This is a genomic window from Burkholderia sp. MSMB0856, from assembly GCF_001524645.2.
Classification (GTDB): Bacteria; Pseudomonadota; Gammaproteobacteria; order Burkholderiales; family Burkholderiaceae; genus Burkholderia; species Burkholderia diffusa.
The window spans coordinates 398,990-456,267 of record NZ_CP013429.1 but is presented as its reverse complement, the minus strand read 5'-3'; the positions used below and the strand labels follow the sequence as shown (position 1 = coordinate 456,267).

The 57,278-nt window shown below is 63.1% G+C and carries 53 protein-coding genes and 3 pseudogenes (2 of these 56 running past the window's edge); 25 read left to right on the top strand and 31 right to left on the bottom strand.

Annotation, left to right across the window (positions count from 1 at the left end; genetic code table 11):
• The 5 genes and pseudogenes from tnpC to WS87_RS33800 all read left to right on the top strand — a co-directional run.
• On the top strand, window positions 1–1,293 hold the 3' portion of the coding sequence (tnpC, locus tag WS87_RS30835; protein ID WP_059820731.1) for an IS66 family transposase. It extends 273 nt beyond the left edge of the window; the window shows 1,293 of its 1,566 coding nt (coding positions 274–1,566); the start codon falls outside the window, past its left edge; it ends in the stop codon at window positions 1,291–1,293.
• Between the two features lie 831 nt (window positions 1,294–2,124).
• Window positions 2,125–2,442 carry a hypothetical protein gene (locus tag WS87_RS33805; protein WP_159085724.1) on the top strand — a complete coding sequence of 106 codons (318 nt, stop codon included), beginning with the start codon at window positions 2,125–2,127 and terminating at the stop codon, window positions 2,440–2,442.
• Between the two features lie 942 nt (window positions 2,443–3,384).
• Window positions 3,385–3,510: pseudogene (locus WS87_RS34370) on the top strand (PDDEXK nuclease domain-containing protein); the annotation flags it as partial.
• 78 nt (window positions 3,511–3,588) lie between these two features.
• Entirely contained in the window at window positions 3,589–3,939 is a 351-nt protein-coding gene (locus WS87_RS30825; protein WP_059820540.1) for an FxLYD domain-containing protein, read from the top strand.
• Window positions 3,940–4,020: 81 nt separating this feature from the next.
• On the top strand, window positions 4,021–4,233 hold the full coding sequence (locus WS87_RS33800) for a hypothetical protein (RefSeq protein ID WP_159085723.1): 213 nt from the start codon (window positions 4,021–4,023) through the stop codon (window positions 4,231–4,233).
• Window positions 4,234–4,642: 409 nt separating this feature from the next.
• Here WS87_RS33800 and WS87_RS30815 read toward each other — a convergent pair whose 3' ends face one another.
• Window positions 4,643–5,098 carry a hypothetical protein gene (locus tag WS87_RS30815; protein WP_059820542.1) on the bottom strand — a complete coding sequence of 152 codons (456 nt, stop codon included), beginning with the start codon at window positions 5,096–5,098 and terminating at the stop codon, window positions 4,643–4,645.
• A gap of 578 nt (window positions 5,099–5,676) precedes the next feature.
• Here WS87_RS30815 and tssF point away from each other — a divergent pair.
• From tssF to WS87_RS34105, 8 genes are all read left to right on the top strand, one after another.
• The gene (gene tssF / locus WS87_RS30810; RefSeq protein ID WP_059820543.1) at window positions 5,677–7,557 is read left to right on the top strand and encodes a type VI secretion system baseplate subunit TssF; all 1,881 of its coding nucleotides are present in this window, start codon (window positions 5,677–5,679) and stop codon (window positions 7,555–7,557) included.
• 147 nt (window positions 7,558–7,704) lie between these two features.
• Window positions 7,705–10,704 carry a type VI secretion system Vgr family protein gene (locus WS87_RS30805; protein WP_059820544.1) on the top strand — a complete coding sequence of 1,000 codons (3,000 nt, stop codon included), beginning with the start codon at window positions 7,705–7,707 and terminating at the stop codon, window positions 10,702–10,704.
• The gene (locus WS87_RS30800; protein ID WP_059820545.1) at window positions 10,704–11,573 is read left to right on the top strand and encodes an ankyrin repeat domain-containing protein; all 870 of its coding nucleotides are present in this window, start codon (window positions 10,704–10,706) and stop codon (window positions 11,571–11,573) included. Before WS87_RS30805 ends, WS87_RS30800 begins: the two co-directional genes overlap by 1 nt.
• Window positions 11,574–11,616: 43 nt before the next feature.
• Window positions 11,617–12,060, top strand: a complete 444-nt coding sequence (locus WS87_RS30795; protein WP_059820546.1) for a hypothetical protein — start codon at window positions 11,617–11,619, stop codon at window positions 12,058–12,060.
• 64 nt (window positions 12,061–12,124) lie between these two features.
• Entirely contained in the window at window positions 12,125–12,583 is a 459-nt protein-coding gene (locus tag WS87_RS30790; RefSeq protein ID WP_059820547.1) for a DUF1795 domain-containing protein, read from the top strand.
• Window positions 12,584–12,604: 21 nt separating this feature from the next.
• Entirely contained in the window at window positions 12,605–16,843 is a 4,239-nt protein-coding gene (locus WS87_RS30785) for an RHS repeat-associated core domain-containing protein (RefSeq protein ID WP_059820548.1), read from the top strand.
• Between the two features lie 6 nt (window positions 16,844–16,849).
• A complete protein-coding gene (locus WS87_RS30780; RefSeq protein WP_082750749.1) occupies window positions 16,850–17,410 on the top strand; it encodes an imm11 family protein in 561 nt (186 codons plus the stop codon).
• Window positions 17,411–18,907: 1,497 nt separating this feature from the next.
• Window positions 18,908–19,372 (top strand): hypothetical protein, encoded by a 465-nt coding sequence (locus tag WS87_RS34105; RefSeq protein ID WP_179952358.1) that lies wholly within the window; start codon window positions 18,908–18,910, stop codon window positions 19,370–19,372.
• A gap of 64 nt (window positions 19,373–19,436) precedes the next feature.
• On the opposite strand, the gene WS87_RS30765 is transcribed toward WS87_RS34105, so the two are convergent.
• From WS87_RS30765 to WS87_RS30750, 4 genes are all read right to left on the bottom strand, one after another.
• The gene (locus WS87_RS30765; protein ID WP_059820550.1) at window positions 19,437–19,640 is read right to left on the bottom strand and encodes a hypothetical protein; all 204 of its coding nucleotides are present in this window, start codon (window positions 19,638–19,640) and stop codon (window positions 19,437–19,439) included.
• A 12-nt stretch (window positions 19,641–19,652) separates the two neighbouring features.
• Window positions 19,653–19,862 (bottom strand): hypothetical protein, encoded by a 210-nt coding sequence (locus WS87_RS34365; protein ID WP_059820551.1) that lies wholly within the window; start codon window positions 19,860–19,862, stop codon window positions 19,653–19,655.
• Between the two features lie 21 nt (window positions 19,863–19,883).
• Entirely contained in the window at window positions 19,884–20,180 is a 297-nt protein-coding gene (locus tag WS87_RS30755; RefSeq protein WP_059820552.1) for an H-NS histone family protein, read from the bottom strand.
• A 120-nt stretch (window positions 20,181–20,300) separates the two neighbouring features.
• Window positions 20,301–20,489: a hypothetical protein gene (locus WS87_RS30750; protein WP_059820553.1), complete on the bottom strand. Its 189-nt coding sequence runs from the start codon at window positions 20,487–20,489 to the stop codon at window positions 20,301–20,303.
• A 210-nt stretch (window positions 20,490–20,699) separates the two neighbouring features.
• Here WS87_RS30750 and WS87_RS30745 point away from each other — a divergent pair, with 210 nt between their 5' ends.
• Window positions 20,700–22,127 (top strand): ISNCY family transposase, encoded by a 1,428-nt coding sequence (locus tag WS87_RS30745; RefSeq protein ID WP_107938256.1) that lies wholly within the window; start codon window positions 20,700–20,702, stop codon window positions 22,125–22,127.
• Window positions 22,128–22,154: 27 nt separating this feature from the next.
• Here the strand turns inward: WS87_RS30745 and WS87_RS30740 are convergent.
• Window positions 22,155–23,275 (bottom strand): IS3-like element IS407 family transposase gene (locus tag WS87_RS30740; RefSeq protein ID WP_107938255.1). Its coding sequence is split into 2 segments (ribosomal slippage): window positions 22,155–23,017 and window positions 23,017–23,275, totalling 1,122 coding nucleotides; the frame shifts between segments, so codons are not numbered across the junction.
• Between the two features lie 98 nt (window positions 23,276–23,373).
• Here WS87_RS30740 and WS87_RS30735 point away from each other — a divergent pair.
• The 3 genes and pseudogenes from WS87_RS30735 to WS87_RS30725 all read left to right on the top strand — a co-directional run.
• A protein-coding gene (locus WS87_RS30735) for an IS3-like element ISBvi7 family transposase (protein WP_107938004.1) occupies window positions 23,374–24,497 on the top strand; the annotation gives its coding sequence in 2 pieces (ribosomal slippage) (window positions 23,374–23,635 and window positions 23,635–24,497; 1,125 coding nt in all).
• Window positions 24,498–24,795: 298 nt separating this feature from the next.
• Window positions 24,796–25,077 (top strand): annotated as a pseudogene (locus WS87_RS30730) (helix-turn-helix domain-containing protein); the annotation flags it as partial.
• Window positions 25,065–25,406 (top strand): annotated as a pseudogene (locus WS87_RS30725) (IS3 family transposase); the annotation flags it as partial. The pseudogenes WS87_RS30730 and WS87_RS30725, both read left to right, overlap by 13 nt.
• Before the next feature lie 54 nt (window positions 25,407–25,460).
• Here WS87_RS30725 and WS87_RS30720 read toward each other — a convergent pair.
• The 9 genes from WS87_RS30720 to argH form a co-directional block, all read right to left on the bottom strand.
• On the bottom strand, window positions 25,461–26,474 hold the full coding sequence (locus WS87_RS30720) for a hypothetical protein (RefSeq protein ID WP_059816672.1): 1,014 nt from the start codon (window positions 26,472–26,474) through the stop codon (window positions 25,461–25,463).
• Between the two features lie 304 nt (window positions 26,475–26,778).
• On the bottom strand, window positions 26,779–28,344 hold the full coding sequence (locus tag WS87_RS30715; protein ID WP_059816674.1) for a methyl-accepting chemotaxis protein: 1,566 nt from the start codon (window positions 28,342–28,344) through the stop codon (window positions 26,779–26,781).
• 155 nt (window positions 28,345–28,499) lie between these two features.
• The gene (locus tag WS87_RS30710) at window positions 28,500–29,906 is read right to left on the bottom strand and encodes an MmgE/PrpD family protein (protein ID WP_059816677.1); all 1,407 of its coding nucleotides are present in this window, start codon (window positions 29,904–29,906) and stop codon (window positions 28,500–28,502) included.
• Window positions 29,903–30,811 carry a polysaccharide deacetylase family protein gene (locus WS87_RS30705; RefSeq protein WP_059816680.1) on the bottom strand — a complete coding sequence of 303 codons (909 nt, stop codon included), beginning with the start codon at window positions 30,809–30,811 and terminating at the stop codon, window positions 29,903–29,905. The genes WS87_RS30710 and WS87_RS30705 overlap by 4 nt, the downstream gene beginning before the upstream one ends.
• Window positions 30,808–31,680 (bottom strand): polysaccharide deacetylase family protein, encoded by an 873-nt coding sequence (locus tag WS87_RS30700; RefSeq protein WP_059816683.1) that lies wholly within the window; start codon window positions 31,678–31,680, stop codon window positions 30,808–30,810. Before WS87_RS30700 ends, WS87_RS30705 begins: the two co-directional genes overlap by 4 nt.
• A 7-nt stretch (window positions 31,681–31,687) precedes the next feature.
• Window positions 31,688–32,521: an ABC transporter substrate-binding protein gene (locus tag WS87_RS30695; RefSeq protein WP_059816687.1), complete on the bottom strand. Its 834-nt coding sequence runs from the start codon at window positions 32,519–32,521 to the stop codon at window positions 31,688–31,690.
• Between the two features lie 78 nt (window positions 32,522–32,599).
• Window positions 32,600–33,367, bottom strand: coding sequence for an amino acid ABC transporter ATP-binding protein (locus WS87_RS30690; protein ID WP_059536387.1), 768 nt, complete (start codon window positions 33,365–33,367; stop codon window positions 32,600–32,602).
• 32 nt (window positions 33,368–33,399) lie between these two features.
• A complete protein-coding gene (locus tag WS87_RS30685; protein ID WP_059693208.1) occupies window positions 33,400–34,290 on the bottom strand; it encodes an amino acid ABC transporter permease in 891 nt (296 codons plus the stop codon).
• A complete protein-coding gene (gene argH / locus WS87_RS30680) occupies window positions 34,284–35,717 on the bottom strand; it encodes an argininosuccinate lyase (protein WP_059816690.1) in 1,434 nt (477 codons plus the stop codon). The genes WS87_RS30685 and argH overlap by 7 nt, the downstream gene beginning before the upstream one ends.
• Before the next feature lie 126 nt (window positions 35,718–35,843).
• On the opposite strand from argH, the gene WS87_RS30675 reads away from it, so the two are divergent.
• A complete protein-coding gene (locus tag WS87_RS30675) occupies window positions 35,844–36,722 on the top strand; it encodes a LysR substrate-binding domain-containing protein (RefSeq protein WP_059816693.1) in 879 nt (292 codons plus the stop codon).
• Between the two features lie 13 nt (window positions 36,723–36,735).
• On the opposite strand, the gene WS87_RS30670 is transcribed toward WS87_RS30675, so the two are convergent.
• The 6 genes from WS87_RS30670 to WS87_RS33795 all read right to left on the bottom strand — a co-directional run bounded on the left by WS87_RS30670 (window position 36,736) and on the right by WS87_RS33795 (window position 40,601).
• Window positions 36,736–37,266 carry a GNAT family N-acetyltransferase gene (locus tag WS87_RS30670; protein ID WP_059816697.1) on the bottom strand — a complete coding sequence of 177 codons (531 nt, stop codon included), beginning with the start codon at window positions 37,264–37,266 and terminating at the stop codon, window positions 36,736–36,738.
• Between the two features lie 100 nt (window positions 37,267–37,366).
• The gene (locus tag WS87_RS30665; protein WP_059816700.1) at window positions 37,367–38,116 is read right to left on the bottom strand and encodes an amino acid ABC transporter ATP-binding protein; all 750 of its coding nucleotides are present in this window, start codon (window positions 38,114–38,116) and stop codon (window positions 37,367–37,369) included.
• Window positions 38,103–38,753 (bottom strand): amino acid ABC transporter permease, encoded by a 651-nt coding sequence (locus tag WS87_RS30660; protein ID WP_059700904.1) that lies wholly within the window; start codon window positions 38,751–38,753, stop codon window positions 38,103–38,105. The genes WS87_RS30665 and WS87_RS30660 overlap by 14 nt, the downstream gene beginning before the upstream one ends.
• Complete coding sequence (locus WS87_RS30655; RefSeq protein WP_059816703.1) at window positions 38,750–39,436, bottom strand: amino acid ABC transporter permease; 687 nt, start codon at window positions 39,434–39,436, stop codon at window positions 38,750–38,752. Before WS87_RS30655 ends, WS87_RS30660 begins: the two co-directional genes overlap by 4 nt.
• An 89-nt stretch (window positions 39,437–39,525) precedes the next feature.
• A complete protein-coding gene (locus tag WS87_RS30650; protein ID WP_059536415.1) occupies window positions 39,526–40,332 on the bottom strand; it encodes a transporter substrate-binding domain-containing protein in 807 nt (268 codons plus the stop codon).
• Window positions 40,329–40,601, bottom strand: a complete 273-nt coding sequence (locus WS87_RS33795) for a hypothetical protein (protein WP_159085722.1) — start codon at window positions 40,599–40,601, stop codon at window positions 40,329–40,331. Before WS87_RS33795 ends, WS87_RS30650 begins: the two co-directional genes overlap by 4 nt.
• A gap of 230 nt (window positions 40,602–40,831) precedes the next feature.
• Between WS87_RS33795 and ansP the strand changes: the two genes are divergently transcribed.
• Window positions 40,832–42,322: an L-asparagine permease gene (gene ansP, locus WS87_RS30645; protein WP_059816706.1), complete on the top strand. Its 1,491-nt coding sequence runs from the start codon at window positions 40,832–40,834 to the stop codon at window positions 42,320–42,322.
• A gap of 98 nt (window positions 42,323–42,420) precedes the next feature.
• On the opposite strand, the gene WS87_RS30640 is transcribed toward ansP, so the two are convergent.
• A complete protein-coding gene (locus WS87_RS30640; RefSeq protein ID WP_059816711.1) occupies window positions 42,421–43,032 on the bottom strand; it encodes a TetR/AcrR family transcriptional regulator in 612 nt (203 codons plus the stop codon).
• A gap of 463 nt (window positions 43,033–43,495) precedes the next feature.
• Here WS87_RS30640 and WS87_RS30635 point away from each other — a divergent pair, with 463 nt between their 5' ends.
• The 3 genes from WS87_RS30635 to WS87_RS30625 all read left to right on the top strand — a co-directional run bounded on the left by WS87_RS30635 (window position 43,496) and on the right by WS87_RS30625 (window position 45,977).
• Window positions 43,496–44,080, top strand: a complete 585-nt coding sequence (locus tag WS87_RS30635; RefSeq protein WP_059816714.1) for a tetratricopeptide repeat protein — start codon at window positions 43,496–43,498, stop codon at window positions 44,078–44,080.
• Between the two features lie 120 nt (window positions 44,081–44,200).
• Window positions 44,201–45,028 carry a hypothetical protein gene (locus WS87_RS30630; RefSeq protein WP_059693146.1) on the top strand — a complete coding sequence of 276 codons (828 nt, stop codon included), beginning with the start codon at window positions 44,201–44,203 and terminating at the stop codon, window positions 45,026–45,028.
• A 154-nt stretch (window positions 45,029–45,182) separates the two neighbouring features.
• Entirely contained in the window at window positions 45,183–45,977 is a 795-nt protein-coding gene (locus WS87_RS30625; protein ID WP_236873307.1) for a hypothetical protein, read from the top strand.
• Window positions 45,978–46,009: 32 nt separating this feature from the next.
• Here the strand turns inward: WS87_RS30625 and WS87_RS30620 are convergent, their stop codons facing one another.
• Window positions 46,010–46,330, bottom strand: coding sequence for a DUF4148 domain-containing protein (locus tag WS87_RS30620; RefSeq protein WP_059816717.1), 321 nt, complete (start codon window positions 46,328–46,330; stop codon window positions 46,010–46,012).
• Between the two features lie 327 nt (window positions 46,331–46,657).
• Between WS87_RS30620 and WS87_RS30615 the strand changes: the two genes are divergently transcribed.
• Window positions 46,658–47,611 carry a universal stress protein gene (locus WS87_RS30615; RefSeq protein WP_059816720.1) on the top strand — a complete coding sequence of 318 codons (954 nt, stop codon included), beginning with the start codon at window positions 46,658–46,660 and terminating at the stop codon, window positions 47,609–47,611.
• A 12-nt stretch (window positions 47,612–47,623) separates the two neighbouring features.
• Here WS87_RS30615 and WS87_RS30610 read toward each other — a convergent pair whose 3' ends face one another.
• Window positions 47,624–49,915, bottom strand: a complete 2,292-nt coding sequence (locus WS87_RS30610) for a heavy metal translocating P-type ATPase (protein ID WP_059816723.1) — start codon at window positions 49,913–49,915, stop codon at window positions 47,624–47,626.
• A 228-nt stretch (window positions 49,916–50,143) separates the two neighbouring features.
• Here WS87_RS30610 and WS87_RS30605 point away from each other — a divergent pair, with 228 nt between their 5' ends.
• A complete protein-coding gene (locus tag WS87_RS30605) occupies window positions 50,144–50,761 on the top strand; it encodes a VTT domain-containing protein (protein WP_059816728.1) in 618 nt (205 codons plus the stop codon).
• A gap of 50 nt (window positions 50,762–50,811) precedes the next feature.
• Here the strand turns inward: WS87_RS30605 and WS87_RS30600 are convergent, their stop codons facing one another.
• Window positions 50,812–51,768, bottom strand: coding sequence for a cation diffusion facilitator family transporter (locus WS87_RS30600; protein ID WP_236873306.1), 957 nt, complete (start codon window positions 51,766–51,768; stop codon window positions 50,812–50,814).
• 258 nt (window positions 51,769–52,026) lie between these two features.
• Between WS87_RS30600 and WS87_RS30595 the strand changes: the two genes are divergently transcribed.
• Window positions 52,027–52,419 (top strand): hypothetical protein, encoded by a 393-nt coding sequence (locus WS87_RS30595; RefSeq protein WP_059816730.1) that lies wholly within the window; start codon window positions 52,027–52,029, stop codon window positions 52,417–52,419.
• Window positions 52,420–52,536: 117 nt separating this feature from the next.
• Here the strand turns inward: WS87_RS30595 and WS87_RS30590 are convergent, their stop codons facing one another.
• From WS87_RS30590 to WS87_RS30565, 6 genes are all read right to left on the bottom strand, one after another.
• On the bottom strand, window positions 52,537–53,925 hold the full coding sequence (locus WS87_RS30590) for an ATP-binding protein (protein WP_059816733.1): 1,389 nt from the start codon (window positions 53,923–53,925) through the stop codon (window positions 52,537–52,539).
• Window positions 53,922–54,587, bottom strand: a complete 666-nt coding sequence (locus tag WS87_RS30585) for a response regulator (RefSeq protein ID WP_059816735.1) — start codon at window positions 54,585–54,587, stop codon at window positions 53,922–53,924. Before WS87_RS30585 ends, WS87_RS30590 begins: the two co-directional genes overlap by 4 nt.
• Before the next feature lie 24 nt (window positions 54,588–54,611).
• Window positions 54,612–55,349, bottom strand: a complete 738-nt coding sequence (locus WS87_RS30580; protein ID WP_059816737.1) for a cytochrome b/b6 domain-containing protein — start codon at window positions 55,347–55,349, stop codon at window positions 54,612–54,614.
• On the bottom strand, window positions 55,315–55,836 hold the full coding sequence (locus WS87_RS30575; protein ID WP_059816739.1) for a diheme cytochrome c: 522 nt from the start codon (window positions 55,834–55,836) through the stop codon (window positions 55,315–55,317). The genes WS87_RS30580 and WS87_RS30575 overlap by 35 nt, the downstream gene beginning before the upstream one ends.
• A gap of 12 nt (window positions 55,837–55,848) precedes the next feature.
• Entirely contained in the window at window positions 55,849–56,211 is a 363-nt protein-coding gene (locus tag WS87_RS30570) for a DUF1924 domain-containing protein (RefSeq protein WP_236873312.1), read from the bottom strand.
• 284 nt (window positions 56,212–56,495) lie between these two features.
• Window positions 56,496–57,278, bottom strand: the final stretch of a protein-coding gene (locus WS87_RS30565; protein WP_107938232.1) for a serine hydrolase. It continues 1,596 nt past the right edge of the window; 783 of the gene's 2,379 nt are visible here — the last part of the coding sequence; its start codon lies beyond the right edge, outside the window — the gene reads right to left on this strand; the stop codon is at window positions 56,496–56,498.

The following is a 57,278-nucleotide window of genomic DNA, read 5'->3' as shown; positions in this document are numbered from 1 at the left end:
GCCCACACGCGAGGCAAGCGCGGACGCAAACCACTCGATCCGAACTTGCCGCGCGAGGTCGTGCGGCACGAACTACCCGAGTCTGAACGATTCTGCGCGCATGATGGCCAGGCTCTCGTCGAGATCGGCGTCGAGACGAGCGAACAGCTTGACGTGATTCCCGAGCAGGTCCGCGTCGTTCAGCACCAGCGCGTCAAGTACGCGTGCCCGTGCTGTGATCTCGGCATCAAGGTCACGCCGGCGCCAGCGCGTATCATCCCGCGCGGGTTGCTCACGGAATCCGCGCTGGCGTGGATCATCACTGGCAAGTACCAGTACGGTATGCCACTGTATCGCCAAGCCACGCTGCTGCGTCGCTTCGGCGGCGACATCTCGTCCAACACGCTGGCCGCCAGCGTGGTGCGGGTGGGACTGGCCACGCAGCCGGTGATCAACCTGATGCGCGACGCGCTGCTCGAGTCGGACCTGATCTACGGCGACGAGACAACGTTCCAGGTGCTGAAGGAACCGGGACGAAGGCCGCAGGCGAAGAGTTACCTGTGGGCGCAGGTCAACGGCTCGGGGCCACCAGTACGGATGTTCTCGTACTCGCCGGGGCGCGGCGCCCAGCATGCGCAGAAGCTCTATGCTGGCGTGCAGCCTGGCACCGTGCTGATGACTGACGGGTACGAGCTCTACAACGGAATCGCCCACGATCACCAGCTCGTGCATCTCGGATGCTGGGCACACGTGCGCCGCAGCTTCATCAAGGCCGAGGAGTCGGTGCCGAAGGCGGCACGCTCGCCGGATCTGCTGGCCACGCGCTTCGTCGTGCTGATCGGCAAGCTGTTCGCGGCCGAGGTGCGCAGCGCGAAGTGGAAGTCTGAACGTCGGCAACGACTGCGCGCTCGGTACAGCGCCCGCGTGCTCGCCATCATCGAGCGCATGCTGGTTGAGCATCTGCCGGGCGTCGTGCCGTCGAGTCTGCTCGGCAAGGCATTGCAGTACATGAGCGGACAGTGGCCCAAGCTGGTCCGATACGTCGGTAACGGCAACTGGCCGATCTCGAACAACCTGTGCGAGAACGCGATCCGGCCGTTCGTCGTCGGCCGCAAGGGCTGGCTGTTCTCCGATACTGTCGCTGGCGCGCAGGCCAGCGCCAACCTGTACTCCCTCGTCGAGACGTGCAAGGCGAACGGCGTCGAGCCGTATCGCTATCTGGTCTGGCTGTTCACCAGGTTGCCGCTCGCCGCAACCGCCGACGACTATGCCGCCCTCATGCCATGGAGCATGCCTGCCACTCCCAACCTCTGATGGGCGTCGTTAAAAGACCGCATACGTCTTTCTTATCACGACAGCACGGTTGCCAGTTCAAACTCAAGTTTCGCACAACGCATGACCGCGACTGCCGGCGGTGCAAGTGCGTCCCGGGCGAGTTAACACAGGTCTTCGCAACGCCGCGACCGGTGACGACTTCATTGCGCGACACTCAAGCCGGTGAATTTGCGGCAGTTTTCCGTTTCCCTGTCGATGCGCATCGGCGAAGTGACGTTTTTACTTCGCAAACGGTGACAACTTTCCTTTGGTCTACGCGAGTTGACGACTTTATCGACAATCTCACCGAGTCGTCACTTCGTCTATGTTCGAAGCAAAGTCGTCAATTCGCGTCGAACACTCCCCCGCACAACCGGAGAGGCACGATTTATATACGATCCTCGGCGCGTGGCTGTTGCAGAGATCGCCCAGCGGCGTGTCAGCGAGATGATCTTTCGTATCAGAGGGGTCACTTTTTGCCAGATTGACGTCTCTCGGCGACACTTTCGTCTGACCGTCGAAGGCTGGGGTAGGGCGGGACTCCGTGAGATTGCAGCAGGCGTGCTGCATTACAGACGTACTCAAAGCTAGGTGATCAGATAGAAAACTAAACTATCCATGAACGCGAAACAAAATTCCAGATTGATTTGGAAATTGCGCTGCAGATACTGGGGCAGAAACTAATAAAAATGACAAAGAATCTGTACTTCCGATCGATCGAGTGGTACCGTCTTTTCTGTATCGCTCCCCCGGGGGGGTCTACGGAAATTCAGTTGATGATGAATTGAAATTAAGCTACCTAGACTCGGACTTTTTTGACGAGGACTTGAAATGAAGAAGATCGTGCTCGCTATTTTTGTCTCCTGCGCAATGAATGCTACCTCATTTGCGGCCAGCACCAACACTGGAGTGCTAACTGTCTCCGCGATAAAGAGCCAAGTAAATGATGGTGCATACTTCCATTATCATTTTTCCGGCGACTTTGGGTCAGCATCAGCATGCAACGACAACAACGGTTGGCCAATAAACTCCAATAATCCGGCAATAAATCAAGTCCTTCAAACAGCCTACGTCACTGGTGTAAGTTTCAAGGCAGGTATAGACAATACTTCGGGATGTGTTGTGACCACGGTGGAACTTCAATCGTAATTCTGCAAGCACTCAACAGCTTTCCCAAACCCACGGGCGCCAGACGGGCAAGGCGTTGTTTTAGCTGAGACATTTCAGGAAGATCGAGTTGTGCGCGTAACGACCTGGGTCGCCAACGACCACATATCTTCAATTTTAAGCTAACGCGGGGAGCCACTCCGATGGGAAATATTATGCATAATTCGACCATATCCACTTGCCTGAAGCTGCCGATCTTGGTGATAGTGTTCGGGGTATTTCGAATCGCAAACGCGAGTTCTGGAACTGTTGCTTGGTATAATAATACGCCGTTTCCTTATCACATTACTCTAAAAAGTAGCTCCGGCTGCGTTACGAGCGCGGGCGCGGCCAGCTTTAGAGTTTTACCTCGAGAGAGTTACGTATCCAATATATCGGTGGACAGAAATTGTGCCGAGGGATACGAAATTAACATATCGTGGAATTTTGACCAGGCCATGGGGCGCGGACGAAAGGCCACTGGAAAAATCAGCTATAACGAGTACCTAAGTAACACCTCCGCCTTGATGGGAAAAGTCACCATCGCGTTATCCCCGAGCCCGTCCCCTGATGCGATTCGTGCCCTTTGCGGCCCCATCAACCTGCCATGCGGAAAACGTGCCGTAAATGTAGGCAAAACCCAGGTCAACATTACCGCTATACCAATAGCAGAAGAGATTGCGTTAACGCGAGTGGGGGGCACGATAGTAATGTTGCGATCGGAGACTGAAACTGACCAAACAGCCGACGCGCAGCCACGAACACATCCCAGCGCGGCGCTTCCGCGTTAGTGCCTTCTGTCTGTATAGTAAATCCGCCGCCGAAGTGACATCTTTGCTTCGCAAAGGATGACAACCTTGCTTTGGTCTCCGGCAGTTGGGACTGCCCGCACCGCGAACCTAAACCCCCACTGAGTTCAAGGCGCCGCGTGTGAAAGACCGCTACGGTAAAATCGGCATCCACGTCGCTGAGCATCTAACAGTGCTTCCGCCGCGCGAGACACTGCAGGCCAAATTGCACCAGTCGACCGCTGCTGCTCTAGCGAGGCTCGAGGAAAGACGCGAAACTTGAATCCGCTAAAGTTTTTGTGAGCGATACCGTTTACGTTGTAGCGGTCTTCGCAAACATAAATGTAAAGAGGCGCTACTTATGAAATATATGATGGCATGCGCGAGTCTCGCGTTCGCTTGCTTTTCTTCTATCGCTCAGGCGCAGGTAATTCACGACCTTCCCGTATCGGGTGTCACACTCGTAAAAGAGCAGGCGGGAAGCGGACGCGTAACTGGCATTCTCACGAACACTTCGGGACGCAAATTGGAATCCGTCGTCGTCCAATTTGCGATTTTGGATGGTGAGGGTACGCAAATCGCGACGGCGCAAGATGCCGCCATGGGCGTCGCACAGGGCGGCAAATGGCGGTTTGCAGCCCCCTACATCACGTCGACTGGGAATGTCGCGTCGGCGAAGCTCGGAAACATTATGGCAGTGCCAGCCCAGTAAACGGGCGCGCTACGCCCTGGACGCGCTCTCTGGCCCATTAGCAGGAGCGCGGCCGACCTCGCCGAGCTCGAGCGAAAGCGCGTGGAGCTGGGATTGTGGAAAGGCAAAGGCGAGCAGTGGCGCCTTCGCCAGGACGAGTTCCCTAGCGACGATCAGAGGGTCGCACTCCGCAGGGTGGTCGACGAACCGGCGGTGTCGAGTCAGAAGCGCGCCGCCGATAAGAAGCGGAAGGCCGAGAAGCGGCAGCGTAAGACCCAAGCCGCCTCGAAGCGGCACAACCGCAAGAAGAAGTAGGTTAGCCTTGTTATCACGATGACATGATTGCCGCTTCAAACTGGCGATCTACCCAACGCGTGAGCACGACGGCCTTGGAGAAAGAACGCGCGGCCCGTGTCAAAGCCGAGCAAGAGTCGACGGTCGCAGTCACGAAATCGGACGCTGCGCGCGAAGCGCAAACCACACTCGAGCGCACGCTCGAAGAGTCCCGTCAACATGGTCGAGAGAGGGAGGCCGAGTTGGTCGACGTGAGGTCGGAGCTGAAAGAGGCTCGAGCCGCTATCGAGCTCTTGCGGAGTGAGCAACGTGTCGCTCTCGGTCGGCCGCGGGCGCGCGCGTCGTTGTCCGCGACGCGCGTCGATCGAAAGTCAACGGAGGGAAGGAAGTAGCCGCGAAGTTGAGATGTCTATTCTCGAAGGTGAGGATGTCACCAAAATTCAACGCCTCTAGCATCAGCTCGGTTGTACGCCGCTTCGTGAAAATCCTGCAGGTCAAACGCCCGGCGACGCGTGTCCAACGCGCAGATGGCCGCAGCCTCGACAACAAATCGAGCGGGTGCAAATCGATCTGGATCTATCGGGTTGCGGCGCACCCATCCGTGCACGCCCCACGCGTCGATCAGACCTCTATTAGCGAGCAGCCGGTCGAACGCATCGACTCGTTCGAGGAAGCAAGCCCGCGTGTTTTCGTCCGAGAAGACATCGGTCGCGACGGTCGCGAGAGCTAGCTCGTAAGGTCCGGGATCAGCTCCATAGAACGAAATCAGCATTTCGCGTATGTCCGAAACTTTGCGAGCGTCGACCAACACCTCGCCATCGTAGATTGCGCCGGCCAACTCGAAGGCCGTACAGAACAAGCGTGGCATCAACAAAGGGACGATCACGATGGCCTCCGGTGCCGTGTCGAGTACGGTATAGGCGAGCCAGCTTCGTTCTGCAAGAGCACACTATTTTTGGATCGGGCCTGTGCATATCCTGCGTACTGAGTGGTTGGCCGAAGGTGCCGGCCGCTGGAGGCGCGAGGAACGGGGACATATGCGGTGCAACGCTCGTTTTGCCACACTGGGCAGTTGTGTCGACGTAGAAACCGTTCCGAGATCGGTGCCTGCGGACGAGCGATATTGAGCGCATGGCTGGCAATCGGTGAACAATCGTTAAACGATGCCGACGAACGAACCTGCTCTGCTACGATGCAGAGAAGTTTCGAGAGCGTGCTCATCGCTTTTGCTCGCTTGGCGATGGGCAACCGAACCTCCCGAAGCCCAGAGGGCTGTCACGAGGGCCATAGTGGCGGCCCTCGTTTCACGGCAAGCCTCATGCCTGCGTATTTCAAACGCTACGATTGATTCGCTCTCGACTCGATAAATTCGAGATAAGCGTGCGCGACGCCCGGTTAGAATCGCTGCCTCTACCCATGAGCACGGTACCGATTGACAGATCGGCGTGACCATCTGAAACGCGTATGGCCATCGAACCCGAGGATCTTCTACCGTATTTTGAGCGTGAGCTGGGTCTGCTGCGCCGCTCGACACGCGCATTCGCCGAGCTTTACCCCAAAATCGCGGCTCGTCTTGCGATGTCCGGTGAGCACTCGGATGACCCACACGTCGAACGGCTGCTGCAATCGTTCGCGTTGATGTGCGCTCGGCACGACATCCGACTCGAAGATGAGGTGCCGGAGTTTACTCACGCGTTGATTGACACAATCCACGGGGCGTTCCTGCGGCCGTTTCCATCTTGTGCGATGGCCCAATTCCGCGTGGATCGAGACAGCAAGCAGACCGAGCCGCGAATAGTTCCACGCGGCACCCAATTGGTGGCGCCGAATAGCCGCTTAGTGTTCCGCACTGCCGCCGACGTCACGTTGGTGCCGTTGACCGTTTCCGCTGTACGTTACGCGACGTCGACCGTCGCGCCGATGCAAACGACACTGCCGTCCGACACGACGGGGATTTTGTCTTTCACCCTTGAGCTCACGGCACCGTCGGCCCAGTTCTCCATCGCACCCGATATGCTGCGGATACATTTGGCGGGGGAGAGGGAGGTGGTGGCTGCGCTCGCCGACGGCGTGCTGATGCACGCCACGCGTGCCTTCGTTGAACTGGACGGCAGCGGGCGCTGGCGTCGGGTGGACATGCCGCTGGCGGCCGCAGGTTTCGACGATGCCGACGCGCTGCTTCCGCCGCCTCGCGACAACACGACTGCTCCGTTTCATTTGTTGATGGAGTACGGCGCGTTCCCCGCTCGATTTGACAACCTCGATCTGGACTTGGCGCGGTTGAAACGGTTGGCGGGCGGTGCGCGCCGGATCACGTTGCATTTGGCCCTTGCCGGCGTCCACCCCGACTCACGTCGCGCCCAACGATTGATTGCAGCGTCGGCCGACAATCTCCGGCTGTTTTGCACACCAGTAGTCAACTTGTTCTCGAGCAATGCGGAGCCAATCGAAACGAAGGCTGGGCAAGCGTACTATGCGCTGAAACCGTTTTCGCTGAAGAGCGCAGCCACGACCGAGATCTGGTCAGTTGATCAGGTCCGCATCACGACCGCCCAGGGTGCCGCACTTCTGCCGCCCTTCGAATCCTTGCAGCATGCGCTTGGCGCAGCTCCAGGCCCGTATTGGATCGTTTTGCGGGACGAAGCCCGGCGCGCGCCGAAGCCACCTTCCGAGCCCGGCAAGCCGGGACAGGAAGCGCTGCACAGACATGCAACTGGAGCGCGCGCAGCCGGATTGCGTGGCTTGGAACTCGCGCTTGTGAACGCCCGCGGCGAGCCGGTTGATCCGGCCGCGCTGCGCCAGCTCGACATCGTGCTGTCTTGCACAAATGGCAACCTGGCGGACATGCGCGAGCGCCGGTTAGCCGTGCGCGATGGGGACTCGGGTGACGAGATCGAGTTGTTGGCTCAGCCCAGTGCAAGTACCGCGCCGATTCTTCGCCGCGGCGACCTGTGGGAATTGCTGTCGTGGCTGGTTCCGCAGGCAGCGCGGCTAAACGCCGACGGGCTCAATGAGTTCAAGCGCTTGTGCACCCGCTTCGGCATGTCCGCGCCCGACGCCGGCCGGCGATTCGACGCGCTCGTGTCGCTCTCGACTGCGCGGGTGCGGCGCTGGATGCCAGGCAAGCCGGCTTCAGCGTTCGTCCAAGGATTGGAGGTCCGGCTCGTGATCGACGAGCAGCGTTTCGTCCAATTCAGTCTCGCCGGATTGGCGCGCGTGATGGATCGACTATTTTCCCCGTACGTTCCAGTCACCAGCTTCGTGCAAATCGTATTGGTCTCGGCAGAAACCGGTGCGGTACTGCGACGCGGTGAACCCTGCGCCGGTTCCCAACCGCTTATTTGATTGGCGGGTGGAAAAGGTATCAGCAGGGAAATTGCAAAGGAATTTCAGGTATCTTTCGCTGGCAAACGTTTTGTCCTACAGTAGCGGGGCCTCAAGCTGGTGAGCCAATTGGGGACAGAACCTGAGACGAAAATAAAGGGAATTCAAATGAGTTTCGCCCCGAATGGCGGTATTCCGGCCGGTTCCGGCGGAAATCTGTTGGGCTCGCTGAGCGCGCTTGGCGGCCTTGCCGGGCCAGTCGCATCCACGGTGGCAGGCCAGATTGGCCCGCTCGCCGGCGTTGCAAGTCATATTGACACCGTGCAACGCGCGGTTCAGCTGGCGCAGACCGGTTTTTCGCTGATGAACAAAACGCCGGCCGCGATTGCGGACGCGCTCAACAATGCGGCCGGTGGCGTTGCTCGGCTGACTCAGCTAAATCGATACGTGACCATCGACTCGCCGCTCGGTCCGGACGTGCTGCTGGTCAGCACCGCGGTCATCGATGAACATGTCAATCGGTTGCCAGAGATTCACCTCGATTTGCTGTCACACCAGCATGACCTGGTGCCTGATCAGCTGATCGGGCAACCGATCAAGATTCGATTCGACCAGAGCGCGCGGCAGTCCACGCTTGAGCGCATCGTCTCGTCGGGCGGAGCCGACGGCATCCGTTACTTCGACGGCTACGTCACGTCGTTCGACCGGGCGGGTAACCCGGGCAAGGTGACGCAATATCAAATGACGGTGGCGCCGTGGTTCTGGTTTTTGACGCGCTCGACCGACTGCCGGATCTTCCAAAACAAGACCGCTCAGGACATCCTCACTGAGATTTTCCAGGATCACGGGTTCACCGATTTCGAATTCGACATCCGGACCGCGCAGAAGCCGCTCGAATACATCGTGATGTACCAGGAGTCCTATTACAACTTCTGTGCGCGTCTGATGGAGCAGGAAGGCCTGATCTGGACGCACCGCTACGAGAAGGAAAAGCACTTCCTTGTCATCGGCGATACGAATTTCGTTTTCCGCCCGATCGACGGGTTGGCCAGTTTGCCGTATGCCGCCACCGCAGCGAGTGAAGACAACGGTATTGACCAGTTGCATGAAGGCCGGCGTTTCGGCGTCGGCAAGATCGCTTTTCGCGACTTCAATCACCAGAACCCGTCGTCGCCGCTGATGCTGGCGCAGGCCGAGCCGGAGAATCTCCGGCATGCGGGGCTCGAGACAACGGAGCGTTTCGAACACCAGTCGTTGTTCGACCACGGCGATGACGGCGACCGTTACGCACGCATCGCGATGCAAGCAGAAGAAGCGAGCGCGCATCGGTATACGGGCAGCGGCTATGCGTGGCGGATGACCGCTGCAGGCAGCGTGACGGTGACCAACCATCCAGTGATGGCCAACAATCAGGAATACGCCATCCTGCACGTTCGTCATGAGGCCGTGAACGACTACACGGAACACAACGCGAAACTGCCGTACCGCAATACATTTTCCCTGCTCCCGAAGAAGTTTCCGTATCGTTCACCCAGGCATACACCAAAGCCCGTCATTCACGGCACGCAGTCGGCAATCGTGGTCGGCCCAAAGGGCGAAGAAATTCACACGAACGGCAGTGCCGTGAAGGTGCACTTCCTGTGGGATCGCCGCGGCAAGCTGGACGGATCGGATTCGATGTGGATCCGTGTGTCCCAACCTTGGGCGGGCGACGGGTGGGGGGCGGCCGCCATCCCACGGATCAATCAGGAGGTCTTGGTCGCGTTTAATCAAGGGGACCCCGACAATCCGGTCATCGTGGGCCGCGTCTACAACGGCGAGCAGGGCAACCCTTATCACGGGGCTGCCGGGCAGACGATGGGGATCAAGAGCCAGACGCACAAGGGCGCCGGCTCCAACGAACTGCGGTTCTCCGACGTGAACGGCGCGCAAGAAGTCTTTCTGCACGCGCAGAAGGATATGAACACGGTCATCAAGGATTCGGAAACGCATACGGTCGAAGCCGGCGGGCGCACGGTGTCGCTCCTCAAGGGCAGCGAGACGAAGCAGATCGCGCAGGGCGGACTGAAGGAAACCATCGCGCTGACGCGCGACACCACGGCGAACGTGATCAATACGAAGGCCATCGCAAGCAAGGCCGGGCCCGGCATGCAAAGCCATCAGGCGAGCGACGGCATCGAGCATCGTGTCGGCGATGGCGTCGTGACGATGACGCCGGACAGCATCAAGCTGACCTTCGGTCCGTCAACGATCGTCATCAACGCAAACGGCATCTATCTCGACGGGCCGGTCATCCATCTGAATCGCGGCAGTGCGCAATCCGCGGAACAGGCGCTCGCGCTCGAGTGGGCGGCAGAGCAAGCGACGATCGCGAAGGGGCTGGCGAGCCCCGATCCGGCGACGCGCGCTGCCGCGGCCAAGCTGGCGAACTCGCTGAAGGCGCAGCAACTGGCGAAACTCGCGGATCACGTGTATCACCCGAACGATCCGCCGCCGACCGGGTGGAAGATGGCGACCAACGATCCGGAAGCGTTGAAGGCTTTCGGGCTCAAGCCGAGCGACTTCGAGAAAAGCGGTAGCAACTTCGGGTCGCAGATGTATATCCCGGATCCGAATGTCTTCGGCGACAGCATGAAGCCGACGGTCGCGTTCAAGGGAACCCAGCAGCTCTTCGGCGAAGACATGAGCAACAACATGGCACAAGGGCTCGGCGCCGATGCGCCGTATTACCGCAATGCGGTCACGATCGGCAAGAACATCGAGACCACGGGCGCGTCGGCCGGCGTCGATTTCACCGGGCATTCGCTCGGCGGTGGCCTGGCGTCTGCTGCAGCCGAGGCCAGCGGCGGTTCGGCGGTGACCTTCAATGCTGCCGGCCTCAATCCGGAGACCGTCGCACAATACGGCGGGACCGCCCAGCCGGCCAACATCACGGCCTACCGCGTCGACGGCGATATCCTGACCGGCCTGCAGGAAGGCCGACTCGGGCCGATCAGCGACGGTACGGCGGCGCTGATGCCCAAGGCTGTTGGTAGCCCCGTCACGCTCGATGGTGAGAGCGTGACCACGGTCGGCCGTCACCTGATGGGTGACGTGACGAACGGGATCAACCAGCAGGTCGCGAAGGATCAACTCGACCTGGTCTCCCAACTGAATTCATCTCACTGATGCGATACAAAAAAGCGATAACCGCCGGCGCGATTGCCGCACTCGTTGGAGTGTCCTCGCCGCTCTGGTGGCCCACTCAAGCCCAAGGGACGAACATGACTGGCTTCAAGCGTTACGCACCGGAAGATTTCTTTTCGGGGCAGCAACTCACGTTGGCTCAGGCCATTCATGACGGCGATCTCACTCGCGTTCAGCAGCTCGCGCCTAAGACTGATCTGAATGCGCCGGGCGCGAAGAACACGACGCTGCTGTCGTATGCAGTGCAGGAAATCGTCCCGGTTAAGAACGACGCGTCAAATCCGCGCTTCCAGATAATTTCGGTGCTCGTGAAGAACGGCGCAGATCCCAAGGCACCGGTCGGTGCCAGCGGCGGATCGGTAGTCGATGTCGCATTGCGGGCCGATACGCCCAACCTCCTGCGCGTGCTGTTGAACAGCGGGCTCGATCCCAACTGGCAATACAACGGTGACACGCCGATGATTTTTGCAGTTGCAGAGAACCGGCTGCTGCCCCAGCTGAAGCTGCTGGTTGAGCACAAGGCGAACGTGAATGCTCGTGATTCGCTCGGAAAGACGGCACTCTTCGAGGCGACGATGATTCAGCAGTGGGACGTCGTCGACTACCTCCTCTCGCACGGCGCGGATCCGAAGATTGCCAGCCAGCTCGGCGTGTCGTACGGGTGGGTGCTGCGAAACGAGCTAAAGAACCATACGGCTGCGGATTCCGCAGCGCGTACGCGCATCGAAGATATCCGCCGAAAGATCGTAACGGCCGGCGCGCCGTGGCCGCCGCTCGATCCGAAGGCGCAACGTGCAGCGATGCGCGCGCGCGGCGAGAAGGTCGTGACGCCGGCCGGCCAGACGGATTGAACGCACGCGTGACGGTTGAAGCGTCGTGCAATGGATTTGGGAAATGATGAACGTTTTTGATTCGACGCCGCGTATCAGGCGGGAGACGGTCCTCGGCGTATCCGGGGCGCTGTACGTCCTCTCGTTGACGATGCCGGCGATGCATTTCGAAAAGGAAGCGTCGCTCAGCGGGCTGTCGGTTCTCGCCCAGGGCTGGTTGGGACTGTTCATGCTCAATCCAGCATGGCTGGCCAATCCGCTCTACGTGGCCGCGGCCGTTCAGCTCGCTCGGAGCCGATATACCCGCGCGAGCCAGCTTTCGGTCGCTGCGCTCGCGTGTGCGCTCTGTTCACTGTTCACGACGAAGTGGTACTTCAACGAAGCAGATGCGACGCCGATATCCGGCTACGGCGTTGCGTTTTACGCGTGGCTCGTCGCATATGTCGTATTGCTCGCGGGCAGCTTGCGCTTGCGCCGGGAAAGCGCCGTCGCGCTGCAAGGAAAATGAGTGTGGCGCGAGTGGGCGCTGATTTCCACTCATTCCAACAACTACACATCACGAGAGAACCAGCATGACGGATTCCGAAAACCGTATCCGGATTCACGAAGGCAGCATCGTTCTGCCGAACGGTTTCGAGGATCGCACGACCAACCTGTTCGTGCCGGCCGATACAGCCGCACAGCCGAACCTCAGTGTCGCACGCGACTGGCTCAAGGACGGAGAGACCCTTGCGCCGTATATCGATCGGCAGATCGCGCTGCTCAAATCGAGGCTGCAGGGACACCGGGTGCTTTCGCGCCAGGCTGAACGGCTTGGGCCTGAAACCGATGGAATGCCGGGGGAGCGCATCGACGCTGCCTATCGGAACGGTCCAAAGACCGTCTTTCAACGGCAAGGTGCATTCATCGTTGCCCCGGGACGCGTGCTGATCTTTACCGCATCGAGCGCGAAGAGCTTCGGCGAAACGCTCGACGCATTGTGGCGCAACTGGCTCGACGGCTACCGTCCGGCAGAACGAGAGTCGGCATAACAACATCAGAGGACCAACATCGTGTACGAAGCCGCACGCGTCACTGACCCGATCGATCACACCAGCGCACTTGCGGGCTTTCTGGTCGGCGCCGTGCTGGGCATTGCCCTGATCGCCGCGGTCGCCTTCGCCACATTCACATGCGGATTCGGCGTCGCGTTGCTGGCCGGCATGATGGCCGGTATCGGCGCGCAGGCTCTCCTATCAATAGGAGAGTCGATCGGCAAGATGTTCAGCTCGCAATCCGGCAACATCATTACAGGTTCGCCGGACGTCTACGTCAACTCCCTCTCGGCGGCCTATGCGACGTTGAGCGGCGTGGCATGCAGCAAGCACAATCCCATTCCGCTTGTCGCGCAAGGATCGACGAACATCTTCATCAACGGGCGGCCCGCGGCGCGGAAGGACGACAAGATCACCTGCGGCGCGACGATCGGCGACGGTTCTCACGACACGTTCTTTCACGGCGGCACGCAGACATACCTACCAGTCGAAGACGAAGTGCCGCCGTGGCTGCGGACGGCGACGGAATGGGCGTTCGTGCTGGCGGGGCTGGTCGGCGGCTTGGGTGGATTGTTGAAGCAGGCTGGCGGGCTATCCCGCGCGGTCCTGCCGTGCGCTGCGAAGTTCATCGGCGGGTACGTGCTCGGTGAAGCGTTCGGGCGGTACGTTGCCGCGCCGGCGATCAACAAGGCGCTCGGCGGGATGTTTGGCAACCCGGTCGACGTCACGACCGGAAGAAAAATCCTGTTGGCCGAATCGGAAACTGACTTCGTGATCCCGAGCCCGATGCCGGTCGCGATCAAGCGGTTCTATTCGAGCAGCATCGGCTATGCGGGGACGCTTGGCCGTGGCTGGGTAGCGCCGTGGGAGCTTCGTCTGCATGCCCGCGACGGGCGGCTTTGGTACACCGACGCGCAAGGGCGCGAGAGCGGATTTCCGTTGCTGCGTGCCGGGCAAGCCGCATTCAGCGAGGCCGAGCAACGCTATCTGACCTGTACGCCCGACGGCCGCTACATCCTGCATGACATTGGCGAGACGTATTACGACTTCGGCCGATACGAGCCTGACTCCGGCCGCATCGCGTGGGTGCGCCGTATCGAGGATCAGGCGGGGCAGTGGTGCCAGTTCCAGCGCGACAGCCGCGGCCGCGTCACCGAGATTCTGACGTGTGGCGGGCTGCAGGCCGTTCTCGACTACGAAGGGGAACACGGCCGCCTTGGTTCGGTCACGCTAGTCCATGGTGACGAACGACGCCTCGCTGTCGCGTACGGGTACGATGAAAACGGTCAATTGGCGTCCGTGACGGATGCGAACGGGGCGGTCGTACGGCGATTTACGTACGTCAATGGCCTGATGGCGAGTCACGTGAACGCACTGGGTTTCACGTCGAGTTACGTGTGGTCGACGAACGAAGGGCAGCCGAGGGTTGTGGCGACGCGCACCAGCGAAGGCGAGGACGCGACGCTCGAGTATGACATCGAAGGCCGCAAGACTCGCGTTCGGTACGCCGATGGTCGAACCGCGCACTGGCGCTTCGACGCGCAGTTTCAGATTGTCGAGTACACCGACTTCGACGGTGGACTCCACCGGATCAGGTACAACGACGCCGGCATGCCGGTGATGCTGATACTGCCGGGTGAGCGCACGGTCGAGTTCGAGTACGACGACGCGGGCCGGATCGTCGCCGAGACTGATCCGCTGGGCCGTACGACTCGGACTCGTTACGACGGCAACAGCATGCGGCCCGTGGAAGTTGTCGGGGCCGACGGCGGCGCCTGGCGCGCGGAATACGATCCACAAGGCCGGCTACTGTCGACCAAGGATCCGCTTGGCCACGAGAATCGCTACGAGTATCCGAAGGGATTGAGTGCGTTGCCGATCGCATATATCGACGCGCGTGGCGGACGTAAGACGCTCGAGTGGAATCGTCTCGGAGAATTGGTTGCCTATACGGACTGCTCCGGTAAAACCACGCGCAGCAGTTTCGACGCGTTTGGACTGCCGCTTGCACGGGAGAACGCCCTGGGGCAGCGGGTCGCGTATGACATACGTCCGACCGGCGAGCCACGTCGTATCACGTATCCCGATGGTAGCACGGAGACTTTCGAATACGACGCGGCTGGGCTCGTCGTGCGGCATGTCGGCCTCGGAGGCCGGATGCAGCAGTCACTGCGCAATGCCCGCGGTCAACTTGTCGAAGCGATCGATCCTGCCGGACGACGGACCCGCTATCACTATGACGTAGCGGGGCGCCTGCGCGAACTCCAGCAGGACCACGCACGCTACGTGTTCACGTACAGCGCCGGCGGCCGTCTGTTGACCGAAACGAGGCCCGATGGTGTCCAGCGGCGATTCGAGTATGGCGAAGGCGGAGAATTGCTTGCTGTGGACATCGTGGGCTCGCCGGACCGTCATGCGACGGCGGATCGTCCGATCCGTACAATTCGATTCGAACGCGACCGGATGGGTAACCTGAAGGTCCAGCATACGCCGACCGAGACTACACGTTACGAGCGTAACAAGAATGACCAACTGGTGAAGATCGAGCGTGCACCTACTTCCGCGGGTATCGCACTGGGTATCACGCCGGACGTGGTGCGTTTCGAATACGACAAGGTTGGTCGTCTTGTCGCCGAGCACGGTGCGAATGGCGACGTCGAATACAACCTTGATGAACTGGGCAACGTGATATCGCTCGCGCTACCCAACGACCAGACGCTACAGATGCTGCGCTATGGCTCCGGTCACGTTCACCAGATCCGCTGTGGTGATCAGGTGGTGAGCGACTTCGAGCGTGACGACTTGCATCGCGAGATCGCAAGAACGCAGGGGCGGCTGACTCAGCGTTTTGCCTACGATCCGCTTGGCCGAAGAGTCTGGCAGTCCGCTGGTTTCCAACCGAACGCTCTCGGTCGAGGACGCGGGCAGTTGTGGCGTAACTACGGCTACGACGCAGCGGGCGAACTGATCGAGACCAGCGACTGCCTGCGTGGCAGCACGCAGTACAGCTACGATCCGGCCGGACAGCTGACACGTCGTGTGAACACCATGGATCGCGAGCTCGAGGAATTTGCCTGGGATGCCGCTGGCAATATGCTCGACGGCGCACAGGGCAAGAGTCGCGGATACGTCGAAGGCAATCGTCTGCGGATGTGGCAGGACATCCGCTTCGAATACGATCCGTTCGGCAATCTGGCGACGAAGCTTCGCGGAGCCAACCAGCAGCAGCGCTTCACATACGATGGGCAAGATCGGCTGATCGCGGTGCGCACGCAGGACGCGCGTGGCGTGGTCGAAACGCGCTTCCAGTACGATTCGCTGGGCCGGCGTATTTCGAAGACCGATACCACTTTTGACGTGCGTGGTGTGAAACTGCGCAGCGAGACGAAACGGTTCGTATGGGAAGGCTTGCGCCTCGCGCAGGAAGTGCGCGAGACAGGCGTGAGCAGCTATGTGTACAGCCCTGATGATCCGTACTCACCGGCTGCCCGCGTCGATGCGGTGATCGCGGAGGCCCTGGCCGCGGCCGCGATCGATACGGCGAAGCGCGCGTCGCGGATCTACCACTTCCATACGGATCTGGCAGGGGCGCCGCAAGAGGTCACCGACGAGGCTGGCGAGCTGGCCTGGGCGGGGCAATACACGGCGTGGGGCAAAGTTGAGCCGAGCAAGCAGCAGCTCGCGACCGCGCGGACAGATCAGCCGCTGCGCTATGCCGGTCAGTATGCCGACGAAAGTACGGGGCTACACTACAACACGTTCCGTTTCTATGATCCGGATGTGGGGCGGTTTATCAATCAGGATCCGATTGGGCTATACGGAGGTGGAAACTTATATGCCTATGGCCCGAATTCGCAGCAATGGACCGACCCATGGGGGTGGTGTTCAGTCAAGCTGAGTAACAATATGGAGAAGTCGGGCATAACTCGCCCGGCCAACTCTGCCGCACACCATATCGTTGGCGATACTTCGAAGCAAGCTGCTCCGGCGCGTGCTATTTTGAGCAAATACGGTATTGACGTTGACTCTGAATTGAATGGGGTGTTTTTGCCTAATCGGAATAATGCCGACGATCTTGGCGGTATATTGCATAACGGGAAGCATCCTGACGTTTATTTCCAGAAGGTCAACCAACTCCTGCAAAAGGCAGATCTGGGTGGCAAGGAAGCTGTTCTTGACCAGTTGCAAGCGATAAGAGAAACGCTGCAGAACGCATCCAGAGACACGCCGTGGAAGTCCGTTCTTTCTGAATTGTGAGGCTATATGGGTAATATTTATGGCATTAGGCAGGATGAGGCATTTCAGCCACTCGTCCAAGTCGACGATGACGGTGAAATCGCATATGACAAGAGCGTAGCTATACGAGCAACCGCTTTATGCGGGCAAGGGTTTGGCCAAGATTATGACCCCGTTAAGCTTACGTGGGGCACTTCGCGCAGAAAAAAGACTAGCGACGTTCATACGATGCTATCTCCGTTTCTCGTGTTTAGTGAGAGGGCGCTGGATGTATTGGCGCCGGTACTTCGTGACAGCGGGGAGATATTGCAGGTCGAGGCCCCGATAAAAGACATGTCCGGATTTCATGTAACCCGGGTGATAGAGAATGCTGTCGATATGGATGCATCAAAATTCAAAGTCTATCCTCAGGCGACGGTTTTCAATAAAATATTTCTTCTGAAGAGTCGCATTGAAGGGGCTGATGTATTTCGCCTAAAAGAAAGTCCTGCTACAGTATTTGTATCCGAGCGTTTTAGAGAGCTTGTAGAGCAAAATAAATTAAAAGGGTTCGATTTCGGAGAGGTAATTTCTCAAACTGAGAAGTAGGATTTCGCAACTTCCGGTGACTGGCCGGAGCATTGTGTGGCGGGCCTCGATTTCACTAGAGTAACTTGTGAGAATCATTCGTTGGGGGTTGTCGACTTCTGGGCCTCTATGCGCGGGTAGGCCGACGAAAGGAATTTTGCGGAGCAGCAACGTTGTCACTCGATCAGTTGAAGCGAATGCGAGAGGCTCTTCGTCCATACGGACTGAAGTTGCTGGAATCAGAATGGAAAGGTTGGCACGCGCAGTATCGATTTCGATGTCGCAAGGGACACGAATCAAGCCGATGCGGCTCCTATCTGTTCTACACACTGGTCCAGTGTCCGGCGTGTCGCGTCGACGAGGTACTTCGTCAAATCCATCAGCTCGCGCGCCACGCCGGCGGCCGCTGTCTTTCGGAGCAGTACGCGGGCCGAGGCACACGACTCCAGTTTGTATGTAAGGCAGGGCACGCTTTCGAGAAGACCGCCGAGAATCTGCGAAAAGGCTCTTGGTGCGTGGTCTGCGCGAGGGCGCAACATTCGAAGCGCATGGCCCATCCGGATGGGATGACGCGCATGCGAGCCGCGGCAAAAGCGAGAGGCGGCAAGTGTTTGTCGACCGGTTACACGAAACTGACAGGGCGCTATCGTTTCCGATGTGCTGCTGGGCACGAATGGGAGACTTCCGGTAGTGAGATCGTGCGGGGCGCGTGGTGCCGCATTTGCGCGGACCGAGAGAAGGTGCACGCATATCGTCACAAGGACGGCCTCGCAAGGTTACGTGAACGAGCGAAGAGTCATGGTGGGCTTTGTCTCTCGAAGGTCTACGAGGGCAGCAAAGCCTACTACAGGTTCCGGTGTGGTGCTGATCACGAGTGGGAAACACAAGGCGCGAGAATCTTTCGTGGTGCTTGGTGCCCGGAGTGTCAACGGGACTCGATGCGCTTTGGGATCGAGCACATGCGCCAGCGGGCGACGCAGCTGGGCGGTCGGTGCTTGTCCGAAACATACCGAAACGCGGCGACGCCCCTGAAATGGGAGTGCGAACACGGGCATCGCTGGGAGGCTGCTCCTGGGGCAGTTGTTCGGGGACACTGGTGCCCAGTGTGTAGCCGCGACGCGTCCAGGCTTGGGCTTGATCTGATGAAAGACATTGCGCTTGAGCGTGGTGGGAAGTGCGTCTCAGCGACTTATGTGAATAGCGCAACCAGACTTGAGTGGGAATGCGCCCGAGGCCATCGATGGCTCGCCACGCCGAATACGATTCGACGTGGCCACTGGTGTGCTCGGTGTTATTTCATCAGTATCACGACAACCGAAAGGACTCGCCGCAAGCGGCGACATGAAGCAGTCGGGAGGTGAGCTTTTCAACCGGATGCACGACGCGCCGGCGCATTTCAGCTCAGTGAGACTGTCTTTGGCGGACAATGACGCGATAGGATATGAGCCGTTGCTCAATCGCTCATGACGTACTGTTTTGTTATGCTCTGGTGTGATCGCATGGAATCAGAGACGAACGATGCTCATTCGAGAACAAGGGCGCCTCATCAAGGTGCTTCGGGTCGAGCCACCAAAGCGGCCTTCCATCAGGGCGCGGATGCGCGAATGTGTCATCGGTACGTTTCGTGCCGACGAACCTGTCCCGACTGGGTTACTTGACACTCTGTCCCGCGACGAGCGGAAGCTGCTTGATCGATGGCTCGAAGCCTATCGGGAAAGCAAGGCGCGCGATCGAGTGCGCCCCGTGCTGGCCAGCGCATCCGAACAGCTCGAGAGGCTCGTTGGTGCGCTCGAAGTGGCGGCCGATACGTTGTCGAACGCCGAAGCAGATAAGATTTGGGCCCAGCTTCATGCGATTGCGCGCACGTTGAAGAGAGCGGGGCATCCGCGGCCGCGAGCAGCACGTCGGCCGCCGGCGCCGTTGCCAGGGCAGCAGGACTTCTTTGGTGAATTCGACGAGCTCGAGCGGCTGGCCGAACAATGAACATGCGCCGCTTGATCTTCTCTATGCGAGGCGGACGGGCATAGGTTGGCGGACCGGTCGTCGTCTACAACAACGACATCTGGATCGAAGTGCTTTCGGCGATCGCCTTATCGGCTTCCTTAGCGGGCCGGATCCGCCGAGTTGCAGATTGGGCACGCCCGTTTGGAACTTCAATTTCGGTGATCTGCTGATACTTACGTGCCCAGTCGGCCCCGAGTACATCGGCGGAGAACACGATACCCGGCGCAATCTGAACAAGCTGGCTCATCGGCAGGTCTTCCTAAGCGGACTGAACGTCGAAGTGCGCCGCGGCGTAGCGCGCGCTGCAGTTCCACACTTCGATGCCGTCACGGGTGAACGTAGCCCATCCATCTTTCACGATCATCTCTGCGCGCGGAAATACGTCGCCGTGGCCGTTTGCGGAGGCAGCAAAGATCGTCCGCTCACGACATGTCGCCCAGTATGTCCCGTCGGGCAGAGATGACAACATCGCGCCCAACCGCCTTCCGGCTTACTGTTCGATCAAAAAGCGATCGCGGTTCTTCGCGCTCGCAATCCAATGGGGAGCCTTGCCGCGCCCGCTCCAGGTCGCACCGGTCTTCGGATCTCGATACTTCGGCGCGATCGGCGCGCGGCGGCTCGACGAAATGGTGCGGCGTCGACCGAAAATTTGATCCGGTGTGATGCCGTATTCGGCAACCTGTTCACGGATCGAGGTAATGATGGCGTCGAGTTCGGCAAGTCGAGCCTCTTCCGCTTGCTGTGCCAGTGCGTCTGCCTGTGCTTTAAGTTCGAGATAATTAGACATATTTGGAGCAGGATTCCGTTGTTGGAAAGTAGTGCGGGAAGCAATGCGCACAGCTTCGACGCATTGTTGCGGCTTGTCAAATCGCCGCTACGGCGCAGGTGGAAATACGGCGGGCCGGCATCATTGGCCAATGAGCACTGCAAGCGCTTGGAGGCATTCCGGGAAGCCAAACAATACAGTGGGGATCGCAATGAACACGGCAATGACTATCGTGAGCGGATCTGATTTTTTGACCCCGATCGCGCCTGTGATCAGGAAAACGATAGTCGCGACGACTGTGACGACAACCTTGATAGTGAGTGATGTCATTCTTTCAACCCGGATTGGCTTGTCTTAAAAAAGCAGATGGCGGTGTCGCGGGCCATCTGCAAAAAATCAGTTAGGAGTACGTTTGACATAATTAACATTATCAATACGTTTTGTGTAGGTCCCAAGTTCAGATGTCGCGTTTCCGCTAAATAAAAATGTCGTGTTTTGGCTTGTAGGTTGATCGCCGACACCCCACAGGGAGCGCCGGCGATGAACGCGACTGGGACGATAACGATGACGATGCGTGAAGTGGATCGGCTGAAGGTCATTGAGGCGGTGGCCGAGTGCCGGCTCAAGCCCGGCCAGGCAGCCGACCGGCTGCGTTTGAGCGTGCGGCAGGTTGAGCGCCTCGTGGTGCGCTATCGCGCGGCCGGCGTGGCCGGATTGGTGTCAGGCAAGCGTGGGCGCCCGAGCAATCATCAGTTGCCAGCTGGAAAGGCGCAGCGGGCGCTGGCATTGATCCGCGAGCGCTACGCGGATTTTGGCCCGACGCTGGCGTGCGAGAAGCTGCGCGAATGTCATGGCATTGACCTGGCTGTCGAGACGGTTCGTACGCTGATGAGGGCTTCCGGCCTATGGATTCCACGCAAGCAACGCCCGCCGAAGGTCTACCAACCGCGCAACCGCCGTGCATGCCTGGGCGAACTGATTCAGATCGACGGTAGCGACCACCGTTGGTTCGAGGACCGTGCGCCAGCTTGCACGCTGCTGGTGTTCATCGACGATGCAACCGGACGGTTAATGGCGCTGCATTTCACGGCGACCGAATCGACGTTCAGCTATTTTGAGGCGCTGTCGAAGTATTTGAGTTCGCACGGCAAGCCGGTGGCGTTCTACAGCGACAAGGCCAGCGTCTTTTACGTGAAGAAGCGCTCGGAGACCGCGGGCAAAGGCGTCACGCAGTTTGGCCGAGCGCTGTACGAACTCAATATCGACGCGTTCTGTGCAAACACGAGCCAGGCCAAGGGGCGTGTGGAACGGGCCAACCTGACACTGCAGGACCGGCTCGTCAAAGAGCTTAGATTGCGCGGAATCAGCACATGGGAGGCCGCCAACGCGTATGCACCCTCCTTCATCGCTGATTTCAATCGTCGCTTCGGCAAACCGCCGAAAAGCGATCACGATGCACACCGGCCACTGCGTGCTGATGAGGATCTGAGACAGATCCTGTCGTATCGCGTGCCGCGCAAAGTATCCAACGCGTTGACAGTGCAGTACGACCGCGTGATGTATCTGCTGGCCGATTCGGTGGCCAATCGGAGCCTCGTGCATGAATACGTCGAGGTCGTCGAATATCCGGACGGGATGATCGAAGTACAGGCCAACGGCGCAGTGCTGTCATGTCAGCAATACGATCGCATCACACGCATCGATCAAGGCGCCGAGGTCGAGAACAAGCGGCTGTCCAGCGCACTGGAAGTCGCACGGCGCATCCAGAATATGCGTGACGATCGCCGTGCTTCCGGCTCACCGTCGCGCACCCATTGCGGTGCCGAGGTCCAGGCAAAGAAGGCGCTCATCGGGCTGAAGAAGCAGCGTGCCATCGAGCTTGCTGACCTGAATCAAGCCATTCTTGAAGTAAGCGTCAAAGGAATCAGGGAACGGGGGGCGGCTTCGCTGACGTGCCCCCATCAATAGGGCCAATGGGCTTCTAGCAAAGTCCCTTTAAACCAACTCCTGGAAAGCGGCAGGAGTATCCGCGGTTGCCCGATGTTTCGCCGCAAACTCTGACGGCGCAAGGTAGTTCAGTGCGCTGTGCGGCCTTTGCTCGTTGTAGTCCTGACGCCATGCCGCGATGACAGCCCGAGCATGCGCGAGCGTCGTGAACCAGTGCTCGTTAAGGCATTCGTCGCGGAACTTGCCGTTGAACGATTCGATGTACGCATTCTGCGTTGGCTTGCCCGCCTGAATCAACTTCAGAGCGATGCCGTTCGCATACGCCCACTGGTCAAGCGCGCGGCTCGTAAATTCGGGGCCCTGGTCTGTTCGCACCGCCTTGGGATAGCCACGGAAGCGAGCTGCGCGGTCCAATGCCCGAGCGACATACAAACCTGAGATGCCATGGTCGACGACGATGTCGACAGCCTCTTTCGTGAAGTCGTCGACGACGGTCAGGCACTTCACGCGCCGGCCGTTGGAAAGCGCATCCATCACGAAATCAATTGACCACACCTCGTTGGGGGCGCCCGGCAATGCCAGTTGCTCGCGCTCAATCATGACGCCGTGGCGCTTGCGACGGCGCCGCACAGCCAGCCCTGCCTCGCGGTACAGGCGATAGATGCGCTTGTGATTGGCGTGCGTGCCTTCGCGTTCCACTAGGGCGTGCAATCGGCGGTAGCCGAATCGACGACGTTGGTGTGCCAACTCCACCAGACGCGCCGCTAGCACCTCATTCTCGTGGTCTGGCTTCGCGTCGTAATGCAGCACGCTGCGAGAAAGCCCGACAAGCCGGCAGGCGCGGCGCTCGGAGATGTTGACCTTCTCCCGAATCGCCGATACTGCTTCGCGTTTGGCTTGCGGGCTCAGGGCTTTCCCTTGACGACGACCTTCAACGCTTCCATATCGAGCATTGCTTCGGCCAGCAGTTTCTTCAGCCGGGCATTCTCCACCTCGAGGTCCTTGAGCCGGCGGGCTTCCGAGACTTCCATGCCGCCGAACTTCGCACGCCAGGTGTAGAACGACGCGTCACTGAACCCGTGCTTCCTGCACAGTTCCTTGACCGGCACCCCGGCCTCGGCTTCCTTCAGAAACCCGATGATTTGCTGTTCCGTAAAGCGCTTCTTCATGTTCGTCTTCTTCTCCGAAAATGAGCGGCCCCCAGCAAACAGTGCCATGATGTAAGCGAGTTTTCGGCGGACTTTTTCAGTATGAAAGGAGCCGTACGATGAAACGCAAGCGCTTCAGTGTGGAGCAGATTGTGGCGGTGTTGAAACAGGCCGAAGCAGGCATGCCGGTAGCGGAACTGATTCGTCACGTGGGCATTTCGGAGCAAACCTTCTATCGCTGGAAGAAGGTATATGCCGGTTTGCAGACGGACCAGGTGCGGCAGCTCAAGCAGCTTCAAGACGAGAACGTCCAACTGAAGAAGGTGGTCGCGGAGCTGACGTTGGACAAGGCGATGCTGACCGACGTATTGAAAAAAAAGTGGTGAATTCATCGCCGAGGCGCCATGTCGTGGATTATCTAAAGTCCGCCTATGGAGTAGCAGAGCGGCGTGCCTGCCGCCTGGTGGCCATATCGCGCTCGGTGTACCAGTATCGCAGCCACCGCGACCCGCAGACTGCATTGCGGCAGCGCATGTGTGAAATCGCGGCGACGCGGGTGCGCTATGGTTACCGCAAGATACGCGTGCTGCTGCTACGGGAGGGCTATCAGGTCAGCAAGAATCGGCTGTACCGTTTGTATCGTGAGGAAGGGCTGTCGCTGCGCTACAGACCAAATCGCAAGCGACGTGCACAGATGAGCCGCCCGGCACGTGCAAAGTCGACGGCGGCAAATCAGGCGTGGAGTTTGGACTTCGTCGCCGACCAGCTTTCGAACGGCCAGAGGTTCCGCGCGCTGACCATCATCGACGTCTTTACGCGCGAAGCACTAGCCATCGATGTTGGCCAGCGACTGAGCGCTTCAGATGTCGTGCGTGCACTGGATGAATTGAGGAGCAAACGCGGAGCGCCCCGCACGCTGTTTTGTGACAACGGCTCGGAATTTACGAGTCAGGTGATGGACCTGTGGGCTTACCATCACAAGGTCGAGATTGCCTTCAGCCGGCCCGGCAAGCCAACGGATAACGCATTCGTGGAGTCGTTCAACGGCACGCTTCGCGATGAATGCCTGAACGTGCACTGGTTCACATCGCTGGCCGACGCCAGGGAGCAGATTGAGCGATGGCGGGTCGAATACAACGAGAGTCGGCCTCACAGGGCTCTCGGTGAAGTGCCGCCTGCCGAATACGTCCGTCAGTTGGGCCTGCAGGCCCAACTGACGGACCAACAGAACGCCGAAGACTAACATTGCCTTTGGCACTGAAAACCGGGACCGTTCAAAAAACGAACTTTACTAGACTCCGGCTGGCCCTGTTTGCTGGGGGCAGGTCATCGCCGCCCCACCCCAACACCATAAACAAGGACAAGACAAAGCCCAAACACCGCGACATTTCAATTTAGCTGGAAACCCGACAATTGAACTTAGCGGGGACATTTTGTTGTAGTGGCTAAGTTGTAATGTCCGCTTCTAGCCAAGTTCAAATGTCCGTTTTTCGGTCCATCGTAAGCTGATCGGCGCCGGGTGTCCGGCGCTGGAGGCTGCGATGGTTGCGACAGGACGGATCACGATGACGATGCGCGAACTGGACCGATTCAAGGTCATTCAGGACGTGGCGGACGGCAAGCTCAAGCCATGGCGCGCGGCCGAACGGCTGGCGCTGACGACGCGGCAAATCCGCCGGCTGGTCGCCCGACTGCGAGAGCACGGGCCACACGGTCTCGTGTCGCGTCGGCGCGCGCAGCCCAGCAACAATCGACTGGACCCCATGACGGCTGACCAGGCACTGTCGATCATCCGCGATCGCTACGCCGATTTCGGGCCCACGCACCGCCGGCGGGCCTGATTCACCATAGCGATCGTGGGTCGCAATATTGTGCGCTGGCCTATCAAGCACTCATCGGCCAGTTTGACATGCGACCGTCGATGAGCCGTCGTGGCGACTGCTACGACAACGCACCCATCGAATCCTTCTGGGGACCGCTGAAGAATGAACTGGTCTATCATCAACGCTTCGCTACGCGCGAGCAGGCACGCCTTGCGATCAGCGAGTACATCGAAATCTTCTACAACCGGCAGCGCACGCAGGCGCGTCTGAACTACCAATCGCCTGTCGCGTTCGCGCAGCGCTTCTATTTGAATCAGATCGCTGCTTAACTCATTGGCCTCCACGAATTCCGTCCGACCTCACTGCACGTAAGAACGAGCCTACTAGAAGTTGCGTGCCAGGCCGACCATGAACATGTCCTGATCCTTGTCGTTACCGGTTGCGACACGATTGAAGCGCAAGCTCGCCGCCCAATCATTCGTGACCTGATAGCTTACTTGCGCGCTGAGCATGGCATTGAGTCTCGTCTTGCTCGAGACCTCGTCGCGGTCACGCGAGAGATACGGACCTACGCCTGCCGAAAGCGTCCATTTGCTCTTGATCGGCGCGACGTACCAGAGTTGCGCTGCCACGCCCCTTCGACCGGCGACGCCATTATTGCCCTCGTAGACGAAGCTCGCCGAATAGGCCCACGCATTGCCGAGCGGCCGCTTCACTTCGACCATATACCCTTTCTCGATCGGCACTTGAGGACGGTTCGTCTGCGACGTGCCGGCCCAAACGCTAACCTGCGTCCTGCCGTCCGAAAGCGCGGGGCCGGGATCGCCGCCGAAATCCGAGCCGATGCCGAAGAGCACCGCGTCAGAATTGAATCCGCCAATCATCTGGACATGGTTGTACTGGACCTTGAGGAAGAAGCGGTTGGGAACGACGTAATACCGCACCGCTGCTGACGCACGCACACCCCATCGCTTTTCGTTACGCACCTCGCTGTCGACATGCGTCGTATCCATGCTGAAATACGGCCCCGCCGAAAATTCGAGCGCCACGCGGCTGCCGACAGGCCAACGAAACGAACCCAGGGCGGCGAAGCCGTCACGGTGGTGATCCAGGGGATGCCCCTCGTTCACATACGCGAGGTAGACCGAGAGGTAGTCATTCAGGACGTCGCCGAAGCCGACTTCGTAGGCGCGCCAATGCATGTCGCCACCCTCGGTCGCGCGTCCGTCGCCATACACCGCGTAGACGTTGATCTTTCTTTCAGATGGCTTGACATCGGTCGGCAAGCTCGACGGACTGTCCTCGGCGTGCACGTAGCCTGTGCCGGCCAGAATTGCCAGACAGGCGATCGAGCTTATGAGCACGAAGCGCGAATAGATGCGACGGCATTGTCCCATTTGGACACCCCTCACCCTGATAACCGCGATTTTCCGAACAATCTGTTGGGGATTATAGGCTGCCTCGGGTAACAGGGATCAGCTCAGTCACTTCTCCGGCTGTAGCATTCACGAGCGGCTCTCACGATTGGTTGATGCAGGTATGGGCGGTCGTTCCTTTGTCTTGCATTTCGCTGAACGCGGCCGTGTCATCCATGACGACACCCTATCCTTAGGTTGCCGAACATTGTCACGTGAAAGTGCCACTCGGGCACGGCTGGTCGCCATGTATCGGCCATGCAGATCGACACACGGCCGCCCGGGTTCACAAATCAGCCTGCGAGGAACCGATCCGAAAGACCGAGACAGTCGCCTCCAGCTGCCCTGCCTGCTCCCTCAGCGACAGCGCGGCCGCCGACGCCTGCTGAACCAGCGCTGCGTTCTGCTGCGTCACCTGGTCCATTTGCGTCACCGCCTGATTTACCTGTTCGATGCCCCTGGACTGCTCGTCCGACGCAGCGGCAATCTCGCCCATCAGCACGTGCACCCGTTGCACGGACGTCAGGATCTCGGACATCGTCCCGGTCGCGCGATCGACCTGTCGCGCGCCGGTCTCGACGCGTCTGAGCGAATCCGTGATCAGTTCCTTGATCTCGCGGGACGCCGTGGCGCTGCGTTGGGCAAGCGATCGCACTTCGCCTGCGACGACCGCGAAACCGCGTCCCTGCTCGCCTGCCCGCGCCGCTTCGACGGCCGCATTCAACGACAGGATGTTGGTCTGGAATGCGATGCCTTCGATGACGGAGATGATTTCGGCGATCTTGCCCGACGCTTCCGACAAACCGCGCATCGTGCTGACGACTTCCTGCGCCGCCTGATTGCCCTCTTCGGTCAGTAGCGCCGCGTCGTGCACCACCTGATTCGCCTGCTTCGCGTTCTCGGCATTCTGGCGAACCGTCGAAGTCAGTTGCTCCATCGAGGCGGCCGTTTCCTCCAGCGACGCGGCCTGCTCTTCGGTCCGTTGCGACAGGTCCATGTTGCCGGCCGTGATCTCGTGCGCGGCCGTCTCGATGGAGTGCGAACCTTCCCGCACCACGCGAATCGTTTGCAGCAGCTTGCCTTGCATCGCCCGCAGGCCGGTCATCAGTTGCCCCATCTCGTCGGTCGAATCGACGTCGATCCGCGTCGTCAGGTCGCCGCCGGCAATCGCGCTGAAATGGTCGAGTGCGTGCGCAAGCGGCGCACCGATCGCGCGCTGAAGCGACCACCACGTGAGTACGGCTGCGCCGAGCGCGATCAGGATGCCGGCGATCGCGATGCCGACGAACCAGTGGAAACGAGCCTGCGCGGCATCGAACGTCACCCGCGAGGCCGTGATCTGGATTCGGCCGAGCGCGTCCATCGCGTCGGAGACGTCGATGAACAGCGACGGCGGTATGTGCCGCCAGACGTCGGGGATTTTCGCGGGGTCGCGCGCGGCAATGGCGCCGAACATCGGTTCGAGGCCGTTCTCGACGAGCGCGTTGAACTTCGTGTTCGCGTCGGCCGCGCGGCGCGCTTCTTCGGGGCCGGAGAGCCGCAGCGCGCGATACGCGTCCCACGCCTTTTTCGACGCGGCGAGCAGTGCACGGGATGTCGCGGTTTCCTGCGGCACGTCGGGGCTGTCCGGATCGAGCGCGATGCGATACAGCCATAGCCGGGTTCTCGACAGCGCGACATTTGCCTGCCCAAGCGCCTCCGACGATGCGAGCCGGTCCGAATAAAGCGTCTTCACATCGTCGTTGCTTATCGCCACGCCAATCACGCCGATGATGCCGCCGATGACGAGCAGCACGCCGAGAAAGCCCATCGCCAGCGCCAGCCGGACGCGAATGCTGAAATTCCTGATCATGATGAGTGGAAGCGTTGAGCACGAAACCGTTGCATGCGACGCATGCGTGTCCAGCCGATCGAAGGCGGCACGTGCGAAACCGATGCCTCGATAACGACCGGAGCGGCGCGTGAATTAGTGCGGAACCGACAAGGAACGTTTCCGGAAACGACGAGTTATGGGCGGAATTTCGGCGTGGTAGGTGAATCGCCGTCATCGGCCGCGAGCAACGCGTTCAACACCCGCGCGTCCGCCGACCGATCCAGCGACAGGCACGCGTCGCTCAACGCATCGACCTGCGCAGGGGCGAGCGCGATGCCCGCCAGAGCACGAAACTTCGCCAGCAGCGCCGCATCGGACAGCGGATTGCGCGGATCGCCGAGCGCGATCGGCACGTGACGCGATTCCCGCTGCCCGTCCGCGCGATGCAGGATCACGGTCGGCTCGTCGAGATCGCCGAGCGCCGGATCGACCTCGATCGCGATGCGCGCGAGCAGCGCCATGACGCGCGAATCCGTGCGCCTGTCGTCGCGATAGGCACCGATTCCCGTGTCGCCGAACGCAAGCGCGGCCGCAACCGCGTACGGCAGGCTCATCTGCGACGACGACAGTGTCGACAAGTCGCGGCCGCCGCACATCCGGGCCACGAATGCGCTCGTCCGCACGACCACCCGCTCGATTTCGCCGGCCTCGAACGTGCGACCTTCGGCAAGCTGCAGCACCGCGTCGACCGCCGCATGCGCGCTGCGGCACGACGCGTGCGGCTTGATCGAGCAGCGCATCAGTTTCCAGTGCATGCCGAGGGCGTCGGTCAATGCGTCGGGCGCATGCGATTGCGCGGCGAACGTGTTGAAGAAGCCGCCCCAGACGTCGTCGAACACACCGGCCGGGCCGCTCACGCCTTCGCGTGCGAGCAGCGCCGCGAGCACGCCCCCTTCCGCCGCGCGACCGGCATGCAGCCGCTTCGTCTGCGATCCGTCATGGATGAAGCCCCACAAGCCACCGGAGAAACTCGCCGCATGGCCGAGCGCGTCGCGCGTGCGCGCGGCGTCGAGCCCGAGCACGCGTGCGCTTGCCGCCGCTGCACCGAACACGCCGCAACTGAGCGTCGAGTGCCAGCCGGCCCCGTTGTGTGCCGCGTAGCCGCCAGCCGCCTCGAGCACGCGCCGGCCGACGTCGTAGCCGAGCACGATCGCGGCCACGCATTCCCGGCCGGTCACCGGGCGTTGCGCACACGACAGCGCGGCGAGCACGGCCGGCATCACGACTGCGCCCGAATGATCGCAGCCGCCGGAATCGTCGAGTTCGAGCGCGTGCGCGGCGATTCCGTTCACGAACGCCGCATCGCGCGCGCCCGCGGCCCGTCGTGTACCCCACAGCGGTGTGCCGCCACGCTCGACCGTGCCGGTCAGCGCCCGCGCACTGCGCGTCTCGACCGCGAACGTACCCGCCAGCGCCGCGCCGAACGTGTCGAGCACATGACGCTTGGCCTTCGCGACGACGTCGTCCGGCAACGCATCGGCGGCCGTCTGCGCGACGAACGCCGCGAGCCGCGTGGCGCGCGTTTGCGTCCCCGTCTTCATCGCGCCGATTCGTCCGCCAGACAATGCGCGAACACGTCGACCGGATGGCCCGGCGGATTGACGGGCATCCGGGCACGCCACCAGCGCGCGATGTCGCGCCCGGTCGCGAACCATACGTCGCCCGCGTCGCGCAGATGAGCGAGCAACGCGCGCAGCAAGTCGATGCGCCCCGCGGTGCCGATGATCTCGGGATGCAGGCGCAACACGCAGCACAGCCCGAAGCGGCGAAACCCGTCGACGTCTCGCCGCCAGTTGTCGAGTACGTCACGGTACGCCGCGATGCGCGGCTGGCCGGCCGGCACCGGCGGCGACAGGTTGAACTCGAAGTACGGCTCGTCCTCGAGCTCGTAGTGCAGCGGCAGCTCGACGAGCCGCGCGCCGTCCGCGCCGTCGTCGCCGCACGGATGCACGTACGGCAGATCGTCTCCGCGCCACGACGACGACCACGTGAAGCCTGCCGCGACGAGCCAGTCCGCGAAGCCGTCGGCCCAGTTGCCGGTGAACGAGCGAAAACCTTCCACGTCGCGGCCGATGGTGTCCGCAAGCGCCGCGCGCCCGGTGCGGCACGCGTCGATCTGCGCGGCGAGCGGCAGCGCATCGAAGTCTTCGCAGCGATAGCCGCTCACGCCGAGTTCATGGCCGGCAGCGGCGATCTCGCGTACGGCGTCCGCATGCGTTTCGGCGACGATGCCCGGGACGAACCAGCTCGCGGGCACACCGAACGCATCGAACGCATCGAGCAGCCGGTCGACGCCGCGCGTCGCGCCGTAGCGCCACACAGACAGCGATTTCTCGCGGCCGACGATGCGTGGCTCGCGTGTCTGGATACCGTGTATGTCGTTGAAGTCGACCGTGATCGCGACCGCGCAGCGCGCGCCGTCCGGCCAGGCTGGAAGTGTCGTCACAGGCTGCTCCGTTGCGTCGGTTGCGTGTTGTGCGCGTGCTGCGCGAGCCACCAGTCGGCCACTTCGCGACAGCGCGCGAACCAGACGCCGTCCAACGCAAGCATGTGTTCGAACCACGCTTCGAGCAGTGCGAGGCGGCCGGGCTTGCCGCAAACTTTCGGATGCAGCAGCGTCGTCAGGCACAGACCTTCGCGGTATATGCCGTCGAATTCGCGCGTCCAGTTGTCGAGCGTCGCATCGTAGCCGGCGATCCGGTCGAGCCCGGCCGGATAGTCGGGGTTGCGGTGATACGCGAGCGACGCGTAATCGTCGGTCTCCCAGCGGCCGGGAATCTCGACAAGTGACGGCTCGCCGTCGGCGCCGGGCAGCAGATAGGGACGATCGTCGCCGCGCATCGAACTCGAATAGCGCACGCCGGCTTCGCGCAGCACGCTCACCGTCGCCGCGCTCCAGTCGCCGGACGGCGTGCGGAAGCCGACTGGCCGCACACCGAGCGTGCGGTAGAGCACCTCGGCCGACTGCGCCATGATCTCGCGCTGCCGTTCGGGTTCGAGCGTCCAGAACGCTTCGTGCCGGTAGCCGTGATAACCGATCTCGTGCCCGCGCTCGACGATCGCCGCGCATTGCGCGGGCCAGGTCCGCGCAACCCACGCGGGCACGAAGAACGTCGCGGGCAGGTCGAACGACGCGAGCACGTCGAGCAGCCGGCCGAGCGCGCGCCATGGCCCGTAGCTGCCGAGCGTGAAATACGCGGGGTTGCGCCAGATCGCCCCGTTCAGCATCGCGTGGCCGGTCGGGCCGTCGAGATCGAACGCGAGCGCGACGCACGCGCGCTTCGCGTCCGGCCAGCGGGGAGCCGAGGCCGTCATCGCGCGCTCAGTGCGTGCCGTTGACCATCGCCTTCGACACCGCATGCTCCTGCAACCCCCATTTCGCGAGCAGCTTGTGATACGACCCGTCCGCGATCAACTGGTTGAGCGCCGTCGTCAGCGCGCTGCTCAGCGCGGTGTTGCTCTTCGCGACGCCGATGCCCGTGTATTGCGACAGGAACGGCTTGCCGACCGGCGCGTAGGCGTTCTGCTCGAGGCTGTTCTGGTACGGCAGCGTCTCGCCGCCCTGCACGGCCGCGTCGATGCGGTTCTGGCGCAGCTGCATGCGCGCATCCGACGAGCCGTCGGTGCCGACCACCACGATCGCCGGCTTGCCGGCCTTCACGCAGTTCTCCGCGCTCCACGCGGTCGTGTTGTCCGGGAACGACGTGCGCCGGCTCGACCCGACGCGCTTGCCGCACAGCGCGCCCATCTGCGCGAATTCGCCCGCGCGCGTCTTCAGCACGTAGAACTGCGGCCCCGTCTCGATGTAGTCGACGAACGTCACGGCGTCGCGGCGCGTCGGCAGGTCGGTCATGCCGGACAGGATCATGTCGACGCGCTGCGTCGCGACCGCGCTCATCATCTGGTCGAAGCTCGTCTCGACCCAGTTCAGCTTCGCGCCCATCTTCGCGGCGAGCGCCTCGCCGAGGTCGACATCGAAGCCCGCGAGCTTGTCGGTCGCCGGGTCCTTGTATTCGAACGGCGGATAGTTCGGCACGATCGCGACGTTCAGCGTGCGCTTGACGTTCGCGGCCTGCGCGACCGCGAAGGAAGCGTGAAGTGCGAGCGCGCCGAATGCGACAGCGGCCAGCGTGCGGGTCAGGACGGATGCTTTCATGGGGGTGTCGCCTTGTTGTGGTGGTGTGAGGGGGTACCGCGGTGCTGCGTTGCACGTCTCGTCGGCGGCGCGATCCGCTCAGGCAATCACGGCCGAGATGAAGTCGCGGGTGCGCGCATGCGTCGGTGCGGACAGCACCTGGTCGGGCGGCCCGCTTTCGACGATTCGGCCGCCGTCCATGAACACGACGCGATCGGCGACCTCGCGCGCGAAGCCGAGCTCGTGCGTGACGACAATCATGGTCATCCCGCTCTTCGCGAGATCGCGCATCACGGCCAGCACTTCGCCGACGAGTTCGGGGTCCAGCGCCGACGTCGGTTCGTCGAACAGGATCAGTTGCGGATGCATCGCGAGCGCCCGCGCGATCGCGACGCGCTGCTGCTGACCGCCCGACAGCTCGACCGGAAACGCGTCGCACTTGTGCGCAAGGCCGACGCGCGCGAGCAGCGCGCGGGCCTCCTCTTCCGCTTGCGCACGGCGGCGTTTGAGCACCTGCACGGGCCCCTCGATCACGTTTTCGAGCGCGGTCTTGTGCGGGAACAGGTTGAAGCGCTGGAATACCATGCTCGTCGCGAGCCGCTGGCGCGCGACCTGACGTTCCGACAGCTCGTGGAGCCGGTTGCCCGTGCGCCGGTAACCGGCCAGCTCGCCGTTGACCCACAGCGCGCCTGCGCTGATCGTCTCGAGCTGGTTGATGCAGCGCAGGAACGTGCTCTTGCCCGAGCCGGACGGCCCGATGATGCACAGCACTTCGCCCTGCGCGACATCGAGCGTGATGCCGTGCAGCGCCTGGAAATCGCCGTACGCCTTACGCACGTCGACCGCGCGAACGACTGCGTTCGTCATGACGTTCTCCTTACGGTTGTGGGTCGCGCCGCTCATTTGCGGCCCGCCGCGCGGCCCGCGCCGCGTGCGAAGCGCCGTTCGACGCGAGCCTGCGCGAACGACAGCACGGTAACGACCGCGAGATACCAGATGCCTGCGACGATCAGCAGCTCGATCACGCGCGCATTCGCGTAATAAATGTTCTGCGCGTTGTGCAGCATCTCCGCGTACTGCACGACGCTCGCGAGCGACGTCAGCTTGACCATGCCGATCAGCTCGTTGCCGATCGGCGGCACGATCACGCGCATCGCCTGCGGCAGGATGATCCGGCGCAGCGCCTGCAGGCGCGCCATGCCGATCGATTTCGCGGCCTCGTACTGGCCGGTGTCGACCGACAGCAGCCCCGCGCGCACGACTTCCGACGTATAAGCGCCCTGGTTGATGCCGAGCCCGAGCACCGCCGCGAGGAACGGCGTCATGACGTCGACGGTCCGGAACTCGGCGATTCCGGGAATGCCGAGCGTCGGAAACACCAGCGCGAGGTTGAACCACAGCAGCAGCTGGAGGATCACCGGCGTGCCGCGGAACAGCCAGATGTAGCCCTGCGCGATCGCGCCGAGCACCGGGTTCGACGACAGCCGCATTACCGCGGTGACGACGCCGAGCACGATGCCGAGTGTCATCGCGAGGACGGTCATCACGATCGTGTTGCCGAGGCCGGTGAGAATCGACCGCGCGGTCAGGAACTGGCCGACGACGCGCCATTCGATCTGCCCGCGTGCGAACGCGAGCGCCACGTAGGCGAGCGCGGCGATGATCGCGATCGACGCGACGTAGCGGCCCCAGTAGCGCCTGCGCACGCGCACGAGTGCGGCGGTGTCGTCCGCGGCGACGGCCGCGGCCGGTGCGCCGTCGAGACGGTGCGAATCGGATGCGCTCAGCATGACGGCCCCCGGTAGTCGGCCGCCCACGCGGCCTGGCGTTCGATCGCGATGCTCAGGCGGCCGATCTGCTCGTGCACGCGCGCGGGCGACGTGCCGCCGGCGCCGCCGCGCGCGGCGACGGCCGCGTCGAGCGTCAGATGCGCGCGCACCGCCGGCGCGAGGCGCGGATCGACGGCCTGCAGCTGCTCCGCGCTGGCATCCGCGAGCTCGATGCCGTCGCGTTCGCACGCGCGCACGAGCGCGCCGGTGATCTCGTGCGCCTCGCTGAACGGCACGCCCGACAGCGCGAGCCAGTCGGCGACCTCGGTCGCGAGCGTGAAGCCGAGCGGCGCCTGGCGGCGCATCTCGTCGACGTTCACGCGCATCGTGCGGATCATTCCCGCCATCGCCGGCAGCACGAGTTCGAGCGTGTCGATCGAATCGAACGCGGCGATCTTGTCTTCCGCGAGATCGCGGTTGTACGCGAGCGGCAGCGACTTGAGCGTCGCGAGCAGGCCCGTCAGGTTGCCGATCAGGCGCCCCGCCTTGCCGCGCGTGAGTTCCGCGATGTCCGGGTTCTTCTTCTGCGGCATGATCGAGCTGCCCGTCGCGTAGCCGTCGTCGAGTTCCACCCAGCGGAATTGCCGCGACGTCCACAGGATCACTTCTTCCGACAGGCGAGACAGATCCACCGCCAGCATGCTCGTGACGAACGCGAATTCGGCGACGTGATCGCGCGCGGCCACCGCATCGATCGAGTTCTCGCACGGCGCGTCGTAACCGAGCTCCCGCGCGGAAAGATCGGGCCGCACGCAGATCGCCGAGCCGGCCAGCGCGGCCGCGCCGAGCGGCGAGCGTGCGGTGCGGCGGTCCCAGTCGACCAGGCGGTCGGCATCGCGATACAGCGACTGCGCATGCGCGAGCAACTGATGGCCGAACACGATCGGCTGCGCGGGCTGCAGGTGGGTGAAGCCGGCGGTGACCGTATCGATGTGCCGGCTGGCCTGGCTGATCAGCGCATCCTGCAGGTCGAGCACGCCGCGCACGAGCTGGCGCGCCTTGTCGCGCAGATACAGGCGCAGGTCGTTCGCCGCCTGGTCGTTGCGCGAGCGCCCTGCGCGCAGCTTGCCGCCGAGCGCCGGCAGCCGCTGCGTGAGCACGCGTTCGAGGAAGGTGTGCACATCCTCGTCGGCGAGCGACGGCGCGATCGCGCCGGCCGCGTAGTCGCGTGCGATGCTGTCCATCGCGGTCAGCAGCTGCGCGAGCTCGTCGCCGTTCACGATGCCGGCGCGGTTCAACTCGCGCGCATGCGCGCGGGAGCCAGCCAGGTCGTACGGGACGAGTCGGTAGAAACTCGGATCGGAGCGCGAGAGGTTCTGCAGCGCGTCGGACGGCTTGGACTGGAAGCGACCGCCCCACAGGCGCTCGATCGGTTCGGTAAGGCTCATTGCGGTCGACCTTGTCTCGGTTGGAGTCCCACCACTGTAGGCATTCAATTTTTTTTGTTGTAGCGAGAAATTGAATCCGCTTAAATGAAATTTTTCTCAGCACCGTCGCTGCCGACACCCCCGCCGATGCGCAACCGCCTCCCCCCGTTGAACCCGCTTCGCGCGTTCGAGGCCGCCGCCCGGCGCGGCAGCGTGTCGGCCGCCGCCGACGAACTGCACGTGACCGCGAGCGCGGTGAGCCACCAGATCCGGATTCTCGAAAGTACGCTCGGCGTCGCCTTATTCGTCAGATCAAAGGCGCGCGTGAAGCTGACGCCCGAGGGCGAAGCGCTGCTGGAGCCGGTCGGCACCGCGTTCGACATCATCGCGAACGCCACCGTCAGGCTCGATTCGCCGGCTGCCGTCGGCGATCTCGTCGTGTCGACACCGTTGTCGCTGACGTCGCGCTGGCTCGCCCGGCACATCGGCGATTTTCTCGAGCGCTATCCGGGCATCCATCTGAAGGTGATTCCGTCGAACGACGAGCGCGAGATCTATTCGCCGGATGTCGACGTCTGCATCCGCTATGGGGAAGGCAACTGGCGCAACCGGCACGTCAAGCTGCTCGACCATCCGGCGCTGTTCCCGGTCGTGAGCCCCGCGCTGATGAACGGGCGCGATGCGATCCGCAAGGTGCAGGATCTCGCGGGGCGCACGCTGTTCTGCGAGCACGCGGGCTCGTGGATGCGCTGGCTGGCCGAAGCGAAGGCCGACCGGCTGCCGGGCATCCGCATCCTCGAGATCGGCAACGCGCACATCGGCGTCGAAGCCGCGGTGCACGGCCAGGGCGTCGCGCTCGGCGACAGCCTGTCGGTGCGCGACGACCTGATCGACGGCACGCTCGTGCGGCCGTTCAGCGAAACGGTGCCGTCACGTCACGCGTACTATCTCGTCACGCGTCAAGAGCTGACCGAAACGCCGCTCGTGACCGCATTCACGTCGTGGCTGCGCGCGCGCCTCGCGTGATGCCCGCTGGACATCAGGCAACGAGACTCGCGAAGCCGTCCCACACCATGACGATGTTCCGCGATCGCCAGATCGGCCCCGCATCGACGTACTCGCCCGCGAACCGGCCGTTCAACGCCTCGTAAAACGCGATCGCGGCCGCGTTTCCCTTGACGACGCTCAACGCGGCGCCCGGATACCGCAACGCTTGCAGATGCGCTGCGAGTTGCGCAAGCAGCATGCGGCCGATGCCGCGACGCTTGAAGTCGGGATCGACATAAAGGAACTTGATTTCGCCACGGCCGCCGAAAATCGGCTCCGACGGCGCGCCGGCCGCTCCGATGCCGACGATCGTGCCATCGGTTTGCGCCACGAGCACCAGTTGGTCGCGCTCGTTCGACGCCAGCTTCTCCCGCCATTTCCCGCCGCGATACTGCTCGTCGAGGACGGCATGCGCGTGCGCCGGCGCGAGATCGCGATAGGTATGCCGCCAGACCTTGACGTGAAAATCGGCGATCGCCTGCGCATCGTCGAGGTTGGCGGACCTGATGGATATTCCGGACATGGAGGATTCTCTCGGGCGGCTCGGCGCGCGCGGGCGCGGCGCACACGCCGGATTGTCGGCGATCCGGGCGACGATGTCAGCACCGCCCAGGCATGGCCGATCAGCGCGCCACGGCTTCCGTGTTCCGGACGCTGCCCAGAAACCGCGTCAATTCCACCGTCTGCGGCCGCTCGAAGATGTCTTCGGCCGTCCCGCTCTCCCACACCCTGCCCTGGTGCATGAAGACGATCCTGTCGCTCACCGCACGCGCGAAATTCATCTCGTGCGTGACCATGATTAGCGTCATGTGCTCGCGCGCGAGTTGCTCGACGACGCCCAGTACCTCGCCGACGAGCTCGGGATCGAGCGCGGACGTGATTTCGTCGCACAGCAGCACGCTCGGCTTCATCGCGAGCGCACGCGCGATCGCGACGCGCTGCTGCTGACCGCCCGACAACTGCTCCGGGAACGCGTCGAACTTGTCGCCGAGGCCGACGCGTTCGAGCATCAGCTCCGCGATCGCGCGCGCCTGCTGGCGATGCGTGTTCTTCACGACCGACTGCGCGAGCATCACGTTTTGCCCGGCGCTCAGATGCGGAAACAGGTTGTACTGCTGGAACACCATCCCGACCTTGAGCCGCAACGCACGCAGGTCGGCGTGCCGCGCATCGACGCGTTCGCCGTCGATCGAGATCGTGCCCGCGTCGATGCTCTCGAGCCCGTTGAGCGTGCGCAGCAGCGTGCTCTTGCCCGAACCGCTGCGGCCGATGATCGATACGACCTGCCCGCGCTCGACGGAAAAATCGATGCCCTTAAGCACATGATGGGTGCCGAAGTTCTTTTCGAGACCACGGGTTTCAACGAGCGGCATGCCATCTCCTTTGCAACGTGCGCGCATAACGGGTAAGCGGATAACAAAGCGCGAAATAGATCAGCGCGACGAGGCCGTACACGACGAACGGGCGGAACGTCGCGTTCGAGATCGCGATGCCGACCTTCGTCAGCTCGGTGAAGCCGATGATCGATACCAATGCCGTGTCCTTCACGGCCTGCACGCCGAAGCCGACCGTCGGCGCGATCGCGATGCGGGCGGCCTGCGGGAGGATCACGTGACGCAACTGCTCGACGTAGCTCATGGCCAGGCTCGACGACGCCTCCCACTGCCCCTTCGGCACGGCCTCGACGCACCCGCGCCAGATTTCCGCGAGATACGCGCTGGTGAAGAACGTGAGCCCTGCCGTGGCCGCGACCCAGGGCGGCACGTCGAGCCCGACGAGCGGCAGGCCGAAGAACACGATGAATAGTTGCATCAGCAACGGCGTGCCCTGAAACACTTCGATGTACAGCTTTGCGATGCCGCGCAGCACCGTCGAACTCGACACGCGCATCACGAGCAGCCCGAGGCCGACGAGTCCGCCGGACACGAACGACACGATCGACAGCACGATCGTCCAGCGCGCGGCCAGCAGCAGGTTCGCGAGAATCTGCCCGAACGTGAAATCGGTCATCGCGCACCTCGCACGCGGCGGGAGAACAGGCGGCGCCCCATCGTGCCGAGCGCGCCACGCAGCAGCAGCGCCATCGCCAGATACGCGAGCGTGATGACGAAATACGTCTCGAATGCGCGGAAGTTGCGCGACTGGATGTAGCCCGCCGCATAGGTCAGATCGGCCACCGAAATCTGCGACACGACCGCCGAACCGAGCATCGTGATCACGATCTGGCTCGAGAGCGCGGGAAACACCTTGGCGAGCGCCTGTGGCAGCACGACGTGGCGCAACATCTGCGCGCGCGACATCGCGAGCGCGGATGCCGCCTCCAGATGCCCGTTCGGGACAGCGGCGACGCCCGCGCGCACGATCTCGACCGAGTACGCGCCGAGATTGAGCGTCATCGCGAGAATCGCGGCCGTGTATTCGTCGATGTGCACGCCGAGCGCGGGCAATCCGAAGAAGATGAAGAACAACTGGACGACGAACGGCGTATTGCGGATCGCCTCGACGTACGCGCCGATCAGCGGGCGCAGCCGCACGGCCACGGGCGCGTCGGCGCTGTACGCGGCCGCGCCGAGCACGCCGATCGCCACGCCGAGCACGGTCGCGACCGCGGTCAGCACAAGCGTGATCGCCGCGCCGCTCGCGAACACGCCGGCGTATTCGGCGAGCTCGCCGAATTGAAGCTGATAGCTCATGACGATTGAATGAATTCGGGTTCGGACAATGACACCCGCCGCGCCGGCGGAGCCGGACGCGGCGATGTATCAGGCGACACGGCGATCCGTCACAGGCCGGCCGGCAATGGCTGGCCGAGCCACTTCTTCGACATCGCGCCCAACGTGCCGTCCTGCTTCGCATGCGCGATCGCATCGTCGATCTTCGCGAGCAGGCGCGGTTCGTTCTTGTTGACGCCGACGAAGCACGGCGAATTCTTGATCACGAACTTGACCTCGGGCCGACGCGGCGGATTCTTCGCGAGAATCGCCGCCGCGACGATGTTGCCGGCGGCGATCAGCTGCACTTGCCCCGACAGGAACGCCTGGATCGTCGCGTTGTTGTCCTCGAAGCGCTTGATCGTCGCATTCGGTGCGAGCTGCGACAGCGCGATCTCCTCGAGCGCGCCGCGCGTGGCGCCGACCGTCTTGCCGGTCAGATCGGCGGGCGCGCCCACCTTCACGTCCGCCGGCCCGAACACGCCCTGGAAATACGGCGCGTACGCGGTCGAGAAGTCGATGACCTTCTCGCGTTCCGGCGTCTTGCCGAGCGACGAGATCACCATGTCGACCTTGTTGGTCGTCAGATACGGAATGCGGTTCGCGCTGTTCACGGGTACCAGTTTCAGCTTCACACCGAGCGATTTGGCAAGCAGTTCGGCCATGTCGATGTCGTAGCCTTGCGGCTGCATGTCCGTGCCGACCGAGCCGAACGGCGGATAGTCTTCAGGCACCGCGACGCGTAGCGCGCCGCTTTTCGCGATGGTGTCGAGCGCATCGGCATGGGCCGGCGCAGCAGCGAACAGCGCCATCACGGGGGCTGCGATCAACGCAGCCAGCCAGGTGCGTCGGGGGAACGGTCGAGTCGTCGGGCTCACGGTGAATCTTCCTTGTCTGGTATGTCGTCGGGCAGCGCGCAACCGTTGCGCGGCCGGACACCTCCAGCAAAAACCGGGCCATCGCCGTGAAACGCTTGCCGCACCGGCACGACATGGAAAATTTCGTTGAGCCGGATTCCTCGTTTTGGTGCACGAATCGGCGCAGGCGACGGCGGTTGCCCCCGCAGTGCGCGCCGGCGCACCAAATTACCTGACTGGTACACCCGGGGGATTCGGACGCCGGTGTGTTCGCCTTGCAGCGTCGTCACCGAGGCCCATATGCGCGGATTCGAACAGGTTCAGTCGAAATTTGCATTCTGTTTGTGACCGGAATTACGGCTGAATACGTTCGCGAGGTACCGTGCCTTTCGCCACGATCGGCGAACCGCAATCAGGACCGGGGCGCTTGATTTCGCGCCCCGATCCTCCGGTATCGGTGGCTCCCGATCGTCTCGCGATCGGGATGATTCCAATCACATCCGCGCGCGAGGATACAGTCATGGCATCGATTCCCGAACCGTCGACAACCGGCGAAACCGACAAACGCAGCTGGCTCGAATCGCACGAAGCCGGCTATCACAAGACCCTCGGCAATCGACAGGTGCAGATGATCGCGATTGGCGGGGCAATCGGCACGGGGCTGTTCCTCGGGGCCGGCGCCCGGCTGCAGGCCGCCGGGCCGTCGCTCGCGATCGTCTATCTGGTGTGCGGCGCGTTCTCGTTCCTGATCCTGCGCGCGCTCGGCGAACTCGTGATGCATCACCCCAGCAGCGGCAGCTTCGTGTCGTACGCACGCGAATTCCTGGGCGAGAAGGCATCGTTCGTCGCAGGCTGGATGTACTTCCTGAACTGGGCGATGACCGGCATCGTCGACATCACCGCCGTCGCGCTCTACATGCATTACTGGGCACCGTTCGCGGGCGTTCCGCAGTGGATTTTCGCGCTCGTCGCGCTCTGCATCGTCGCGACGATGAACCTGATCGGCGTGAAGTGGTTCGCCGAGATGGAGTTCTGGTTCGCGCTGATCAAGGTCGCCGCGATCGTGCTGTTTCTCGCGATCGGTTCGCTGATCCTCGGCACGGGCGTGCCGGTCGCCGGCCACGACACCGGCATGCATCTGATCACCGACAACGGCGGGTTCTTTCCGCACGGACTGATGCCCGCGCTGGTGCTGGTGCAGGGCGTGGTGTTCGCGTTCGCGGGCGTCGAACTGGTCGGCACGGCCGCCGGCGAGTGCAAGGACGCGCGCAAGGTGCTGCCGCGCGCGATCAACAACGTGATCTGGCGAATCGCGATCTTCTACGTCGCGTCGGTCGTTCTGCTGGTCTGCCTGCTGCCGTGGAGCGCGTACAAGGCGGGCCAGAGCCCGTTCGTCACGTTCTTCGGCGCGCTCGGCGTGCCGGGCATCGGTTCGGTGATGAACCTGGTGGTGCTGACGGCGGCGCTGTCGAGCCTCAACTCGGGCCTCTATTCGACCGGGCGCGTGTTGCGTTCGCTGTCGATGGGCGGCTCGGCCCCCGCCTTCCTTTCGCGAATGAGCGCGCAATCCGTGCCGTACGCGGGCATTCTCGTGACGGTCGCGATCTACGTGGTCGGCGTGCTGCTCAACTATCTCGTGCCGTCGAGCGTGTTCGAGATCGTGCTGAACATCGCGTCGCTCGGCATCATCAGCACGTGGGGCTTCATCGTCGTGTGCCAGATGAAGTTTCGTGCCGCGGTGAGGCGTAGCGAGGTGGAAGACGTGTCGTTCAGGATGCCGGGCGCGCCCGTCACATCGTGGCTCACGCTGTTGTTCCTGCTCGGTGTGCTGGTCCTGATGGCATTCGACTACCCGAACGGTACGTGGACGATCGCGTCGATCCCGCTGGTCGCGCTGCTGCTCGTGGCCGGTTGGAAGTGGCTCAGCAGCCGCGCGCGCCGCGCGTTGCTCAAGCCGACGATTCCGTCGGTCACGCTCACGCAGAATGTGCTCGAGCAGGGGAACGACTGAAGCCGCGCATAACCATGGGGGCGGTATTCGGCTCGGCGAAAGCCGCCGCCCCCCTCCGAGGGCCAGGCGATCCGGCGGCTGCGTATCAGGCTGGCCCGCTATGCAAGCTGCGTCGCGGGATCCGCGTCTGTTGCCGGCCGATTCGCGGCGCTCATAGCCTGTTCAAGCAGGGCCTTCGCGGCGTGCCATGCACGCCCTGCGGATGCGGAATCGTTGAACGCCCGCGCGTCGACCGTCGCGCCATCCAGCAGCATCATGTAGACGCCGGCCAGCCGTTGTGCCGTTTCGGGCAACACGAGCGGCGCGAGCAATTCGGCGATCCATTCGACCATTTTGCGGCGGTAGCGGATCGCGACGTCGGAGATCGGCGCGTACGCGGTTCCGAATTCGGCCAACGCGCGCTCGAACAGGCAGCCGGCAAACTCCGGCGTATTGAACCAGGCTTCGTACCAGTCGAAGATCGTCTTGACTCGCTCGACCGGATCGTGAACGTCCCGCAGTTGCGTTTCGATGCTGCCGATGATCAGGTCGTAGCGCTGCACCAGCACTTCGCGAATGAGTTCGTCCTTGCTCGGAAAATGCCGGTAGAGCGTCATTCGCGCAACGCCGGAATCGTCGATGATCCAGTCGACGCCGACCGGATGAAAACCGTGCCGGGAGAACAGTTCGGTAGCTTTGTCTACCACCACCTGGCGTTTGTTGGCTCTCACGACCGTGCCCTCCTCCTCGAGGTTTCATACCATGTAGACGGATTATTCTAGCATCGCCGAATCAGGTACCTCTGGCCGCTTGAGGCCAGACGTGCAAAGGGAAAGCTCCACCACCGTTGGCCCGAAACTCGGACATGTAAGTCGCCTTGACTATTAGATAGACCGATATGTATCATTTGATCCGAGAAAATAAGGATCGATATTTTCCGCCGGATTGCGCGGTATCGGCACGGCGGCGGAATCGAGCAAAGGCCGTGGGCCGTGGCATCTGCCTGCCCTGCCTTTGTCGGCGTCAGATGTTGCAGTGATGTGGCAAGCCGAAAAGAGAACCTGAGAGAGCCTTGGCGGTGCGCTGGCGTGGGTGAACGTGTGTTCATCGGGCCGTGCGCAAGCCGGGTGCGCGCTCGCGGGGGTGAGATCGCGCGAAGCAGTGCGGCGCAAATAAAACGTGGGGAAAGTAAAAATGGTTCGCCGTTTGCTGGCACCGGGGCTGCTGCTGTTGGCCGCGTGCGCGCAGGATCCGTCCGTCACCGGCAGCACGGTACGGATCTGCGACGACACCGGGTGTTTTGATCGCCCTAAAGATCAGGTCTCCTATCAAAAAAGGGACGATTCCGATGATCGCGAAGATCCGCGCATCGTTTCGCTGAAGCAGGCCGCGAAGACCCAGCCGAAGGCCGCCTACGACCTCGGCCTGCGCTATTTCCGCGGCGATGGCGTGCGGCAGGACAGCTACCAGGCCCTCAAGTGGATGCGAGATGCCGCCGAGCGCGGCGACCTGAACGCGCAGAAGGCGCTCGGCAGTTTCTACCTGTTCGGCCTCGAAGAGATGGGCTCCGATCCGCGCGAAGCGGACAAGTGGCTGTCGATCGCCGCGGGCCGCGGCGACAAGGAATCGAAAAAGCTGCTCGAGCTCGCCCGCAAGGCGAAGAAGGAAGACGAGGAAGACTGGAAATGGCGTACGCAATGGCGTGACGTCTATTACGGCTACTGGTACTCGGGCTATCCGTACTACGGCGTCTGGCATCAGACGTACTGGTACTACTGACCGGACCGAAAGCAACGGGGGCGGCTGCGGGGAGACCACCATCGCGCGCCACGCCGGGGGGCTTATCGAAGTTCGCACGAACACATAAGCCGAACAACGACTCTATCGAGCGACAACGACATGAAGACCATCCTTTCCCAACGTCTCACTCAAGGTGCGCTGGTTGCAGCGCTTTGCGCTTCCGTCGCCGGCTGCGGCGGCATGGTGACGCCCGGCGGCCAGAACGCCGGCGTCACGGGCGCTGCCGCGGGCGGCGCGAGCGCCGGCGCGGATTCGCAGTTGCAGCGCTGCGCATCGCCGCTCGGCACGATCGCCGTCGACGACGGCCGCAACGCCGACTGGTGGGGCCCGTTCGGCAGCGCGACCAAAGTGACGAGCATCGACCCGCTGTTGCGCCTGGCCGTCCAGCAGTCGAACTGCTTCGTGATCACGTCGATCGGCAACCAGAAGAGCGACGCGCGCCTGTCGCGCATCACGCAACTGCAGCGCAGCTCGGGCGAGTACCGTGCGGGTTCGAAGCAGCAGAAGGGTCAGCGTGTCGCGGCCGATTACTACATGGAACCGCAGATCGTGATCAACGATTCGCCGATCGCCGGCATCGGCAGCATGATCGGCGGGCTGATCGGCAACAGCGCGGTGGCGGCGGTGGCAGGCCACCTGCAGACGAAGGCGTCGGTCGTGACGCTGACGCTGTTCGACGTGCGCTCGGCCGTGCAGATCGCGGCATCGGAAGGCAGCTCGACGGCGACCAACTACGGCGCGGCGCTGGGCGGCCTGGGCGGTGGCGTGGGCGGCGGTCTCGCCGGCTTCTCGACGACGCCGGAAGGCAAGGCGACGGTCGTCGCGTTCATCGACGCGTGGAACAAGATGGTCGTCGCGCTGCGCAGCTACAAGGCGCAGGACGTCAAGGGCGGCCTCGGCCGCGGTGGTCAGTTGCAGGTCAACTGAGCGATGACGCGACACCGGAGCTGCGTCACTCCGGTGTTCGCATCGACCGGAGGGCGTGCGATTGCGCCCTTCCCGCAGCCGCACGCGTCACTGATCGGCGAAACGATAAAAACCTTCGATGAGCATGGTGTTCAACCGACCTGAGAGAACAAAGATGAAGAACAGGCAATGCGTGTGGTTTCCGATCGCCGTATTGATCGGTCTGACGTTGGCCGGTTGTGGCGGCAACGATTCTCCGGCCCCGGCCGCCCAAGGCACGTCGAGCGACACGACCGGGACGACGCCGCCGCCGGGCGCGCCGAGCGGCGGGTCCGGCACGACCACGACCTCGAACCTCGAGTGCGATCCGGTCTATCAGCAAGGCGATACCGTGAGGCTGCACATGTACACGCAGGCGACTTCGCAAAGTCCGGCCGTCGACAATGGCCTGTACACGCGCGCCTACGGGCCGGCAACGTTCGAAGGCGTCGCGCTTACTCAGCAAGCCGAAACATCGACCGGCTCGCCGATCCAGACGAATCATTATTATCTCGTCGGCAACGGCGCGCGCGCGAATTACGGCGGCGAGGTTTACAGTTCGGGTAACCTCGCGTTGCGGGACGTCAACTCGCCGCCGTATGTCGAGACGATCGGATTGTCGGGAAGCGAGACGGCGAACTACGTCGATACGCCCGTCATTCCGTCAGGCGGCGCCCAGACGGCGGTATCGACCCAGCGCGCGTACGTCGCGCGCGAAACGGTCAGCCTGAAGAACGGCAAGGTGTTCGAAAACGCGTGTCACTATCACATCACCGAAACGTTCTCCAATCCGGCGCTGACCAGCACGACGGTCGCCGACGACTGGCTCGCGCCAGGCGTCGGTCTGGTCAAGTCGGTCGCCGATGTCGGCGGCACCCAGATCATCACGCGCGAGCTCGAGTCGGCGACCGTTGCCGGCAAGTCGTACTGAGCGCCGGAGCCTCGACGCTCGCGTGCGTGCCGTCAATGATGCGTGTACAACCGAGGCGTCGCGGCGTGACTCTGGACCGATGCTCCCGAGTCAGCCCCTGCCCCGTATGCGGGCCCATAGCCCGACGCATCGGCCTGCGGCATCGATTCGGAAGACTGAATGCGTGCCTCGGCCTGCTGGATCGATTGCGGATAATGAATGTCCTTTCGGGCCGGGTTGTAACCGGCCTGCTCGACCTGCGTGATCTGGGCGCGGACTTCCGCCCGGGTCAGCGCGCTGCCTGATTGCGCCGCCGATGCGAATGCGGGGATGATGGCCGCAGCCAGCATGATGGTACGGATAGCGAATTTCATGATCTCGACCTCCAGTGAACAGGGTCGGCATCCGAGAACATCTCTTCTGCCTTGAGGACAGCATGCTCGCTGAAGCTGAAGGCAATGTTAACTTCGCATTCTCGAACGCACCGGATGCGGAGTTCACGGGCAACCCGGCCTGCGCCCGGGCGACGCCATAAGCCAGACGAATCACATCGCCAACGCGATTGACCGAGTAGATCGATGTGATGGCATCCGGCCCCGGGGCGCCACGGAGAAAGACGCTTGACGAAGGTCAACCCTGTGAAGACCGCACGTGCGAAAAATTGCGTATGCACGATCGCCGGATGACACCGGGAGACATTCATGAGCGCCAGCACTTCATCTTTCCAGGCGGCACCCGCTCCTCAACGGGTGCTGATCGCCATCGACGGTTCCACCGCATCCGCGCATGCACTCGCGTATGCCAAAGCTTTCCTTCCATCGAACGCCGCGGTGCATATCGTCAGCGTTGCGGACAATCCGCGGACACTCGTCCCGCGCGGATCGAGATCCGCGGCATTTCTCGAATCGGCACGCGACGAATTGCTGCGAGACGCATCCGACGCGCTGTCGCGCGCCCAGAGCGCGATTCCGCGCGACGACATCACCATCGACACGGAAGTCATCGACCTGTCCACGCACGGCGGGGATGTCGTGCATGCGCTGGCCGACAGCGCGCAAGCCTGGCAGGCCGAACTCCTGATCGTCGGCGCACGTCAGCATCATGGCCTGCTCGGATGGATCGAAGGAACGGTTTCCGGCCCGCTCGGCAAGCTGGTCGGTTGCCCACTGCTCATCGTTCCGGAAGGCTTCGCGTCGGTCGCCGAGCACCTGCCGCGGCGGATGCTGTTCACGGTCGACGGCAGCCCGATTGCGCTCCACGCATTGCGAACGGGGTTGAAATTTTCGCGGCCCGAGACCGAATTTCGGGCGATTCACGTGCTCGATCGCCCCACATCGCTGGGTGATTTCGTCCCCGTCGAAACGCTGGAACAGGCGTTGCTCAGCGAAGGCAATCACGTACTGCAAAAGGCCATGGCCCTGCTCGACGGCATCCCCGCCGGGCAATCGCAGTCGCAACTGTTTCAAACGGACCGCACTGGCGAAGACGTGCCTCACGTGATCGTGCGAGACGCCATCGAATGGAACGCGGACATGATCGTCATGGGCACCCATGGGCGGCGCGGCGTCACGGGCTGGCTCGTCGGCAGCGTGGCCGGACGCGTTGCGCGCATCGCGAAAACGCCGGTTCTTCTGGTAAGTGCGCCGCATGCGTGATGCGTGGCGTCATCACGCATCCGCCCCGACGGCGTGGAACAGTTCCTCCTCCTGAGCGCAATGCAGGCGTACGATGGCCTCCAGCCCGTACAGCAAACGCTGTATCGCCTGCACCTGCATGGCGTTCGTTCCGTCGCGCGGCAGGTCCGCGACCATCTGCCTGAGCGATCGGACCATCTTGAAGATCTCCCTGTGTGCGCCGCTCATCGCCGCGAGCGGGTCCTCGCCACCGAGAAGCGGTGCGAGACGCGCGTAGACGTCCCGATCGTCGGCGCGTTCGTGCGGCAGCAGCCGTTCATCCAGCGAATCGATCATGTGATCAAGCTCGCCGGCGATGGCTGCCCCCGACAGTTGCGGCATGCGATCCGCGAGATCCCTGATCTGGTCCAGCAACGGTGACAATGCCGTGTGCTCGCGCCTGAGTTGCTCGACGTCGACATCGGCCAGCCGGGCGTCCGTCGGCCGCGGGCGAACCAGCAACACGCGTAATGCATTGACGATGACGACGACGTCGATGACTTCCTGAATCACCGCACCGGCGATCGGCTGCAGGAACCCGGCCGCTGCGACCGCCATCGCGACGACCGACAGCGACATGCCGGCCACCACGCTCTCGAGCGCGATCCGGCGCGACCGTCGTGCGATACGTATTGCATCGACGAGTCGATCCAGCCGATCCACCAGCAGTACCACGTCGGCCGCTTCGGATGACGCGGCCGCCCCGCGCGCGCCCATCGCGATACCGACGTCGGCCGCCGCCAGCGCGGGGGCGTCGTTCACACCGTCGCCGACCATGATCGTCACGCCCTCCTTGCGCGCGGCCTGAATCGCGGCGAGCTTGTCCGTCGGCGTCTGCTCGGCGCGTACGTCGGTCACACCCAGCAACTCCCCGACGGCCTGGGCGATGTCTCGCCGGTCGCCGGTGAGCATGACGAGGCGCTCAACGCCTTCTCGTTTCAACATCCGCAATGCCCGCGGCGTTTCCAGTCGCACCTGGTCGGCCATCTGAATCGCGCCGATCATGACGCCATCGACGCCGACGAATACGGCAGCCCCGCCCTCGTTGCCGACCCGCTTCAGGAACGCGTCGCTCCAGGGGGCGACCGTTGAACAGGCGGAGACGTATCCGAACTGGCCGATCGCGACGGTTCGGTTGTCGACCCGGCCTGTCACGCCCTCACCTGCCGTTTCCATCACGAAGGACGGCGGCGACAGATCGATCCCGCGTTCCCGCGCGGCGACCGTCAGCGCATCCGAGATGACGTGCCCCGAAGCCTGGGCCAATGACGCCGCGAAACGCAGCACGTCGTCCGTTTCGACGTCCGTGCCGCATTCGATCGCGACGATGCGTGCCCGCCCTCCGGTCAGCGTCCCGGTCTTGTCGAAGAACAGGATCGTCGCTTGTGCAAGACGTTCCAGCGCGCCCCCTCCCTTGACCAGGATGCCGCGTTTCGAACAACGCGACATGCCGGACACGATGGCGACCGGCACGGCGAGGAGCAACGGACAAGGCGTGGCCACGACGAGCACGGCGAGCGCACGCGCGACGTCGCCGGTCAGAAGCCACGCGATGCCCGCGACGAGCAGCGAAGCGAGCACGAAGCATGCCGCGTAGCGATCCGCGAGCCGCACGGACGGACTTCTCTCGCGCTGCGCGCGCTCGACCATGCGGACGATGCCGGCAAACGTGCTGTCGCCCGCCGTCGTGCGGGCAACCATTTCGAACGGCGCACCGGCGTTGACCACGCCGCTGCATGCGCTTTCTCCGGCGCGCCGCCGCTGGGTGGACGACTCGCCCGTCAGCATGGATTCGTCGAGTTCCGCGTCATCGATCAACGTGCCGTCGACCGGCACGAACTCGCCGCTTCGCACAAGCAGCCTGTCGCCGGGAACGAGCGTTTCCACGGCAACGGAACGCCATTCATCGTTCTCGAACCGGGTGGCCTGCCGAGGGGCACGGGCGAGCAGCGCGGTCATCTCGCGTTGCGCGCGGTCTTGCGCATACCGCTCCAGCGTCCGCCCGCTCGCCAGCATCAATGCGATGACAGCCGCCGTGAGCGTCTCGTCGAGTGCGATCGCCAGCGCGATGGCCAGCCACGCGAGCACATCGATGCCTGCCCGCCGTTTCGCCACGGCCTTGACGAGCGATACCGTCAACGCCAGCAAGACCGGCAGCGTGCCGAGCAACCAGACGAGCCGCGCGATTGAATGCAGACCGAGCGCCGCGCACACGCCCCCTCCGGCGAGCGTGACGGCCGCCAGAACCAGCAACGCGAGATCGATCGACCAGGGGATTCGCGACATGACGATTGTTCCGATTGCCGTGCAGGGAGGCGTTCACTGCCTCCGTTTCCGGTTGCAGACGGCGTGGCATCAGTCTAGGAAACGCCGCGACTCGACCGTTGACATGGGTCAGCGCGACGCGCCTCGCGCGACATGCCGGCACGGCGCCTTGCTTGACGTGAGTCAAGCCGCCGGCTCCTTTCCTCAGCAAAATTGAAAAGTGATACCGGACGCCCTGGAGTCGATATCGTGCTGACGCTGGCTGTACTCTTTCTGCTGATTCTTCTGCTGAATCTCATGCCGGCGTTCGCCCCGCCCACCTGGATGGCGATGTCGTGGGTCGGGTTCAACCTGCCCGACGGCAATCCATTGATCTTTGCCGTCGTGGCGGCAGGCGCCGCAACGACCGGTCGCGTCATTCTGGCGACCTTCGCAAGATCGCTCGTCCGCTCCCGCTGGATGCGGGAATCGGATCGCGAGAATATCGACGTCGCCACACGCTGGCTGCGCAAGCACCGGACGCTCACCGCCGGTGCGTTCTTCTTCTACGCATTGAGCCCGCTGCCGTCGAACTATCTGTTCATCGCGTACGGACTGTCCGGGTTGCCGCTGAGGATCATCGCGGCGGCGTTCTTCATCGGCCGCGCAACCACCTATGCGATCTGGGCGCACCTCGGCCGCTTTGCGTCCACCCGGCTGGACGTGGAATCCGACCTCGAAGGCACTTACCTCGGCGGATACTTCATCGTCACCCAACTGGTGTTGCTCGGCGTCGTGTTCATGTTGACGAAGCTCGACTGGCGCGCGCTCTTCAACGAACGTCGATTGACGTTTCGGCGCGGCCATCATCCGCGCAGTTCTGAATGACACATCCGTGCGCGACGTGTTGAACGGCTGTGTCGGCCGACCGTCGCGTCCTATCGGCCACGCATCCCGGACGTGACTTCAACGACGCGTTCCCGCTCACGCGGATCGACGTGCGTCATCACGTTCAGGACGCGGTGATGCTTCATCACGCGAGCGCGCGCGTCCACGGCGATGTCGTGACCTTGCGCAACCGTGAGATCGGCGTCGATGTCGAGATGCACGTCCACGAGGATCAGATCGCCGGTCTTTCGCGTGCGCAGGTCGTGCACGTCCAGCACACCCGGCGTCGCGTGCAGCGTCGCGCGGATCGCCTGCACGTCTTCGGCATCGGCCGCTCGATCCATCAAATCATGCAATGCGTTCCAGCCGAACGTGGCGCCCATTTTCACGATCATCCCGCCGACGATCAGCGCGGCGACAGGATCGAGCAGCGGATAGCCGAACAGGTTGCCGACGATGCCGCAGGCGACCACGAGAGACGATGCGGCATCCGAACGCGCATGCCACGCGTTGGCCACCAGCATGCTCGACTTCACGCGAGTTGCCACGGCAAGCATGTAACGGAACAGGCTTTCCTTCGCGGCGAGCGCGACGAGCGCGACCCATAGTGCCGCGACGTGGACGCGCGCGATCGTTTCCGGATGTTCGAGTTTCTGGATGGCGGACCAGAGCATGCCGCCGCCGACCAGCAGCAGGATTGCCGCAAGTGCCAGCGATGCACCGGTTTCGAAGCGCTGATGTCCGTATGGATGAGTTTCGTCGACAGGTTTTCGGCTATGGTGACCGGCCAGCAGCACGACGAAATCGGCGATCAGGTCGGATAACGAATGAATGCCGTCCGCCACGAGGCCCTGCGATCGGGACAGGATGCCGATCACCACCTGGCCGATGCTCAGCGCGAGGTTGACTGCGACGCTCACCCAGGTGCTTCGGGTGGCCGCCGCGGCCATCGCGGGCGTCGCTTCGGCGACGGTTTCCGAAACGGTGTCGGGGTTGGTTGGCGTCACGATTCAGGTCACGTTTCAGGGTTGGAGGATCGATCGAGTTCGGGAAGTCGCAGGCAGCCTGGCCGACCCGCGTGGCACGCGCGCGCCCGACGTGTCGACACTGCGACGTGGAACGATGCGTTGCACGTCTGACAGTTGCGTATCTGCGGCATGTATTCGATGGTATTGGCGGTCACTCTGCGGCACTTGATCTGAGGCAAAGGATCGCCCCCCCGTTTTGCGTACGGTTGAACCCATGCAAACGACCTGGAGACCGTCATGTCCAGCGCAAACAGGTTCACCGTTTCGTGTCTGATCGGCGCCGCGATCGCGATCACGTCCGGTCTGGCCGATGCCCAGCCACGCCAACCGGCTAGCGATCCCGCCGTCGAGTGGCGCGGCATGATGTACGGCAGCCAGCTGATGACGCCTGCCGAGCGGAACGAATACCGTACCCGCATGCTCGCCGCGAAATCGGATGCCGAGCGCGAGAAAATTCGCGCGCAGCACCACGCCGAGATGCAGAAGCGTGCGAAGGCGCGCGGCATGACGCTGCCTGATGTTCCCCCCATGAGGGGCATGCATCGGGGACAAGGCATGGGAATGGGCATGGGGCCGGGCTACATGCACGGTCAGCCTGGCGGCCCTGCAAGTGGCGCTGCCGGCCAGTAATCGCGCGGTTCGGCGTGTCCCGAGACGAACACGCCATTCCGGCCGCGATCGACCGCGCCGGTGCCCTCCGGCCAGGCCTCGAACTTGTGCAGTCTGATCGATGACGTACATGGTCGACTAACGCGTGGCCGCACCGGCTTCATCGGCGGCCGGCAACGCAATGGCCACACGCAGTCCGCCGAACGTAGGCGATCGATCCACCTGGATGTCGGCCTCGTGCGCCGCTGCGATGCGCCGCACGATCGACCAGCCGAGGCCGCTCCCGCTCGGTCGGGTGCCGGCCGGCCGAAAGAAGCGTTCGCCCAGTCTGCGCAGATCGTCGTCGCCGATGCCCGGGCCGCTGTCTTCGACACGCAGCACGATGCGCTGGTCCCGTTGGCCGACCGAAACGGTGATGCGCGCGCGTGGCGGGCTGTAGCGGATCGCGTTGTCGACCAGATTGCGTACCATCGCCGCGAGCAAGGCTTCGTTGCCGCCGACAATGCATGGCGATGGCGCGTCGAGTTCCAGCTTCTGCTGTTTCCCGATCGACTGTGGCGCGGCCTCCGCGACCACGCCTTTCGCCAGGGCAGACACGTCGACCGGTGCGCGGTCCGCCAGTGCGCCCGCATCGAGACGGGACAGCAACAGGAGCTGATCGACCAGACGTGCCGCGCGATCGCACCCTTCGAGAACACCCCGCAACGCATGGCGGCGTCGCTCGTCATCGTGCTCGGCCAATGCAACCTGCGCCTGTGCCTTGACGGCCGCGATCGGCGTGCGCAACTCGTGCGCGGCATCGGCAGTGAATCGGCGCTCCGCGTCCATCACGGCACGAATTCGCTCGAAGAGGCCGTTCAGCGCATCCAGCATCGGCCGCATCTCGAGCGGCGTCCGCTCCAGCCGGATCGTGTCGAGCGCCTGCGGATTCCGCTTCGCCAGCGCTCGCCCGAAATCGCGCAGCGGTGCCGTGCCGCGGCGAACCGCCCAGCCGATGGCCAGCACGAGCAATGGCAAGGCCGCCGCCATCGGCCAGAACGCGCTGCGCATGACGGCGCCCAAGATCGATTGGCGTGAATCGATTCGTTCGCCCACGAACACCTGAACGTCGCCGCGCACGCCGTGCACGACGAATACCCGCCACGCATTCCCGTCGATTTCGACGGTCCAGAATCCGGAAGCCCGGTCGCGCCCGGTCAGCTCGGGCGCCACCATCGGCCTGGACGGTGCGTTTTCGGAATGCAGGCCGAGCCGGCCTTCATGAAACACCTGAAAGGCCACGCGAGGCCCGTATGGATGCAGGATCGGCGCGTCGATTGCGTTGTCGTCGTCATCCGTCCCGCGCGCCTGCTGCGCGACGAGCAGTGCCGCCGCCTGCGCGAGGTGGCCGTCGAGCAGCCGATCGATCTCGCGCCGCGCATCGAGCCAGGTCAGCATCAGCGTCGATAGCCAGACACCGAGGACCACGGCCGGCACGAGCGTCAGCAGCCGGCCATGTAGCGAGCGAGCTGGCAGCACGGCTTTCATGCAGCGTCCCGCATCAGCACGTAACCCACGCCGCGCACCGTCCGGATCAGTTCGCTGCCGAGCTTCGCACGCAAGCGATGGATGTGCACTTCGACGGCATTGCTCTCCACCTCCTGCCCCCAGCTGTACAGATATTGCTCGATCTGCTCGCGCGACAGGACCCGGCCGGCATTCAGCATCAGGATGTGCAGCAGGTCGAACTCGCGCGTGGACAGCGCGACGGCCACGCCGGCGCGGCGCGCGGTGCGCGACGCGGGCTCCAGCTCGACGTCCTGCGCCTGGAGCCGCTCCGTCGGCCGGCCATGGGCGCGCCGGACCAGGGCTCTCAAACGCGCACCGAGCTCGTACAGGTCGACGGGCTTGATCACGTAGTCGTCGGCGCCCACGTCGAGCGCCCTGATGCGGTCGGGCACGGCATCGCGCGCGGTCAGGATCAGGATCGGCAACGCGATGCCGTCGCGACGAATGCGCTGCAGGACATCCATGCCATCCACGAGCGGCAACCCGAGATCGAGGATCGCCGCGGCATGTGCATGCGCGCGCAGCTCGCGCTGGGCCGCGTCGCCGTCGCGCACCCAGTCGACCTGGAATCCTTGCTGGCGCAGTCCGGCGCGGATCCCGTCGCCGAGCAGGACGTCGTCTTCCACGAGCAGGATGCGCACGATCGAGCACTCCGTCCGGGGTCGTCAATCGTCGTGCCGGCCCGCCCCGTTCGCGGGGCGGCCAGTGTCCGTCATGACGGGCCGGTCCGTTTGAACGGGTTGCGGCGCCGCATGCCATTGCGTCCACCACCAGCCGATCGCCGCCGCCGTCATGACGACGGCAATCCCCCACCAGGCATGCCTGATGCCGTCGGTCGCCGCACCGCGCTTGTAACCGGTCACCATCGCACCGGCCAGATTCTCCCGATGCGCGACGCTGCTGACGAGCACGGCGGCGACGTGCACCGCAACGAGCGCGAGCATCACGTTCGCTGCGCCTTCATGAAGGTCACCGAAGGATTCGCCGTTTCCAGTGTAGGCGGCCCAGCCGGTTGCCCCGGTGACGACCGTCATCGCCAGCATGGCAACGATCGCGACGGCGCCCGCCGGATTGTGGCCGACATGGTGCTCCGGCCTGCCTTTCGCAAGGCTCAGCACGTAGCGGACAACGGCCGCCGGCGAACGCACGAACGACGTGAACCGCGCATGACGCGTGCCGGCCACGCCCCACACGACGCGAAACGCGACGAGCGCCAGCATCGTGTACCCGAACGCGACGTGCATGAGCCGCCAGCGCTCGCTCTCGGCGGTCAGCCACGCGCCGGCGAAGGCAACCACCGTCAACCAGTGGAACGCACGAAGCGGCGCGTCCCAGACCAGTATCCGGGCAGGACGCGAGCGCGTCGTTTCACCGTGAGCCCGGGATGCGGACGAATCGTTCATCGAAATTTCCTTTGTCTGCTTGCGTATGACATGCGGCGCAATTCGACGGCCGCTTCACTGCGGGGCTGCGCCACACGGACGCGGGAACCTCGTCGTGCGTGGCGGCGAACCACGCCGATCGGGTAATCCGGTCTTCCGGCGGACGGCGAGCCGCGGCGCCAGTTGCCGCGTGTGCCGTCAGCCAGCGTTCCAGTTGCCCGATGCTCGTCGGATCGAGCGTTGCATCGGTGCCGAAGTGGTGATCGAGACCGTTCAGAATGCGGCGCCACGACTCGGCGGGCAGCGCCCCGGGCGGATAGGCGACGTGGCAGGTCGCGCACTCCTGCTTGTACTTGGGGAGCAACGGAATCGCGAGGCCCCGCATTTCGTCCTCGGCCAGTGCCGCGCGCGGCAGCAGCGACGTCAACAGCATCGTGAGCGCGCCTGCCACTACATATCGCGGCGGAACGATCCTGCGCGGGGAGGTTGTCGTGTCAAAGTTGGTCATGATCGTTCGTCGTCAAGGTTTCAGGCTCATGAGCCAGCTCAGGACATCCGCCTTCTCGGCGGTCGAGCATTCACGCCCGACGACGTCCTTGCAGTTTCGCCGGAACCATTTTTCGGTCCGCGCCTCGTCCGTGAACCGCGCGGGATTGAACGCGGGCGCCAGCGGCTCGATGGTCTTGCCGGTGACGATGTGTCGGCCCGGGCCGGTCGGCGTGCTTCCATGACAGCTCGCGCAACTCCAGTCGCGTCCATGCCGCGACGTGAAGAACTGCTGTCCCCGCGACGGCGCGGCGCTCGTGCCTGCCTTCGCCGTATAACCGTCCAGCAGGCGGGCAGGCGTTTCGGCGCGCGCGCACGCAATGGCGGCAAACAGCATCGATACAGAAAGGCATGGATAAAAAATCGCGTGAATGGAACGGGATATCCGCATCGTGATTCTCCTGGGCGATGCGTTCATGTTCGGGCCGGTTCCTTACCGCATTCTTAAGGGCCTGGCGTTCGATTGTGGGCGTGCCATTGAGAGGCCGTGCACGGATGCCGTTGCGCTCGCAATCAGGATCACGCGGCCCGGTTGCTTACGCTTGACTCAAATCAAGCCAGTCGGGGAAGGAAAACGCATCGGACGAATGATTCGCGCGATCGTCCGCGCGCGGTACGCGCTCAGTACAACAAAAACGCCGCCCGCTCGCGCGCGAACGCGGCATTTTGTGCATCGACGACCCGTTCTATCTCATCGAGCGACCGCCCTGCCTCCAGCATGTCCGCCACCTCGCGCGAACCGACCGATGCTCGGATCGCATCGATCCGGAACTTCGCCGGATAACGCCGGTGCAGCGCCAGTGCGAGTGCCAGCCCGATTTCGCCCGGCCGTGCCGCGCCGGGCGGCCGTTCGATGCGCACCCCTTCGCACACCCTGCCGCGATACGGCCCCTCCGCGGGCACGAAGCGAACCGGCGAGAACGTCGCGTCCAGCCGCATCGCGCGAAGATCGTCCACGAGAATGCGCGCGTCGATCCACGGTGCCCCCACCACGCCGAACGGTGTCGCGGTGCCGCGCCCGACACTAATCGCCGCGCCCTCGATGAGCCCCGTCTCCGGGTACAGCGACAACGCGGCGCCGTCGCGCAGGTTCGGCGATGGCGGCACCCGGCCGAGCCCGGTATCGCCGAAGCGCATCGCGCGCACGTAATTCGCCATCGGCACCACGGTCAGCGCCGCGCCGATATGCAGGCGGTCGTTGAACAGTCGCGCCAGTTCGCCGAGCGTCATGCCGGGCTGGAGCGGCAACGGGTAATAACCGGTGAACGCGGCCGGCCCGGCATCGGCCACGGGGCCGCCGGACACATCGCCGCCCAGCGGGTCCGGGCGGTCGAGCACGAGCACCGGGCGATGCGCGGCGGCGCCGGCCTCGAGCGCGTAGCCGAGGGTGGCCAGATACGTGAA

What these genes read in the sequence shown, in the direction of transcription:
- WS87_RS33805 (WP_159085724.1), top strand. Translation starts at nt 2,125, where the DNA reads ATGAAGAAGATCGTGCTCGCTATTTTTGTCTCCTGCGCAATGAATGCT.
- WS87_RS30825 (WP_059820540.1), top strand. Translation starts at nt 3,589, where the DNA reads ATGAAATATATGATGGCATGCGCGAGTCTCGCGTTCGCTTGCTTTTCT.
- tssF (WP_059820543.1), top strand. Translation starts at nt 5,677, where the DNA reads ATGGCCATCGAACCCGAGGATCTTCTACCGTATTTTGAGCGTGAGCTG.
- WS87_RS30805 (WP_059820544.1), top strand. Translation starts at nt 7,705, where the DNA reads ATGAGTTTCGCCCCGAATGGCGGTATTCCGGCCGGTTCCGGCGGAAAT.
- WS87_RS30800 (WP_059820545.1), top strand. Translation starts at nt 10,704, where the DNA reads ATGCGATACAAAAAAGCGATAACCGCCGGCGCGATTGCCGCACTCGTT.
- WS87_RS30795 (WP_059820546.1), top strand. Translation starts at nt 11,617, where the DNA reads ATGATGAACGTTTTTGATTCGACGCCGCGTATCAGGCGGGAGACGGTC.
- WS87_RS30790 (WP_059820547.1), top strand. Translation starts at nt 12,125, where the DNA reads ATGACGGATTCCGAAAACCGTATCCGGATTCACGAAGGCAGCATCGTT.
- WS87_RS30780 (WP_082750749.1), top strand. Translation starts at nt 16,850, where the DNA reads ATGGGTAATATTTATGGCATTAGGCAGGATGAGGCATTTCAGCCACTC.
- WS87_RS34105 (WP_179952358.1), top strand. Translation starts at nt 18,908, where the DNA reads ATGCTCATTCGAGAACAAGGGCGCCTCATCAAGGTGCTTCGGGTCGAG.
- WS87_RS30765 (WP_059820550.1), bottom strand. Translation starts at nt 19,640, where the DNA reads ATGAGCCAGCTTGTTCAGATTGCGCCGGGTATCGTGTTCTCCGCCGAT.
- WS87_RS34365 (WP_059820551.1), bottom strand. Translation starts at nt 19,862, where the DNA reads ATGTTGTCATCTCTGCCCGACGGGACATACTGGGCGACATGTCGTGAG.
- WS87_RS30755 (WP_059820552.1), bottom strand. Translation starts at nt 20,180, where the DNA reads ATGTCTAATTATCTCGAACTTAAAGCACAGGCAGACGCACTGGCACAG.
- WS87_RS30750 (WP_059820553.1), bottom strand. Translation starts at nt 20,489, where the DNA reads ATGACATCACTCACTATCAAGGTTGTCGTCACAGTCGTCGCGACTATC.
- WS87_RS30745 (WP_107938256.1), top strand. Translation starts at nt 20,700, where the DNA reads ATGAACGCGACTGGGACGATAACGATGACGATGCGTGAAGTGGATCGG.
- WS87_RS30720 (WP_059816672.1), bottom strand. Translation starts at nt 26,474, where the DNA reads ATGGGACAATGCCGTCGCATCTATTCGCGCTTCGTGCTCATAAGCTCG.
- WS87_RS30715 (WP_059816674.1), bottom strand. Translation starts at nt 28,344, where the DNA reads ATGATCAGGAATTTCAGCATTCGCGTCCGGCTGGCGCTGGCGATGGGC.
- WS87_RS30710 (WP_059816677.1), bottom strand. Translation starts at nt 29,906, where the DNA reads ATGAAGACGGGGACGCAAACGCGCGCCACGCGGCTCGCGGCGTTCGTC.
- WS87_RS30700 (WP_059816683.1), bottom strand. Translation starts at nt 31,680, where the DNA reads ATGACGGCCTCGGCTCCCCGCTGGCCGGACGCGAAGCGCGCGTGCGTC.
- WS87_RS30695 (WP_059816687.1), bottom strand. Translation starts at nt 32,521, where the DNA reads ATGAAAGCATCCGTCCTGACCCGCACGCTGGCCGCTGTCGCATTCGGC.
- WS87_RS30690 (WP_059536387.1), bottom strand. Translation starts at nt 33,367, where the DNA reads ATGACGAACGCAGTCGTTCGCGCGGTCGACGTGCGTAAGGCGTACGGC.
- WS87_RS30685 (WP_059693208.1), bottom strand. Translation starts at nt 34,290, where the DNA reads ATGCTGAGCGCATCCGATTCGCACCGTCTCGACGGCGCACCGGCCGCG.
- argH (WP_059816690.1), bottom strand. Translation starts at nt 35,717, where the DNA reads ATGAGCCTTACCGAACCGATCGAGCGCCTGTGGGGCGGTCGCTTCCAG.
- WS87_RS30675 (WP_059816693.1), top strand. Translation starts at nt 35,844, where the DNA reads ATGCGCAACCGCCTCCCCCCGTTGAACCCGCTTCGCGCGTTCGAGGCC.
- WS87_RS30670 (WP_059816697.1), bottom strand. Translation starts at nt 37,266, where the DNA reads ATGTCCGGAATATCCATCAGGTCCGCCAACCTCGACGATGCGCAGGCG.
- WS87_RS30665 (WP_059816700.1), bottom strand. Translation starts at nt 38,116, where the DNA reads ATGCCGCTCGTTGAAACCCGTGGTCTCGAAAAGAACTTCGGCACCCAT.
- WS87_RS30660 (WP_059700904.1), bottom strand. Translation starts at nt 38,753, where the DNA reads ATGACCGATTTCACGTTCGGGCAGATTCTCGCGAACCTGCTGCTGGCC.
- WS87_RS30655 (WP_059816703.1), bottom strand. Translation starts at nt 39,436, where the DNA reads ATGAGCTATCAGCTTCAATTCGGCGAGCTCGCCGAATACGCCGGCGTG.
- ansP (WP_059816706.1), top strand. Translation starts at nt 40,832, where the DNA reads ATGGCATCGATTCCCGAACCGTCGACAACCGGCGAAACCGACAAACGC.
- WS87_RS30635 (WP_059816714.1), top strand. Translation starts at nt 43,496, where the DNA reads ATGGTTCGCCGTTTGCTGGCACCGGGGCTGCTGCTGTTGGCCGCGTGC.
- WS87_RS30630 (WP_059693146.1), top strand. Translation starts at nt 44,201, where the DNA reads ATGAAGACCATCCTTTCCCAACGTCTCACTCAAGGTGCGCTGGTTGCA.
- WS87_RS30625 (WP_236873307.1), top strand. Translation starts at nt 45,183, where the DNA reads ATGAAGAACAGGCAATGCGTGTGGTTTCCGATCGCCGTATTGATCGGT.
- WS87_RS30620 (WP_059816717.1), bottom strand. Translation starts at nt 46,330, where the DNA reads ATGAAATTCGCTATCCGTACCATCATGCTGGCTGCGGCCATCATCCCC.
- WS87_RS30615 (WP_059816720.1), top strand. Translation starts at nt 46,658, where the DNA reads ATGAGCGCCAGCACTTCATCTTTCCAGGCGGCACCCGCTCCTCAACGG.
- WS87_RS30610 (WP_059816723.1), bottom strand. Translation starts at nt 49,915, where the DNA reads ATGTCGCGAATCCCCTGGTCGATCGATCTCGCGTTGCTGGTTCTGGCG.
- WS87_RS30595 (WP_059816730.1), top strand. Translation starts at nt 52,027, where the DNA reads ATGTCCAGCGCAAACAGGTTCACCGTTTCGTGTCTGATCGGCGCCGCG.
- WS87_RS30590 (WP_059816733.1), bottom strand. Translation starts at nt 53,925, where the DNA reads ATGAAAGCCGTGCTGCCAGCTCGCTCGCTACATGGCCGGCTGCTGACG.
- WS87_RS30580 (WP_059816737.1), bottom strand. Translation starts at nt 55,349, where the DNA reads ATGAACGATTCGTCCGCATCCCGGGCTCACGGTGAAACGACGCGCTCG.
- WS87_RS30575 (WP_059816739.1), bottom strand. Translation starts at nt 55,836, where the DNA reads ATGACCAACTTTGACACGACAACCTCCCCGCGCAGGATCGTTCCGCCG.
- WS87_RS30570 (WP_236873312.1), bottom strand. Translation starts at nt 56,211, where the DNA reads ATGCTGTTTGCCGCCATTGCGTGCGCGCGCGCCGAAACGCCTGCCCGC.